This is a genomic window from Paramylibacter ulvae (assembly GCF_014652655.1).
GTDB lineage: Bacteria > Pseudomonadota > Alphaproteobacteria > Rhodobacterales > Rhodobacteraceae > Amylibacter > Amylibacter ulvae.
In genome coordinates this window covers 286,845-344,515 of the sequence record NZ_BMZF01000001.1, presented here as the reverse complement: position 1 = coordinate 344,515, position 57,671 = coordinate 286,845, and the positions used below count along the sequence as shown (strand labels likewise).

The window sequence follows — 57,671 nt, the reverse complement described above, 5'->3', positions numbered from 1 at the left end:
GATCAACTATGGACAACACCTGAACAAAAGGCCGCGATCAAGGGGCGCGAATGCGGCAATGGATTGGTGATTCAACACGCCAACGGTTATCAATCGCAATATTGCCATATGCGATTGAACAGTGTGACCGTGGAAAACAAAGATATGGTCAAGGCGGGCGATGTCTTGGGCATGGTGGGCGCATCGGGCAATACGCAATTTCCACATCTGCACATAACCATGCGCAAAGCACGCCGCGTGATTGATCCATTTTCCATCGTCGACGATGATAGCTGTGCATTTGACCGCAACAATACTATTTGGGATGGTGCGTTTCTGGATGCCTATGATCCACAAATCACCCAGATATTTTCCATGGGCTTTGCGCCCAGCGCCATCAAGATTGATGATATCCAACAGGCGCGATTTGCAGAATTTTCACCACAATCAGAAACGCCCGCATTGGTCGCATTCGCAAGCGCAATCAACATGCGGGCAGGGGATGTGTTTCACATCGCATTTCGTGGCCCGAATGGCGTGATTGCCAATACCAAAACAGATCCACTTGATCGTGCCAAATCGCGATACTTACGCTTTGCTGGGAAAAAGAAACCCGATGGCGGCTGGCCATCGGGGGATTATATTGCCGAATTTTCAATCCTGCGCGATGGTGACGTTATTGAAACCGAAACCATCACCGCGAAAATTCCGTAACCTATTCGCGATAAATCCAGCCACCACCAAAAATGCGTGTTCCATCGGCATCGTAAAATACACATGCTTGGCCAGGTGCGACACCTTCTTCGGCGGCAATCAATTCAACGGTTGCGGTGGTCGGCCCCGTTGGGCGAATGATTGCATCACGCGGCGCACGCGTTGATCGCACACGTACCGCGACCGTGCGTTCGGTGACGGCATCAAAGGGTTCATCACCCAACCAATTAACCTCGCGGATTGGGAATGTCGTGGTCGCGAGTGCCGATTTTGGCCCGACAATCACATGGCGTTTATCGGCGTCGAGTTTTACCACATATAATGGTTCACGCCCACCAATCCCCAAACCACGGCGCTGACCCACGGTGTAGTTGATAATGCCCTTGTGTTCGCCCAAAACAGATCCATCCAGATGCACGATTTCACCAGGGCTGGCGGCCTCTGGGCGCAGCTTTTCGATAACGGCGGCATATGATCCGTTTGGTACGAAACAAATATCTTGGCTGTCAGGTTTATCCGCCACGGGCAGGCCGAATTTTTTCGCTAATTCACGCGTTTCGGCCTTGGATTTTAAATGCCCCAGCGGAAAGCGTAGATAATCCAATTGATCCTGCGTTGTGGAAAATAGGAAATAGCTTTGATCGCGATCGCCATCGGCGGCCTTGTGCAATTCCGCTTTTTGATCACCCATAAAGCGTTGGATATAATGTCCCGTTGCCATGCAATCGGCATCCAAATCCTTGGCCGTTTCCAACAGGTCGCGAAATTTTACGCGCTCGTTACAGCGGATACAGGGCACAGGCGTTGCACCAGCCAAATAGCTGTCTGCAAATTCATCAATTACCGCGTCTTTGAATTTATTTTCGTAATCCAAAACGTAATGCGGGAAATCCATTTCCTCGGCCACGCGGCGCGCATCGTGAATATCGCGCCCCGCACAACAGGCACCTTTTTTGGCCAATGCTGCACCGTGATCGTATAATTGTAAGGTGACACCAACCACGTCATAGCCTTCTGATTTTAGCTGCGCTGCCACAACCGAACTATCCACGCCACCCGACATAGCGACGAGCACACGTGTATCTGCTGGGTCTTTGGCAAAGCCCATGGAATTTAGTTTTTGTGGTGTATCTAGCGCCATCACGGCCTCCTAATACGCAGCAATATAATAAAACCTTAGACACTAACAAGGTTCAGTTTCACGCCTGCTTAACCTTGCACTGCAAAAAAGACCATGCGGTAACAAGGAAGTGTCTATGTATGTGAAAAAAGAAACTGGCCCGATAGAGGTGTCATTGCCCGATGGCAGTAAACTTAATCGTTCCGATCTTCCAGCAAAAGATATAAAACGCTGGGTCGCGCGATTGAAATTGGTGATCGTTCAAGCAGTTGTTCATGGCCTGATTACGGAAGATGAAGCCTGCGATATATACGGATTATCAGACGAAGAGCTGGAATCATGGATATTATTGTCAGAAAAGGATGGTTCGGTCGCGTTACGGGCGACTGCATTGAAGGAATATCGCCAATAACGGGTTGTATGTTCACAATATTGTTAATAATCTTTAAGTTGAGTAACCAATGATTAACCATTTTTTCGGATGTTGTGTGAAATTGGGTAACTAGGACTTGGAGAAATACGAATGCGCATACTTTTGGTAGAAGACGATCCCGCTACATCGAAAAGCATCGAATTGATGTTAACCCACGCGAATTTTAACATTTATGCGACCGATATGGGGGAAGAGGGCATCGATCTGGCCAAGCTGTATGATTACGATATCATTTTACTTGATATTAATCTGCCCGATATGAACGGTCACGAAGTTTTGCGCCAATTGCGGGTTGCCAAGGTGAATACGCCCATTTTGATCCTGTCTGGCAACGATGCTGCCGACGACAAGGTAAAAGGTTTTGGTTCAGGGGCCGATGATTATCTCACCAAACCAATCCACCGCGAAGAATTGGTTGCACGTATCCACGCAATTGTGCGCCGATCAAAAGGTCACGCGCAATCCAAAATTGAAACCGGTGATCTGACGGTAAATTTGGATGCGAAAACTGTTGATGTGCATGGTGAACCGGTACATTTGACGGGCAAAGAATATCAAATGTTGGAATTGCTGTCGCTGCGCAAGGGAACAACATTAACCAAAGAGATGTTTTTGAACCACCTGTATGGCGGCATGGACGAACCCGAATTGAAAATTATCGATGTTTTCATTTGTAAGCTGCGTAAAAAATTATCAGAGGCCACAAATGGTGCAAATTACATCGAAACGGTCTGGGGGCGAGGGTATGTATTGCGCGATCCGCGTGAAACCCAAGTGGATGCACCGATGATTGCCAGCGCATAATTCCGCGCTAATTTCACTGGACGCATGGTCTGAATCAACGTAATTTCTGCGCATAATTTCCTGCGTAGAAAGCGATGTAATGACAACCGAAATTCCCGTTGAAAATCTTACGCGTGACCAGGCAATTGCTGAGCTGGAACAGCTTTCCGAAAAATTAAAACGTGCCAACCAAGATTACCACCGTGATGATGCGCCAACGATCAGCGATGGGGAATATGATCACCTTAAACAGCGCAATTTGGCGATTGAAATCCAATTTCCCGATCTGAAACGGGAGGATAGCCCAACGGAAAAGGTTGGCGCGCCAATCTCTGAAAAATTCACAAAAATCGAACATTCAATACGCATGTTGTCATTGGGAAATGCGTTTTCTGATGATGATGTCGCTGAGTTCGATGAACGTATCCGTAAATATTTGGGAATGACTGGGGGGGAGTCTCTGTATTACACGGCAGAGCCAAAAATTGATGGTCTGTCTTTATCGTTGCGTTATGAACGCGGGAATCTGGTTCATGCAGCAACGCGTGGCGACGGTGCAATCGGCGAAAATGTGACCGCGAATGCACAGGTTATCAATGACATTCCAAAACAAATACAAAATGCACCTGAAATTGTCGAAATTCGCGGCGAGGTATATATGAGCCATAGCGATTTTATGGCCTTGAATAAGGTACAGGAAAAAGCCAACGCAAAAACCTTTGCGAATCCGCGCAATGCTGCGGCGGGTTCGTTGCGCCAATTGAATTCAAACATTACCGCCGCCCGCCCGTTGCGGTTTTTCGCATATGCTTGGGGCGAACTGTCCGCGCCGCTTGGCACAACGCAATCACAATCGGTGGCGCGCATGCGTGAATTTGGATTTCAAACAAATGACTTGATGAAATGCTGTGACAGCCCCGCTGAAATGATCGCACATTACAATCGTATCGAAGAACTACGCCCTGATCTTGGTTACGATATTGATGGGGTGGTTTACAAAGTTGACGACCTAGCGTTGCAATCACGCCTTGGGTTTCGTTCAACCAATCCACGTTGGGCTATTGCACATAAATTCCCTGCTGAAATTGCCCATACTCATCTGGAGGCTATCGAAATTCAGGTTGGGCGCACTGGCGCATTGTCACCTGTCGCGCGATTAACCCCTGTCACCGTTGGCGGTGTCGTTGTTTCAAACGCAACCTTGCACAATCCTGACTACATCGCGGGCAAAGATTCCAAAGGAAACGCAATTCGCGATGGTCGTGATATTCGCGTTGGCGATTGGGTCGAAGTTTATCGCGCGGGAGACGTGATCCCAAAAATTCGCGACGTGGATTTATCAAAACGCCCCACAGATAGTGTTCCATATGTTTTCCCGACACATTGCCCAGAATGTCAAAGCCCCGCCATTCGCGAGGAGGGCGACAGCACGATCCGTTGCACCGGTGGATTGATTTGCCCCGCGCAAGCGGTTGAGGGTTTGAAACATTTCGTTTCACGCGGTGCATTTGATATCGAAGGTCTAGGAAACAAACAAATCGAAGCATTTTACAACGATGAAACGCTTCCGATCCGAACATTTGCGGATATTTTTACGCTAGAAGCGCGCGATAATGCCCAATTCGGTAAGCTTAAAAACCGCGAGGGCTGGGGGGCAAAATCCAGCGAAAATCTGTTTGCTGCGATCAATGAAAAACGCGTTGTAGCGCTGAATAAATTGATCTTTGCACTTGGAATTCGCCATGTTGGTGACAGCAGCGCGAGCCTGCTTGCTAAGCAATATGGGTCTTGGGGGGCGTTAACACAGGCGATTGACACGATCCAAGATTATCAAGGCGATGCATGGGATAATCTGTTATCGATTGATGGGGTGGGCGATGTTATGGCACGCGCAATCGTTGATCAATTTCATTCCCCAGACCAGCGCAAAATCATCAATGATTTGGTTGCTGAACTGGATATCCAAGATGCCGTCGTACAAGACAATTCCAACAGCCCTGTCGCTGGTAAAACGGTTGTTTTTACCGGCAGTTTGGAATTAATGACCCGTGCCGAGGCAAAGGCACGCGCAGAAAGTTTGGGTGCAAAGGTTTCCGGTTCCGTGTCGAAAAACACCGATATCGTCATCGCAGGCCCGGGTGCAGGATCCAAGGCAAAAAAAGCGCAAGAATTGGGGGTGCAGATTATGGATGAGGAAAGCTGGCTTGCCCTAATAAACGCAACCTGATCATATTACACGATGAACACGCGCCCCGAAATTCTGTTTCCATTTTTCACTGCAATGACAGGTTTGAACGGTGTGGGGCCAAAAACCGCGCAAAATTTGGAAAAGATGGGGATTGAGCGCCCCAAGGATCTGATTTTCACGTTACCCCAGTCGATAGTGAACCGTGAGCCGCGTGAAACAATCCAAGGTGGCGTATTCCCATCCATCGTAACGGTGGAGGTATTGATCGGGGAGCACAAACCAAACTCGGTAAAGGGGCGGCCATATCGTGTGACGGTACAGGATGCTAAAACCAGTTTTCAATTGGTGTTTTTCCACGCTCGCGCCGATTGGTTGCGTGAACAATTGCCAACAGGACAGCGGCGGATTGTTTCGGGCAAGGTTGAAATGTTCGATTCAATCGCGAATATGGTTCATCCCGATTATATCGTGCCCGTTGCTGGGGTGAATGAGATCCCACAACACGAACCGATTTACCCATTAACGGCGGGTGTTACACAAAAAACCATGCAAAAATCGGTTGCGAGCGCGCTTGAACGTGTAACGCATTTGCCCGAATGGATTTTGCCATCATTGGCGCAAAAACATAATTGGCCAAGCTGGGCAGATGCGGTTCGTATTGCCCATGCGCCTAAAACGGGTGCGGATTTTTCACCCATGGGACCTGCGCGTGCGCGGCTAGCCTATGATGAATTATACGCACATCAGGTAACCCTGGCTCTGGCACGTCAAAAACTGCGCCGCGCAAAGGGAAAGGTCACAAAATCCACTGGAGTGTTGCAGGATAAAATATTGAAATCACTTGCATTTACGCCAACAAACGCGCAGCGGCGCGCGGTGTCTGAGATATTGGGCGATATGGGCGAACCCTATCGAATGAACCGATTGTTGCAAGGCGATGTTGGTTCGGGAAAAACGCTGGTTGCGTTTTTGGCGATGGCGGGGGTTGTGGAATCTGGTGCACAGGCGGTGATGATGGCACCAACAGAAATACTCGCGCGGCAACATTTAGAGAGCTTGCAACCATTGGCCGAACAATCGGGCATTGTTATGGAAATTTTAACTGGGCGGGACAAGGGCAAGGAGCGCAGCGCAAAACTCGCAGCGCTTGCAGCAGGTAAAATTCAAATTTTACTGGGGACACATGCGGTGTTTCAAAAAGATGTGGAGTTTGGTGCGCTGCGTCTTGCTATCATAGATGAACAGCATCGATTTGGCGTGCGTCAGCGTATGGATTTGGGTGCAAAAGGTGCGGCCGTTGATATTCTGGTCATGACAGCAACGCCCATACCGCGATCGTTGGCATTGGCAAATTTTGGCGACATGGACGTGTCCATCTTGGATGAAAAACCAGCTGGGCGTAAACCTGTTGAAACGGTTTTGGTCAATAATTCACGCCTTGATCAAATAGTTGATCGATTGAAACAAGCGACCGCTGATGGCAAACAAGCATATTGGGTGTGCCCCTTGGTTGGCGAGAGTGAAGTAACGGATTGGACCGCCGCCGAGGAACGATATAGATCGCTGCGTGTGGCGCTTGGCGATGAAAATGTGGGGTTGGTTCATGGGCAGATGCCCGCGGCACAAAAAGATGCAGCAATGGCAGATTTCGTTGCAGGGAAAACCAAGGTGCTGGTCGCCACCACGGTGATCGAAGTTGGCGTGAATATCCCCAATGCGTCAATCATGGTGATCGAACAAGCTGAAAAATTTGGGCTGGCACAATTGCACCAATTGCGGGGCAGGGTTGGGCGTGGATCAGAAAAATCAAGCTGCTTGTTACTTTATGCTGGACCACTTGGGGCCAATGCGAAAAAGCGGCTTGAAACCATGCGACAAACCGAAGACGGGTTTGAAATTGCGGAAATGGATTTAAAATTACGCGGCGCTGGGGATGTATTGGGGGTACAGCAATCAGGGCTTCCGAAGTTTAAGATCGCGGACATCGAGTTACAATCGGATCTGATGAAAATCGCGTTTGACGATGCTAGATTGTTAATGACGACAGACCCAACATTGGAAACCGAGCGTGGACAGGCGGTAAGGGTGCTTCTGTATTTGATGGAACGTGAAAAGGCTATTCGTTTAATATCAATAGGTTAGCATTGAGGTGATTTATAAAATGTCACTTTGTTCTCTTTTGTTCTCTTTTTATTCTTTACAAGAGGTAAATATTCTGGAACAAAGAGTAAACAAAACTTAGAAACGGCAGGAATATCACATGTTAAAGTCTATCTATGCAGTTATGACACGCAATCCCGACAGCGCTACCGAAGATTACATCGGTTTCGCGGCACTTTTTGTTATCGTTGTTGTTGGATTGAACCTGCCAGCAGTTTTGTAAATCAGTTTCCGCCTGCGGTCTGTCCCAACCTCTTTTACCTCGGAGGTGAGATCATCTGATCTTGGCATTGGCCGACATTACTTGCCGCGCTTGGTTTACCCAAGCGCGGTTTTTTTATGCGTTTTGGGATTGGGTCGTTGCATCGTCGAACGCAACAAGCGTTGTATCAAACGCAAGCATGATCGATGCGTGGCGATTGCGGTAATCTTTGGCGGATTCCAATACAATCAATTCATCAAATGGGGCATCTGGGACAGGGCCGTCTTTGGTGAGCATTGCAAACAGTTGGTCGCGCCCTGTTTCAATTTCACCGCGTGTGCGACCAATGATATTGCTGCCGACAACCGATGCCGATGCTTGCCCTAATGCGCATGCTTTGACGTCTTGGGAAAATTCGGTCACAACGCCGTCTTTGACATTAAGCGCCACTTGGATGTTTGATCCACAAAGCGGAGATCGTTTTTTCGCGCTCCCCATCGGGGTTTCCAACGGCGTGGTGTGCGGAATCGAAGCCGCGAGCGCAAGAATGCGTTTTGAATAAAGCTTGATAAGATCAGTTGTATCAGACATGTGAATTTGCTTTGCAGTTGGGGTCACTAAACCCTAACTAGAGGGTGAAAACGAAATTGAAAAGCACGAGGGCGGTTATGGCGGCGGAATTTGACATTGAAACACTTAAATTTGATGACGCAGGGCTGATACCTGCCATCGCACAGCAACACGACACGGGTGAAGTGTTGATGATGGCATGGATGAACCGTGATGCATTAAAGGCGACTTTGGAAACAAAACAAGTAACCTATTGGTCGCGGTCACGCCAAGAGTTATGGCGCAAGGGGGCAACGTCTGGTCATACGCAAGTTTTGAAATCATTGCGTATCGATTGTGATCGCGATTGTATTTTGATGTTGATTGATCAAGTGGGAGCAGCGTGCCACACCATGCGCCGTCATTGTTTTTATACCGATGTCACCAACGGGCAAGAGGTTGAACTGATTTCACCGATGGAATCGTAAGGCGGATTTGTTGGTGAACGGTGTGATTGGATATTTGAACAAAATGGAGATTACGCGTTCGTTTCAAACATCTCCCGTATCATTGTCTGGGTGACGCCGTTTTTGCGATAGGTTTGAATGGCCATCGCATCATATCGTTTCGCCAACCGCTTGCCATTTTCGTCGCGGATCAAGCGATGGTGGCGATAGGTTGGCGTATTCAAACCCAGTAATTCTTGCAGCAAGATATGGATTTTTGTCGCTTCGAACAGATCGTTGCCGCGGGTTACATGTGTGATGTTTTGCGCATGGTCATCAAGCACGACGGCCAGATGATAGCTTGTTGCAATGTCTTTACGCGCCAACACGATGTCACCGATTTTAGTTAAGAGCTCATTGGCGTCAAACTGGATAGCTTTGATTTCGTTGTTTGTGCTGTGCTCAAGTTCATTGAACGTGAATTGGGTTTTGTTCAGTGTTTCAATGGCGCGCGCCATGTTCAGTCGAAGTGCAACATTTTTAGAGGTTTCGTGGCGGTGTTTGTTGCGACAGGTACCAGGATAAACAATACCATCGGGGCCAATCAACGGTTCGCCATCCTCTTGCGGGGCGGAGGCGATGGCGATGTCTTTGCGTGTGCAATCACAGGCATACAGCAAACCACGATCCCAAAGCGTTTGAATTGCGTTTTGATAGGCATTGGTGCGTTCTGATTGGCGCATTACGGGCGTTTCCCACGTGATGCCAAGCCATGCGAGATCGTCATATATTGCTGACTCGAATTCGGGTTTACAGCGTGGCTGGTCGATATCCTCAATGCGCAAGACGAATTCGCCGCCAGCGCGCCACGCCGCATCATATGCGGTGAGTGCGGAAAATGCGTGGCCAAGATGCAAGAGCCCCGTTGGTGATGGGGCAAATCGTTCGCGAATAATCATGGCGCGAGCCTAGAGCGCGGTGATTATGACTGCAACCATGCTGTCCAATCGGTCTTGGCGCGATCTGTATATTCCTTGTATCTGGTTGCGCGATTGCGCCGCCCGCCTTTGACATTGTCAACGGGTGGAAACAAACCAAAATTTACGTTCATTGGTTGGAATGTTTTGGCATCCGCACCGCCCGTGATGTGCGTAATCAACGCGCCCATCGCAGTGGTGTTTTGCGGAGATTGCATCGGTTTACCCATCGCCTCTGCCACAGCCAAACGCCCAGCGAGCAATCCCATCGCCGCACTTTCAACGTAACCTTCAACACCTGTAATTTGCCCCGCAAAACGAATATTCGGACGTGATTTCAGGCGCATCTGATCATCGAGCAATGTGGGCGAATTAATGAATGTGTTGCGATGAATGCCGCCAAGGCGTGCGAATTTGGCGTTTTCCAGCCCAGGTATCATCGATAAAACGCGCGCCTGTTCGGCGTATTTCATTTTGGTTTGAAAGCCGACGATATTAAACAGCGTGCCAAGCGCATTATCGCGGCGCAATTGCACAACGGCATACGCCTTGACATCGGGTTGGTGTGGGTTGGTCAGGCCAACAGGTTTCATCGGGCCAAAGCGAAGCGTTTCGCGCCCACGTTCCGCCATCACTTCGATCGGGAGGCAGCCGTCAAAATACGGCGTGTCTTTTTCCCAATCTTTAAATTCGGTCTTTTCTGATGCAAGCAGGGCATCAATAAACGCCTCATAGGTTTCTTTGTCCATCGGGCAATTCAGATACGCGGTGCGCTCTTCTTCGGTATCGCCCTTGTCATAGCGCGATTGCATCCATGCCTTGGACATATCAATGCTGTCAGCGTAAACAATCGGCGCGATTGCATCGAAAAATGCCAGTGAAGCCTGATCCGTTTGATCCAAAATTGACGCGGCAAGCGATTGAGAAGTCAACGGGCCAGTTGCGATGATGGTTTGCCCCCATTCATCGCTTGGAATCTGGGTGATTTCATCGCGTTCGATCGTCACGAGCGGATGGTTGGTTAAACGTTTTGTCACGGCGGCAGAAAACGCATCACGATCAACTGCCAGCGCGGAACCCGCGGGCAAGGCATGTGCATCGCCCATTTCCATGATCAAGCTGTTGGCCGCACGCATTTCCCAATGAAGCAACCCAACCGCGTTGGATTCATCATCATCCGAGCGAAACGAATTGGAACACACCATTTCCGCAAGGTCTGTGGTTTGATGGGCAAAGGTTTCCACTTTGCCCCGCATTTCGTGAATGATTACAGGAATGCCAGCGTTAACGATTTGCCACGCGGCCTCTGATCCGGCCATCCCGCCGCCGATGATATGAATAGGTTTTGTCATAGGCGCGGTTTATGCCAGTGCCACGCAAAAGAAAAGGGGCCGCGACGCGACCCCTTTGAATATTTATAAACTTTGTTCAGCGATCAAATCGCGCCAAGAATATCGGTAAATGCCGCGATAGGTGCGAATTTTTCATTGCTTGGGCCAAAGTTGTATTTTACGCCAACGAATGTTGATGTGGAGCTGTCGCCCTCTGCTGAAAGACGTGTTACGCCTGCTTCCAATGTCAAACCTGTGTTTGCAATGTCATAACCCAGATCGATACCGTAAACTTCTACGTCGCCGTCCAAAGATGCAAATTTTGCAGTCGCGTTCAGACCAAAGTTGAATGTGTAGCCAGCTTCCAGCCCCAAAACTACCAAGTCTTCGTCGAACGCACTTGCCGCACCAAGTTGGAATTTGGCGTTGTATTTGTTGTTATCAAAGCCAGTGATGATGCCGTATTCGGTAACGTCGTCGCCCACGAATTCATCAAGATCAGTGTTTGCGAAATACAAACCAGTTTGGAATTCTTCGCTGATTGCAAAACCCAATGCCAACTGTGTGCGGCCAATTGTTTCAGATACACCACCAGCAGACAAACGAGTCGCTTTGTGTGACAGTTCGCCCAAATATGATTCATGACGCAAGCCAGCGGCAAGATCCAAAACGGTTACATTGATGCCAGCATCGTCAAGCGCGCCACCCATACCGTCTTTTTTGATACCGATAGATGCGAAAGAAAGCTCAGCAGCCTGAGTGAATGATGTTGTTGCCAAAGCGATTGAAGCAACTGAGAGGAAAGTTGTTTTGTTCATTTTTTCTAGTCCAATTGATTATGATTGGCTCAGTGCCATCACGTAAACTGAGTCGCAATGAAAAATAAACATGCGCGATGTGCACACAGTTTCGGGTGCATATTTACAACAATTTATAGGCGAAATGCGAGCAGTGAACTCGCATTTCGCAAGATGTTTTAAGATTTATCGACAGAAAAACCGCCAGCACCTTTTGCGTATAAGATCAAAAATCCACCAGCTAATGCGATGTTTTTCAACATGCCGTTCATATCGGCAACGCCGTGATACAATGCGCCCGTGACGACACAAAATGCGGCGAGTGCAATGGCGATCAGGCGCGTTTGAAATCCGACAAAGATGGCGATCCCACCCAGCAATTCAAACAGCATCACCGGCCATGCCAAAAATCCCATACCAGGCATTTGTGTTTCAATGTAGCCACCAAAACCAGCGGCACCCAAGGTTGTGATTTTTCCAAAACCTGCAAAGGCGAATAAAAGCCCGAGTAGGATGCGGCCAGCGGGATGTGCGTATTTATCAAATGGAGTGGTCATGTGTATTTCCTTTGGTTTGTTTTGCGCTTGCTATCGCAATTACCGAAACAAACCAAAGGATTATGAATACACAAACTGTTCACAAATAGGCAACAATCGCCGGGGTTATTCCCCCGCCGTTTGATCTGGTTCTGTTGGTGTTTCGGCAACATCGCCATCAATCACGTCTTCTTCGCCAGTTTCTGCGATATAGGCAACGGAAACAACTTTTTCCCCGGCTTTGGTGTTAAACACTGTGACACCAGATGATGAACGTCCTTGGCGAGAAATGCCTGAAACAGGACAGCGGATTGATTGACCCGTGGATGTGGCAAGCATGATCTGATCCTCGTCTTCCACGGTGAATGCCGCTACGATTTTATCATCACGACGCGACAGGTTGGCCGCCGCAACACCCATGCCGCCACGACCAGACACGCGATATTCATGTGCAGATGATCGTTTGCCAAATCCACCAGCGGTGATGGTCAAAATCCAATCTTCCATCGCGGCCAATTCGTCGTAGCGTTCTGTTGAAAGTTCACCAGCATCGCCCGAAACCTCACCGCCATCTTCGCCCGTCAACGCACGGCGTTGTTTGAAATAGGCGTTGCGTTCATCCGCGGTTGCATCAACGTGGCGTATTACGGCCATGGATACGACATTGTCGCCATCAGCCAATCGAATACCACGAACACCAGATGAATCGCGTCCCTTAAACACGCGTACATCGGTGATGGGGAAACGAATTGCCTTGCCCAATGCGGTGGTCAGTAGGAAATCATCAGATTCCGTCGCGATGCGCACATTCACGATTGAAACGCCCTCGGACAGTTTCATCGCGATTTTGCCGTTTGCTTTCACATTGGTGAAATCAGACAGCGCATTGCGGCGCACACCACCATCGGATGTGGCAAACACGATGTGCATGTTACCCCATTCATCCTCTGGCACATCAATGGGCATCAATGCGGCAATGGAAACACCTTGTTGGATTGGCAACAGGTTCACGATCGCCTTGCCCTTGGCATTACGCCCCGCAAGCGGCAAGCGCCATGTTTTCAACGTGTAAACCATGCCGTCGGTGGTAAAGAACAACAGGGCAGTGTGGGTATTGGCCACAAACATGTTAGACACAAAATCATCATCCTTGGTCGACATGCCTTGAATGCCCTTGCCACCGCGTGCTTGCGCACGGAAATCGGTCAAGTTTGTGCGTTTGATATAGCCACCATTGGTGATGGTCACGACCATGTCCTCTTTCTCGATCAGATCCTCGTCGTCCATGTCACCAGACCAGTCAACGATTTCTGTGCGCCGTGGAACCGCAAATTTTTCCTTAACTTCGCGAAGCTCGTCAGAAATGATCGCCATGATCCGTTCGCGCGAACGCAAGATATCTAGATAATCTGTGATCTTGCCCGACAGTTCTTGCAATTCATCCGTGACTTCTTGCACACCAATCGCCGTTAGACGTTGCAAACGCAGTTCAAGGATTGCACGCGCTTGAACTTCCGACAGGTTATATGTGCCATCATCATTCATGGTATGGCTTGGGTCATCAATCAGCTTGATATATTGCGCGATGTCTTGGGCAGGCCAGCGGCGTGTCATCAATTTTTCGCGCGCTTCGGCTGGATCGTTCGAGCTTCGAATTGTTTGAACGATTTCATCGACATTGGTAACGGCCACAGCCAAACCGCAAAGGATGTGGCTGCGCTCGCGTGCTTTGCGCAATTCAAATGCGGTGCGGCGCGCCACGACTTCTTCGCGGAAACTGATGAAATAATCCAGGAATTTAAACAGCGTCAACTGTTCAGGGCGCCCACCATTAAGCGCCAGCATGTTACAGCCAAACGACGTTTGCAGCGGGGTAAAGCGGAACAGTTGGTTCAACACCACCTCTGCCGTTGCATCGCGTTTCAGCTCAACAACTACACGCACGCCAACACGATCGGATTCGTCTTGGACATGGGCGATACCTTCGATTTTTTTATCACGGGATAATTCCGCGATTTTTTCGATCATTGTCGCCTTGTTCACCTGATATGGGATTTCATCAACGATAATCGCGTAACGATCCTTGCGGATTTCTTCCACACGGGTTTTGGCGCGGATGATCACGCTGCCGCGTCCCTCGGTATAGGCTTTGGCCGCACCAGAACGCCCCAAAATGATACCACCCGTTGGAAAATCAGGAGCAGGGACGAATTGCATCAAGCGTGAACTGTCCATGTCTGGATCTTCGATCAACGCAAGTGTCGCATCAATTACCTCGCCAAGGTTATGTGGCGGAATGTTCGTTGCCATGCCCACCGCGATACCACCAGCGCCGTTGACCAGCATATTTGGGTAACGCGCAGGCAGAACCGTGGGTTCACGTTCCTTACCGTCATAGTTATCTTGGAAATTAACCGTGTCTTTGTCGATATCTTCCAACAGAAATTCGGTTGGTTTATCAAGACGCGCCTCTGTGTAACGCATCGCCGCCGCGTTATCGCCATCCATCGAGCCAAAGTTACCCTGACCATCGATAAGGGGCAGGGACATAGAGAAATCCTGAGCCATACGCACAAGCGCGTCGTAAATCGCGCTGTCACCGTGTGGATGAAAGCTACCCATCACGTCACCGACGGATTTCGCCGCCTTACGATAGGATTTATTGTGGGTATAACCGTTTTTATGCATCGCATACAAAATACGGCGGTGAACAGGTTTTAAACCATCGCGCAAATCGGGAATTGCGCGGCTGACAATCACGCTCATCGCGTAATCCAGGTAGGAAGTTTTCATTTCCTCTTCGATGGAAATATTTGGCCCATCAAAGACTGGTTTTTCAGGGGTGTCGTCCTGTGGAATATCTGTTTCGTCGCTCACGGATTATCGCCTGTTTTGCTTTTCTATATGTTGTGTGAATTTGTATCAGACATTCCCATTAACCGCAATGATTTGTGGTTTTAATTCTGTTACGTTTCGCGAAATTCACATCACGCGAATGAAGTATCTGGTCAAGGCATTAGTCGATTGATATTAAACACAAAAACGCCACGATATATCCGTGGCGTTTAGATTTGTTTTTTGGATATATTTTAGGATGCGCGTGTGGAAACGAAATCCATCCAAAGTGAGGCAAAATTTTCCTCGTTAACGCCCAACCCACTACAAAGCTGACCCAGGAAATGTTTTTCCTTTTCATCCAATTCACCATCCGCCGCAACGACGTTTAAAACGGCGGTAACGGTCAGGTTGCGATCGGCTGCGCGCAAACCATTTGCAATGGATTTAAAATCGGCCTCTGTCATTTTGTTGGGGGTGTTGGCGATCACTGCACGCACGTTTTCCATGGAGATGGGATCATCTGCCATTTTATTGGCGATTTCGTGGATTTGTTTCACCTCTGCTTCGTCAATGCGCCCATCCGCTTTGGCCGCAGCGGCCATCGCAAATACGATTTTTTCTGCAACAGGGGTCACATCACCAAGCGCACCACGACGTGCACGCGCCAACTTCATACTTTGAATTTTTTTCCAAATGGCGAACAGAACGAAACCGCCAATTACCCATAATACCCAAAAACCGCTGAAGTAGTCTTTGATCGACATTTTGGGTTTGTACGCAAGCGTACCATCAATAACACCGTCTTCTTGAAACTTTGCAAATTGTTCCGCGTCAAAGCTGTTGTAGCTATCTGTATCACAACGGTTTTTCGCAAATACATGTTGGTCTTTGCTGCGCCAAAAATTGGCAAAACCCAAGATGGATTTTTGTTGCACAACAGCACAAAGAGATAATTCATCTGTAGTGCCTAGTTTTGCAGAATCGATGTCCTGAACATGTTCCATCGAATAATCGGTGTGTATGGATGCGCCGCGTCGTGCCTCTGCAAATGTTGTGGATAATGAAAATAGTGCCGCACTCGTAATCAATGCGGTGAATAATTTGTTTAAAATCATAAATTCCCCCTGAATTAATTTTTGAAACCCTCACATGCACTGGATTAACAATCAATAAAAAAGGCTCCTGAAAAGGAGCCTTTGATTAATTCGTGTTTTATCGGGTCTAGAACGGAATTTCATCATCCATATCGTTGTTTGATGATGCAGGGGCGCTGTAACCGCCGCCTGAACCGCCAGACATTGGGTCTTGCTGGCCATAGCCGCCACCGCCACCTTGGCCGCCGCCACCATCGCCCGAACGTCCGTCCAGCATGGTTAAAGTGCCGTTGAATCCTTGCAAAACCACCTCTGTTGAATAGCGGTCATTGCCTGATTGGTCTTGCCATTTACGGGTCTGCAATTGGCCTTCTACGAATACTTTGCTGCCTTTGCGCAGGTATTGTTCGCACACGCGCACCAAACCTTCGCTGAATACCGACACGGTGTGCCATTCGGTTTTTTCACGACGCTCGCCTGTGCTTTTGTCACGCCAATTTTCCGATGTCGCGATACGCAAATTGCATACTTTGTTCCCATTTTGGAATGTGCGCACCTCTGGGTCGGCGCCCAAATTGCCGATAAGCATTACTTTGTTCAATGATCCAGCCATAATTTCATCCCTCGTGCGAATCCAAATACGTTATTAACCATAGCGTTTAGCCAACAATGAACCAATGATCAAAACGTAAAAATTCCACTAATGCAGACAGGCATTTCATCAAATACTAGTATTGGGTGCGTTTTAGCCGTATATGTTTTGCAATTGCGAGGCTGAAAAAAGATTCTTTTATGATTTTGCGAAACTTAGTTGCGACTGTTGTATCCGTGTCTATCTTGCCCATATCTGGGTCGGCTACTGGTCTGTCGGAAAAGCATAAGTTATTGATTGATAAGCGTTTATCGAAACAGTACAACAATTCAGCCCGTCTTTTGCCCAATTCCACCAAGATCAATTATGAAACGATCCCAAGCTATCGCGGCAAATATCGCGGCATGTATAAACCGATGGCAGAGGCGGCGGCGCGCAAGCATGGTATTCCCGTTGATCTGTTTAATCGGCTTGTTCAACAAGAAAGCAATTGGAACCCCCGTGCCAAATCACATGCTGGCGCGGTTGGTTTGGCGCAATTGATGCCGTTTACGGCCAAAACATTGGGTGTAAACCCGCGCGATCCCAAAGAAAACCTAGACGGCGGGGCGCGTTATTTAAAACAGCAGTATCGCAAATTTGGATCGTGGCGTTTGGCATTGGCTGCGTATAACGCGGGGCCAGGTGCCGTGGAAAAATATTCAGGCATCCCGCCATATCGTGAAACACGTAATTACGTTAAAAAAATTATGGGTCACTAAGTTTACATTTAATCGTTTAATTACAACTGACTGTCGGCAGTAGTTCATCTTTTACTCGTGCCGAGTTTGTATGAAATTGCTAAGTATTAACAATTTTTAATGTTCTACTTGTGTTCCGCGTGTTTCATTGCCATCTTATACGTGTTGATTTACAGGTCGCACAGGTATCAAAGGCAGGCAAATGGCAGAGCTAAAAAACATCGAAATTCGCGGTGCGCGGGAACATAACCTCAAAAACTTTGATGTGGATATTCCACGCGACAAATTGGTGGTGATTACGGGGCTGTCTGGGTCTGGGAAATCGTCACTTGCATTCGATACAATCTATGCCGAGGGTCAGCGTCGATATGTTGAATCCCTGTCCGCATATGCGCGCCAATTCCTTGATATGATGCAAAAACCCGATGTTGATCATATCGCGGGGCTGTCACCGGCGATTTCGATTGAGCAAAAAACAACGTCGAAAAATCCTCGTTCCACCGTTGGCACCGTGACCGAGATTTACGATTATCTGCGCCTTTTATTTGCCCGCGTTGGCACGCCGTATTCGCCAACAACTGGTTTACCGATCGAGGCACAGCAAGTGTCCGAAATGGTGGATCGCGTGATGGGCATGGAAGAGGGCATGCGTGCCTATTTGCTCGCGCCGATTGTGCGTGATCGCAAGGGCGAATATCGCAAGGAATTTCAAGAGCTTAAGAAGCAAGGCTTTCAGCGGGTTAAGGTGGACGGTGAATTTTACGAGCTGGACGATGCGCCAACGCTCGATAAAAAATTCCGCCATAATATTGATGTTGTGGTTGATCGGATCGTTATCAAGGGGGGCTTGGAAACGCGTTTGGCCGACAGTTTGCGCACCGCTCTTGATCTGGCCGAAGGGATCGCGATTTTAGAGACAGCGCCAAGTGACGGCGAACCCGAACGCATCACGTTTTCCGAAAATTTTTCCTGTCCGGTCAGCGGTTTCACAATCGCGGAAATCGAACCACGGTTGTTTTCATTTAACGCACCCTTTGGTGCGTGTCCTGAATGTGACGGGCTTGGTGTTGAGTTGTTCTTTGACGAGCGTTTGGTTGTGCCAGATCCATCCATATCGTTATACGATGGGGCATTGGCGCCGTGGGCCAAGGGAAAATCCCCATATTTTCGTCAAACGATAGAGGCAATCGCCGATCATTATGGATTTTACAAAGACGCGGCATGGCGTGATCTGCCACCACATGTGCAAAAAATCATGCTCTATGGTTCGGGCAAGGATGAAATCAAATTCCGTTATGACGAGGGCGGCCGTGTATACGAGGTAACCCGCGCGTTTGAAGGCGTAATCCCCAACATGGAACGTCGTTACCGCGAAACCGATAGCAATTGGATTCGCGAAGAATTTGAACGATACCAAAACAACCGCCACTGTGGCGCCTGTGATGGCTATCGGTTGCGAGAAGAAGCCCGCGCAGTAAAAATCGCCGATATTCACGTAGGGCAGGTTGTTCAGTTTTCGATCAAAGAAGCATTGAAATGGGTCGAAGATGCACCAGCAACCCTGACCAATCAGAAAAATGAAATTGCCAAGGCAATTTTAAAAGAAATCCGCGAACGGCTTGGGTTTTTGGTGAATGTGGGTTTGGATTATCTGACATTGTCACGTAATTCTGGCACGCTTTCAGGTGGCGAAAGCCAGCGTATTCGGCTGGCGAGCCAGATTGGGTCTGGGCTTACAGGTGTATTATATGTGTTGGATGAGCCATCCATCGGCCTGCACCAACGCGATAATGATCGCCTGTTGGAAACGCTCAAAAATTTGCGCGATCAGGGCAATACCGTGATTGTGGTGGAACATGACGAAGAGGCGATCCGCACCGCCGATTATGTTTTGGATATTGGCCCAGGTGCGGGCGTGCATGGCGGTGAGATCATCGCCAAGGGTACGCCAGCCCAGATTATCAAAAGCAAAAAATCAATAACGGGGCAGTATTTAACAGGCGCGCGTGAAATCGCGATCCCTGTTGATCGGCGCAAGGGGAATGGCAAAGAAATCACTGTCACCAACGCCACGGGCAATAATCTAAAAGGGATTGATGCCAGCTTTCCCCTTGGAACGTTCACCTGTGTTACGGGGGTGTCTGGCGGTGGGAAATCGACACTGACCATTGAAACGTTGTTCAAAACCGCATCCATGCGATTAAACGGCGCTAAACAAACGCCGGCACATTGCGATGAAATTCGCGGGCTTACCTATCTGGACAAGGTGATTGATATTGATCAACGCGCGATTGGGCGCACACCACGATCAAACCCTGCCACATATACGGGTGCGTTCACGCCCATTCGTGAATGGTTTGCTGGATTGCCAGAGGCAAAAACCCGTGGCTACAAACCTGGTCGGTTTAGCTTTAACGTCAAAGGTGGGCGTTGCGAGGCGTGCCAAGGCGATGGTGTGATCAAGATTGAGATGCACTTTTTGCCAGACGTTTATGTTGAATGCGAAACCTGTCGTGGCAAACGATATAACCGCGAAACGCTAGAGGTGTTGTTCAAGGGCAAAAGCATCGCAGATGTGCTTGATATGACCGTGGAAGACGCCGAACAGTTTTTCCAAGCCGTGCCAAGTATTCGCGATAAAATGACGGCGCTGATGCGTGTTGGACTTGGCTATATCAAGGTCGGACAACAAGCGACGACATTGTCGGGCGGCGAAGCACAACGCGTGAAATTGTCCAAAGAATTGTCGAAACGATCCACGGGGCGCACGTTATATATTCTTGATGAACCAACAACGGGGCTACATTTCGAAGATGTGCGCAAACTGTTAGAGGTGCTGCATGAATTGGTCGATCAGGGCAACACGGTAATTGTGATCGAACATAATCTGGATGTGATTAAAACCGCCGATCATATCATCGACATTGGCCCCGAGGGCGGCGATGGTGGTGGCACAATCGTTGCCACCGGCACACCCGAAGATGTGGCGTCGGTCAAGGGCAGTTATACAGGTTATTATCTGGATCAAATGTTGAACACGGCAATCAAACGCAAAGCATAAGAGTTTTGCGCGTTTTTAATGACCTAGCGTGTTTTTTCTGCTATAAGTTGATTAATATCAACAGGAGAAACATGCATGCTGATCAGCCAAATTTTAACGTCCAAAGCCAAAGACGGTGTTCTAACAATTGACAAAGGTCAATCAGTGCGCGATGCGATATCCGATTTGTCCGCGCACCGTATCGGTGCACTGGTTGTCAGTAGCGATGGGCACACCGCCGATGGGATCATTTCTGAGCGCGACATTATCCGCGAGGTCGGAAAACGCGGTATTGATTGTTTTTCTCTGAATGTTGCGGATATTATGACTGCTGACATCAAACATTGTTCCCTAAAAGATACCGCAGAGCATGCGTTAAAAATGATGACCGAAGGACGGTTTCGCCATCTGCCCGTGATCGAAGACGACAAGTTGATTGGTTTGATTTCCATAGGTGACGTGGTCAAAGCGCGCCTGAACGAAGTTGAATCCGAAAATTCCGCTATGATCAATATGATCACAGGGCACTAAATCAACTTGACGTTCGCGTCAGCATAGGGTCAACCTGCGCCCAACAAAAATATGGGGGGAATTGCCATGCGTATTGGTCTGTATCCAGGGACATTTGATCCAATTACGGTTGGTCACATTGATATTATTAAACGCGCATGTACGCTGGTTGATCGTTTGGTAATCGGTGTTGCGATCAATCGCGACAAGGGGCCGTTGTTTTCCTTGGAAGAGCGCGTTGAAATGATCGAACGCAACATGAGCAAGATCGACAAGGGATCCACCGAAATTCTGGTTGTGCCTTTCGAAAATCTGTTGATCGATATGGCCCAAGAGGTGGGCGCGAATGTGATTATTCGCGGTCTGCGTGCGGTTTCAGATTTTGAATATGAATTCCAATTGGTTGGAATGAACCGTGCAATGAATGATGAAATCGAAACCGTATTTTTGATGGCAGAGGCGAAACACCAAGCCGTCGCATCACGCCTTGTCAAAGAAATTGCACGTCTTGGTGGCGATGTTTCGCCGTTTGTCACCAAAGGCGTTCAAAATGCTTTGATCGAAAAATTCGCAAAAAAATAGGGCTTTGGCTTTTCTCTTTGATCTGCCTGTCGTAGGGTGCGCCGAAATTTAGAAAACGGAGGCCATCTTGGCAGACTTTAAAGATCCAGAAAACACAATCGTAATGACCCTTGCTGGCGGCGAAGTTCATATTGAACTGTTGCCAGATGTTGCACCATTGCACAGCGCGCGCATGAAAGAATTGGCACGCGCAGGCAAATACGACAATGTTGCATTCCACCGTGTGATAGACGGCTTCATGGCGCAAACGGGCGACGTCGCAAACGGCAACATGGAAGACAATTTCGACATCGGGCGTGCGGGTACGGGTGGTTCTGAATTGCCAGATTTACCAGCGGAATTTTCAAAATTGCCTCATGATCGTGGGACATTGGGCGCGGCGCGTTCAGCGAACCCGAATTCTGCAAATTCACAGTTTTTCATCAACTTTGGCGACAATCATTTCTTAAATGGTCAATACACCGTTTATGGCCGTGTAACATCTGGCATGGAACATGTTGATGCAATCACACGTGGCGAGCCACCAGCGAGCCCTGATCGCATGGTAACGGTACGCGTTGCGGCGGATATGTAATGCGCAATCTGTTTTTCGCAGTTGTATCATCCGTGTTGATGGGTGTTGGGGCATTTGCCGCAACACCTGAAAACACATTAGTGATCGAACTTGATGGTGCCAGTACAGGTATTATCGAAATCGAACTGTTGCCTGAAATCGCCCCTGAACATGTTGAGCGTATCAAAAAACTGGCGCGCGAAGGATCATATGACGGCGTGGTGTTTCACCGCGTGATTGATGGTTTCATGGCGCAAACGGGCGATGTAACGCACGGAAACCTAGAAGGTTTCATTCCACGTTATGCGGGTTCAGGTGGATCGAACTATGAGGATTTGCCAGCCGAATTTTCCAAAGAACCGTTTTTGCGCGGTGTGGTTGGCATGGCGCGATCATCTGAACCTGACTCTGCTAATTCACAGTTTTTCATTATGTTCGCCGATGGTGAATTTTTGAATGAACAATACACTGTTTTTGGTCGCGTTATCGAAGGCCAAGATGTGGTTGATGGGATCAAAAAAGGGCACGCACAAACGGGTGCGTTGGATGATCCCGATTACATGAAACGTGTTTATGTAAAATCGGATAATTGATTTGAGGGCCCTGACGGGCCTTCACCTTTTGGTGAGACGCACTATTCAGATGCCGTGATTTCGCCTAGCCTTCGTTAACGGAGGCATCATGAAAAAAACCCTATTTGCATTGGTTTGTCTGGCGTTCGCATCTGCGGCGATGGCGGATGTGCGGTTTTGGAAAATGGCGTGGAAAAACACGGATTTTGGCAAAACCATCGTTGATTTTGACACCATCTTGGACGGTGGCCCTGGCAAGGACGGTATTCCAGCGATTACCGACCCGGTGATGGTGGCAAACAGCGATGAACGCGAATTGAGAAACCCAGAACCAGTAATGGTTGTTCATGTCGCAGGGCAGGTGGTTCGTGCCTATCCCGTTCGATATTTGATGTGGCATGAAATCGTGAATGATCGGGTTGGTGATGTGCCAATTGCGGTAACGTTTTGCCCGCTTTGTAATTCGGGTGTGGTGTTTGATCGCCGATTGGATCAGGTCGAATATGAATTGGGCGTATCTGGGTTGTTACGCAATTCTGATATGATCATGTATGATCGCCAAACCGAGAGCTGGTGGCAGCAATTTACGGGTGATGCGATCGTCGGAGAAATGGTTGGCAAGAAGCTGACAAAACTGCCGAGCTATACAGTAAGCTGGGGCGCATATCTGAACGAACATCCAGACGGTTTGGTGATGTCGTCGCCAAAACACAACCGTTCATATGGTTCAAACCCATATGCGGGATATGACACGGGCACGCCGTTTTTGTATCGTGGCGAAAACCCACCGCATGGGATTAACCCGTTGGAGCGCGTTGTTGTGGTGGAGCAGGCAGCATGGCCGCTTCAGCGGGTGCGCAAAGAAGGGCGCATTGTTGAGCGGGGCATTGTAATTGAATGGGATGCTGGCATGGCATCAGCGCTCGACACCAGAGAAATTGCAAAGGGGCGCGATGTTGGATCGGTGCGGGTCACAGATCAATCATCGGGGGGCAATGTCGTGCATGATGTTGGTTTTGCCTTTGCATTTCATGCGTTTCATCCAGATGGAAAATGGATGTTAGGAAACTGAGCAAAATGAGATCGCGATTGCGATCATTATGATAAGCTTGGCCCAAGGGCCAAGCGTGTTTTTGGATATTTAGACAAAATGGAATTTTAGCCTTGGAGTTTGACCAAGGCGTGCTTTTTCTTGCTGGATGAAATTTTTGGTGTTTTGGCGATGTCATCAACGGTGAGCATCAGGCCAATGTCATTCACGGCTTCATCATTCAGACGCGCACCGCCGCCTTGGATAATGCGTTTTGCTTCTTTGCCAGAAGGGGCAAGACCCGCGCGAACCAAAGTTTGTGCAAAGCTAATACCGTCACCGATTTCGTCGCTGTTGAGTTCCAATGTCGGCAGATCATCACCAACACCACCTTTTTCAAAAACTTCGCGTGCGGTGTTTTCTGCGTTTTTCGCGGCGTCTTCGCCGTGACAAAGAGCCGTGACCTCGTTTGCGAGAATGATTTTCGCCGCGTTGATTTCTGCACCATCAAGCGTGCCAAGACGCTCGCATTCCTCAACCGATAATTCAGTGAATAGTTTGAGAAATTTCGCCACATCCGCATCAAGCGTGTTGCGCCAGAATTGCCAAAATTCATACGGGCTGAGCAGTTCCGCATTAAGCCATACCGCGCCATTCGCGGATTTACCCATTTTGGTTCCATCCGCCTTGGTCAATAGTGGTGATGTGAGTCCGAACACTTGGTTTTTGTTGATACGACGGGTAAGGTCGATACCGTTAACGATATTACCCCATTGATCCGAACCACCCATTTGCAATGCGCAATCATAGCGGCGGTTCAATTCCAAGAAATCATAGGCCTGTAGGATCATGTAGTTGAATTCAAGAAAGCTGAGCGATTGATCGCGATCAAGACGTGATTTCACGCTTTCAAAGCTAAGCATGCGATTGACCGAAAAGAATTTGCCAATATCGCGCAGAAATTCGAGGTAATTAAGATTATCGAGCCATTCCGCATTGTTCAGCATCACCGCGTCGGTTTCACCATCACCGTATGACAGGTACTTGGCGAACACTTGTTTCATACCATCAATATTGGCATCAATCGCTGCGTTATCCAAAAGCGGGCGTTCATCGGCGCGAAACGACGGATCGCCCACCTTGGTCGTGCCACCACCCATCAGGGTGATTGGCTTGTGGCCGGTTTTTTGCAACCAGCGCAACATCATGATGTTCAACAGATGCCCCACGTGCAAAGATTTCGCCGTGGCATCATACCCGATATAGGTTGCAAGTGGACCTTCAAGTAGGCGTTCATCGAGCCCCTGTAGGTCTGTGCAGTCCTGCAAGAAGCCCCGTTGCTGCATCACTTGCAGAAACTCTGATTTGGGCTTGTATGTCATCGGTATTGATCCTTTTTAATTCTGTCTTCGCTTCGTATAACGGGTTTATTGCGAAAGGAAAGACAGATGGTGAAATTTACCCCGATTTGGGCGCTTGGGTTGATGTCTGGCACGTCTTTGGACGGGGTTGATGGCGCAATGGTTTTGACGGATGGGCAAGATATCTTGGATTTTGGTGCCTCGTTTTTCCGCCCCTATAGTGAACATGAACATGCGATATTGCGCGATGCGTTGGGATTATGGCCAGATGGTGATGCAACACGCCTGCAATTGGCGAAATCAATCGTGGAAGACGCGCATGCAGATGTAATTGCGCATTTCCCAACAGCGGATGTGGTGGGGTTTCATGGGCAAACGCTTGCGCATGACCCTGCGGGTGGGCGTACGTTTCAAATTGGTGATGGCGCGGCGCTGGCATCCGAAACGGGTAAAAAAGTTGTTTGGGATTTTCGCACGGCCGATATGGCAGCGGGTGGCGAGGGTGCGCCATTGGCACCATTTTTCCACTTTGCACTGGCCAAACAATTGGGTGGAACCCAACCAATTGCATTTTTAAACCTTGGCGGTGTGGGAAATGTCACCTGGATTGATCCAAGCAAAGGTTTGCCAACGGATGCGGGGGCGTTGTTGGCATTTGATACGGGTCCTGCAAATGCGCCGATCAACGATTTGATGGTCTTGCGCACCAATTCAACATTCGACGAGGATGGCGCACATGCATTGGCTGGACATGTTGATACAGGTGTCTTGGAGGTTTTTTTCAAGCATGACTATTTTGAACGCGTCCCGCCCAAATCATTAGATCGAAACGATTTCGCGCAGATTGAAAATTTGGTTTCGAATTTATCATTGGAAGATGGCGCGGCGACCTTAACCGCATTGGCGGCATCAAGTGCCTATGCCGCGCAAATGCATTTTCCAAATGACCCTGCGCGATGGTTGATTTGTGGGGGTGGACGGCGCAATCCCGCCTTGATGAACGGATTGCAGCAACGATTGAAACAGGTAGCACCCTGTGAAGACGTCGGTTTTGATGGCGATATGTTAGAAGCACAAGCGTTTGCGTATTTGGCGGTTCGGGTCATGCGTGGATTGGCAACATCAGCGCCAAGCACAACCGGGTGTAGCGAACCCGTGTGTGGTGGGATTATCAGCAACCCATAAAAAAAGGCGGCCAAGGCCGCCGATTTGTTATCTTGTGTTTTCTGTTAAGCGCCGACGCACATATTCATCAACCGACCCGATCATCGTGTCCATGTGATCTTTTTCAAAGAAGTGGCCAGCGCCATCGATCACTTCATGTGTGATGGTGATGCCTTTTTGTTCGTGCAATTTGCCAACCAAACCTTCGACATCGGTGGGTGCAACCACGCGGTCAGCAGAACCGTTGATGATCAGGCCAGAGCTTGGGCAGGGGGCAAGGAAGCTAAAGTCATATGTGTTTGCAGGTGGAGCCGCGGAAATGAACCCAGAAATTTCAGGGCGGCGCATCAACAATTGCATGCCAATCCATGCGCCAAACGAAAACCCAGCTACCCAACAATGCTTTGCATTTGGGTTTTTGGCTTGCAAGAAATCAAGTGCCGCCGCTGCATCTGATAATTCACCAACGCCTTGGTCATATTCACCTTGTGAACGGCCAACACCGCGAAAGTTAAAACGCAAAACAGTAAAGCCCATGTTATAAAATGCGTAATGCAGATTATAAACGACCTTGTTGTTCATTGTGCCACCAAATTGTGGATGCGGGTGCAACACAATCGCGATGGGCGCGTCTTTGGATTTTTGCGGGTGGTATCGACCTTCTAGGCGGCCTTCTGGACCGGGGAAAATGACTTCTGGCATCTGTAGCGCGTGGCCTCACATAATATTTTCGTTTCGAGCGTCGTTAATCTTGACGGAATCACTCAGAAACTTTAGAACTATTCTAAATTGTAAGGTGCAAGCCCCCACTCGAATAACATCTGATAAGGGTTTGTTCCGTTTTCGTCAATATAATCGGCAGTGAAATCATATGAAACTGAGCACAAAAGGCAGATATGCGATGATCGCGCTGATCGATTTGGCGATTGAGGGCGAAAAAGGCTTGGTCTCGCTCGGCGGGATTAGCGAACGCCAAGATATTTCGCTGGCGTATTTGGAACAGCTTTTCGTAAAATTACGCCGCGCAGAGATTGTTTCATCGGTGCGCGGGCCGGGTGGCGGTTACAAATTGGCGCGTACAGCGGATGCCATTCGGATTTCGGAAGTGTTGCAGGCCGTTGATGAAACGATGGATGCATTGGCCAAAGGGGCAGGTGCATCGGGTGCGTCATCGGGAAGCCGTGCGCAATCGTTGAACAATCGTTTGTGGGAAAGTTTATCCGCGCAGGTTTACGTATTTTTGCATTCGACGCGTTTGTCGGATGTGATTGAAAATCAGATGGCACCATGCCCTGCGGTGCCCGGATTGTTTCAAATGGTGGACGAGGCATGAGGATTTTATGCCTTCGGCGAGGATATTTGAAACATTTGGAAAGCGACGTTTGACATGAACCGCGTCTATCTGGATTGGAATGCCACAACACCGCTGCGCCAAGAAGCGCGTGACGCGATGATCGCAGCGATGGATATCGTTGGTAATCCATCGTCTGTGCACAGCGAGGGTCGCGCAGCAACGGCGATTGTTGAAAAAGCACGCGGGCAAATTCGCACAGCGTTTGGCGCGGAAAACGCCGATTTGGTGTTTACGTCGAGCGCAACCGAGGCCGCGGCATTGGCAATGGTAGGGCGTGAATTTCTGGCAAGTGATGTGGAGCATGATTGTGTTTCTGCATGGGCTGATAGCAGTTTAATCGTGGATACAAATGGCATAGTCGCGGTGGAAAACGCCTCAAAATCAGCGGTTCAGATGGCGAATAGTGAAACGGGTGTTTTGCAAGATTTGCCAAGTGGTGTTGGTGTTGTTGATGCCGTCCAAGCATTTGGCAAAGTTGTGAGCGCGTTTGAATGGTCTGGTGCACAAATGGCGATGCTATCTGCGCATAAGCTTGGCGGGCCAAAGGGTGTTGGGGCGTTGGTCTTGCGCCAAGGCATAGAGCTTAAGGCGCAAATCAAGGGTGGCGGCCAAGAAATGGGGCGCCGTTCGGGCACGGAAAACGTGATTGGAATCGCGGGATTTGGTGCCGCGGCAGAAGCGGGCGCACGTGACTTGGCCAATGGTGCTTGGGAACAGGTTGCACAATTGCGTGACAAACTGGAAGCAATGATTGCGGATGCTGCACCAGATGTGGTTCTGGTAGGGCAAACAGTGAAACGCTTGCCCAATACCAGTTGTTTTGCAGTGCCAAATTGGCGCGGTGAAACGCAAGTGATGCAAATGGATTTGGCGGGATTTGCCATTTCAGCAGGTTCTGCCTGTTCGAGCGGTAAGGTAAAGGCAAGCAAGGTCTTGAAGGCCATGGGCTATGATGACATTACAGCGGCAAGTGCTGTTCGGGTGTCACTGGGCCCAACGACAACAGAACAAGAGGTGACTGATTTCGCGCATGCGTGGATCAAAGCCTATCGTAAATTTGTAGCAAAAGCTGCGTGAGGAAGACAGATATGAGCGAAGTAATCGTAAAAGAAGGCGTTGATGAAGAAACCGTAGAAGCGGTGAAATCAATCGCGGGTAAATATAAATACGGTTTCAATACAGATGTTGAAATGGAATATGCACCCCTTGGCCTGTCCGAAGATATCGTGCGTCTGATTTCAGGGAAAAACGAAGAACCAGAATGGATGCTGGAATGGCGCTTGGCGGCCTATCGCCGTTGGTTGCAAATGGAAGAGCCCACTTGGGCGATGGTTGAATACCCTAAAATTGATTTTCAGGATCAGTATTATTACGCGCGTCCAAAATCGATGGAAAATAAACCAAAATCATTGGACGAGGTTGACCCCAAACTATTGGAAACATACGCAAAATTGGGTATTCCGTTGAAAGAGCAAGCATTGCTTGCCGGTGTAGAAGCACCTGAAGAAGAACGCAAAGTTGCGGTTGATGCGGTGTTTGATTCCGTTTCAGTTGGGACCACATTTCAAGAGGAATTGAAAAAAGCAGGCGTGATTTTCATGTCGATTTCAGAGGCGATCAAAGAACATCCCGAATTGGTGAAAAAATACCTTGGTTCCGTGGTTCCACAATCAGATAATTTTTACGCAACGTTGAATTCCGCCGTATTTTCCGACGGGTCATTTGTGTATGTGCCCGAGGGTACAAAATGCCCGATGGAATTATCCACATATTTCCGTATCAATGCGGAAAACACAGGGCAATTTGAACGCACGCTGATTATTGCGGAAAAAGGATCTTATGTTTCCTATCTTGAGGGCTGTACCGCGCCACAACGTGATATCGCCCAATTGCACGCAGCCGTTGTTGAATTGGTGATCTTAGAAGACGCCGAAATTAAATATTCGACCGTTCAAAACTGGTACCCTGGGGATGAAAACGGCAAGGGTGGCATTTATAATTTCGTCACCAAACGTGCCGATTGTCGCGGTGATCGTGCCAAGGTGATGTGGACACAGGTGGAAACAGGTTCTGCGGTGACATGGAAATACCCATCATGCATTTTGCGCGGCGATGATTCACAGGGTGAGTTTTATTCCATCGCGATTGCAAACCACCACCAACAGGCCGACACGGGAACAAAAATGGTGCATTTGGGCAAAAACACCAAATCGCGCATCGTATCCAAGGGGATTTCGGCAGGGGTTGCGCAAAATACATATCGCGGATTGGTTTCAATGCACCCCAAGGCGAAAAATTCGCGCAACTATACCCAATGTGACAGCCTGTTAATCGGTGATAAATGCGGCGCGCATACCGTTCCCTATATCGAGGTGAAAAACAATTCGAGCCGTGTAGAACACGAAGCAACCACATCAAAGGTGGATGATGATCAAATGTTTTACTGTCGCCAACGCGGCATGGACGAAGAAGAGGCGGTTGCGTTGATCGTCAATGGCTTTGCCAAAGAGGTATTGCAAGCCCTGCCGATGGAATTCGCAATGGAGGCACAAGCATTGGTTGCGATTTCGCTGGAAGGGTCGGTTGGTTAACCCGATCAATTGAGGATCATGACATTGCGCAATGCATTAACAGGCTGGTGGTGGAAAAAAACCAACAACTATGGCGATATATTAACGCCATATGTGTTGGAATATGTTTCTGGCCGCGCTGTGAAATGGGCGAAGCGCAATGATGCAGAAATCATTTCGATTGGCTCCGTTGTTGATGCGGTGGTTAAGCGCAAAGAAGATGGCGCCGATCCAGTTTACGTTTGGGGGAGCGGGATCAAAGAACCCGTGAGTGCAGATGTGATTGATTTTGCGGCAATATCATTGCTTCGCGGCCCGTTGACTGCAGTAGCATTAAAGATGGAGTCAGCGCCACAGGGTGATCCAGGATTGATCGCCGATCGTGTTTTTACTGGGATTTCAAAAACCAAAAAATACGCGGTTGGTATTGTTCCTCATGTTTTACATCATAACGCGCCATTGGTTGCGAAACTACAAGACGCATTGCCCAATGCAACTCTGATTAATTTGAGCACGGATAACGTCACCCAAACGACGCAAGAAATTGCACAATGTGATGTGATCCTTTCGTCCAGCCTGCACGGATTGATCGTCGCGGACAGTTTTCAAATTCCAAATATTTGGATTGATTTGGGTGCGATTGGAAATTCTTCTCGCTTTAAATTTTATGATTACGCCCTGTCGGTCGGGCGCGTTTTGACCTCACCAATGAATATTGTGGATATCGTTGCAAACGGCATTCCAGACATAACAGATACGCGGTATTTCGATCATCTCGATGCCATTAAAGATACAATAGAAAACGCCTTTCCTTCGGAATTGGCCGCTTAAGAAAGAAGATAAAAATGTTAGAAATCAAAAATCTACAAGTTGATCTTGAAGAAGAAGAGAAAACAATCCTCAAAGGTGTTGACCTGACAATCGGCGAGGGCGAAGTCCACGCGATTATGGGGCCAAACGGATCTGGTAAATCGACCACGTCATATGTGTTGTCTGGCAAAGATGGTTACGAGGTTACAGGTGGTTCTGCCACGCTGTATGGTGAGGATTTGTTGGAAATGGAACCAGAAGAGCGCGCAGCAGCCGGTCTTTTCCTTGCGTTTCAATATCCTGTTGAAATCCCAGGTGTTGGTAACATGACGTTCCTGCGCACAGCCGTGAACGCACAGCGCAAGGCACGTGGTGAAGAAGAGCTATCCGCGGGTGATTTCCTAAAACTGGTACGTGAAAAAGCAAAAGCATTGAAAATCGATGCGGATATGTTGAAACGCCCCGTTAACGTTGGCTTTTCCGGTGGTGAAAAGAAACGTAACGAGATTTTGCAAATGGCAATGTTGGAACCAAAAATGTGCGTTTTGGATGAAACGGACTCTGGTTTGGACGTGGATGCAATGAAATTGGTGGCCGAGGGTGTAAATGCATTGCGCGATGGCAAACGTTCGTTCCTTGTGATCACGCACTATCAACGTCTGTTGGATCATATCAAACCCGATGTTGTGCATATCATGGCTGATGGCAAAATCGTGAAATCTGGTGGTCCAGAATTGGCATTAGAGGTCGAAAACAACGGTTATGCCGATATTTTGGCAGAGGTGGCCTGATATGGCTGTACCTTCAATTAAATTGGATACAGCGGAAACGCTGATCGCGGCCTATCCCACGCCGACAGGTGCGAAATGGGCGGATGCAACACGCAAAAATGCACTTGCGCGATTGCGCGAAATGGGTGCCCCAAACAAGCGCGATGAATACTGGAAATATACCGATCCGTCCGCGCTAACAGCGGTTCCAGCGGCCACAGCTGCGTTGTTTGAAAATGACGAACGGCCGATGTTTGACGCCATTGATCGTTTGCGGGTGGTGTTCGTCGATGGGGTTTATGATCCTGCGCAATCGGATGATCTGTCGGGCGAAAACGTTGTGATTGAAACCCTGTCGGATGCATTTTCAAAAGATATCCATTGGGCCAAGGATTTGTTTGGTGCGTTGGAAACGGATGGGCAAAACCCCGTGCAACGCCCATTGGCAACATTGAATACTGCAGTTGCTGACCAAGGGCTGGTGATCCACGCAACGGGCAAGGTTAATCGCCCAATCGCGATACGTTATGTGCATTCATCACAAAGTTCGGATGCGATGGTGCATCACGTAATCAAAGTGGAAGAGGGCGCTGATATCACATTCTTGGAAAGCGGTCCTGGTGCGGCGCGTTTCAATTCCGTGGTCGAGGTTGATATCGCCGATAATGGTGGTTTTCATCATGTGCGCACACAAGGGCGCGATCATGAACGCAAAACCGTGACCCATATGTTTGCGCGTTTGGGACGTGAAAGCACATTTAAATCGTTTACCATGACGGTAAACGGTGTTTTGACCCGCAACGACACGGTGATCGAGCTGACAGGTGATGATGCGCATGCAACGGTTGGTGGCGCGTCTGCCGGTGATGGTAAAGGTTTTCATCATGATGATACCGTGTTCATCACCCATGACGCCGTGAATTGCGAGAGCCGCCAAGTGTTTAAAAAGGTTCTGCGCAATGGTGCAACTGGTGTTTTCCAAGGCAAAATCTTGGTCAAAGCGGATGCGCAAAAAACTGACGGCTATCAAATTTCCCAAGGATTGATGTTGGATGACGACAGCAATTTTCTGGCAAAGCCAGAACTGGAAATTTACGCTGATGACGTTGCCTGTTCACATGGTTCAACTGTGGGTGCGATTGATGATGACACGTTATTTTATCTAACGTCACGCGGCATTCCACGTAGCCAAGCTCAGGATATGCTGGTTCTTGCATTCCTTGGCGAAGCGATTGAGGAAATCGAAGACGAAGCGCTGGCCGCTGATATCTTGGACCGCATGGATGCGTGGATGAAGCGGAGACAGGGATAATGTCGTTGGTTGGTGATATTTTTCAGTCGGTGTTCACACCGCGAAAAATCATGCGAAAACAAATGGATGTAGGGATACGCGAAGAACAAACACTGTTCTATGCGTTGTTTTTCGGTGCCATGCATTTGGTTTCGCAGATGCCAAACATCGCTGTGAAAGCAACGAAAACGGAACAAAGCATCGCCAATCTTACGGCGATGCAATTTGCATCATCGGTGTTTATCACACCGTTGGTGATTTACGGTATCGCGCTGGTTTTCCATTTTATCATGCGTGCATTTAACGGCGCTGGTTTGGGCGTTCAAACACGCCGCGCGGTGTTTTGGGCTGCGATTGTCAGCGTACCATTCATGTTGATCAGTGGTATCGTGAATAGCGTTGCGCCATTTTACTATGTGCTGGTAGCAGGGGTGATTACCACGCTTGTGTTCGCATGGGTGTTGGCGGCCAATTTGACCGAAGTCCATTTCCCAAATAGCGGCAAAAAGCAGACTAAAAATATCTAAAGGCAAGCTCATGTATGACGTGAATGAAATTCGCAAAGACTTCCCCATTTTATCACGTCAGGTGAATGGTAAGCCATTGGTTTATTTGGATAACGGTGCGTCTGCACAAAAACCACAAGTGGTGATTGATGCGATCAACACAGCCTATTCCAACGAATATGCGAATGTGCATCGAGGGCTGCATTTTTTGTCAAACCTTGCCACCGATAAATACGAAGCGGTGCGGGGGACTGTGCGACGTTTTCTGAATGCCGCGCATGAAGACGAAATTTTGTTCACTAGCGGCACGACAGAGGCATTTAATTTAATTTCATACAGTTGGGGCATTCCCAATTTGAAATCGGGTGATGAAATTATTCTGTCAATCATGGAACATCACGCCAATATCGTCCCATGGCATTTTTTGCGCGAACGCTTGGGCGTCGTGTTGAAATGGGTGGAAACAGATGTAAACGGTGATCTAGATCCGCAAGCGGTGATTGATGCCATCACGCCCAATACAAAAATGATTGCGATCACTCAGATGTCCAATGTTATGGGCACGGTCGTGGATGTGAAAACCATTTGCACCGCGGCGCGTGCCAAAGGGATTGTTACGGTGATTGATGGCTCGCAATCCGCTGTCCACATGCCCGTTGACGTCCAAGACATCGGGTGCGATTTCTTTGCGATCACAGGGCATAAATTATACGGCCCATCGGGTTCTGGCGCGTTATATGCAACCCGTGAACGCATGGCACAGATGCGCCCATTTATGGGGGGGGGCGACATGATCCGCGAGGTCGGGCGTGATGTTATCACCTATAACGATCCGCCTCATAAATTCGAGGCAGGAACACCGGGCATTGTGCAAACCATCGGGATGGGTGTTGCGATTGATTACATGACGTCTCTTGGCATGGATCAGATCGCGGCGCATGAAAATACATTGCGCGATTATGCCCAAGCCAAGCTGAGCGGGTTAAATTGGCTGAACATTCAAGGAAATTCGACAACCAAAGGCGCGATATTTTCGTTCACAATTGATGGCGCTGGTCATCCGCACGATATTTCCACCGTGGTCGATCAACGGGGAATCGCTGTTCGGGCAGGGCACCATTGCGCACAGCCATTAATGGAACATTTGGGAGTGAGTGCAACGTGCAGGGCATCCTTTGGGTTGTACAACACAACCCAAGAGGTAGACGCACTGGTAAGCGCGCTTGAATTGTGCCATGAACTTTTTTCATAAAATCAATGAGTTGACTTAAAATACTAGGTTAATTAACAATTAGGCATAAGAATTGGGCAATTTTACCTAATTTTGCCATAATTGAAGATATATTCTGTAGTGTAGCGTTACGCTTTGTGTGTGGCGTATCCGTTTTAAATATAACTGCTAACTTGTCGTAAAAGTGCGTGTAATCTGTTGAGTAAAGAGTAATGACAATTGCATACACAAACTTTGTGTTTGAGGAATAAAATGGCTTTTTCTAATTTTAAGCACCAGATCACGCGTTTTAAAGATGATGAATCTGGTTCATTTATCTTATTTGTTTTGTTTTTGTTTGTATCCTTGTTCGTGTTTGGCGGCATGGCGGTTGATATCGCACGATACGAAAACACGCGTGTGCGTTTGCAAACGACACTGGACTCGGCGATTTTCGCAGTTGCCGTAAGCAACTCTGACGAAACCGACGAAACAATTTTCAACGACTTTTTTGTAAAATCGGGTCTGAGCAAAGATCAGATGAACGCCGATTGGGATATTGATCCAGGCGCGACACCAGGTGAATATATCGCATGGGCAAGTGCGGACAGTAACAATCTGTTCTTATCATTGTATGGCATCAGCAAATTTGATGTTGATGCAGCGGCCTCGATCGAACAAGAAATTGGTGACATCGAAATTTCATTGGTGGTGGACGTATCCGCATCAATGGAAGGGACGCGTATCGAGCGTTTGCGCACAGCCGTAATTGATTTTGCAACCGATGTGTTTGCAAATCCAAATGCCGACGTATCCGTTTCAATCATTCCGTTTGACTATCAAACATCGGCTGGCCCAGCGATTTTAGATGCATGGGCAGCAGTCCCCGGTCAGGCATTGACCGGCGAAAATATTTTGTCCGATTGCATTGATTTTAACCGCGGCACCTTTGTCGAAGGCTTTGGGCCCAACCCAGATCAAATCGTTGGTGGCGACTATACCGTTACCGCGCTGACAGAGGAGCTGGCAACGGCGCTTCCTGGTGATACCGTTACATTGCAACGCGCAGGTGAATTTCGTGACCGTTCGTCGGCATGGTTGTTTGATGACACGCGTGGTTCAACTGGATTTAATTGGTTTAATGACAATATTTTGGGCCTAGCAAATAACAACTATATCTTGAATTTGGTTGGTCTAGGTCATGACAACCCAACCTGTCGTCACACGATAGACCCTGTCACTGGCAACAGCTCGGAAAACAGCATTTTACCATTCGCGGATAATGTTGCAGATGTGACTAACTATATTAATGCTCTTAAGGCAGAGGGATCCACCGCTGGCGATTTGGGCATTAAATGGGGTTTGGCAATGTTAGATCCGACATTCCGTCCAACTGTTAACCAAATGGTTGCCAATGGCGATGTTGACGGCATATTCACTGGCCGTCCGCATGATTACGACGAATCTGGCACCATGAAAGTGATTGTCCACTTGAGTGATGGGGCAAATACTTTGCACCAAGCACTCAAGGACGACTATCGTTCAGGGCCATCTGGTGTGTTTTTCCACGAACCTACAAACACCTACTCTGTTAAACGCAAAACAGGACCTTTCTCTGGATCATATTTCTGCGCAAGCGGTCGAGAGGCATTGCTTGGGGTTGTTTCGTTGTGTGATATAGGCGGTATTGGTGGGAACCCAAAAAACAGCATTCTTGCACATAGCCTCGTACCATGGGGCAGCCTGCCGGTTGTTTCACCCGCACGTGAACTAGACATGACAGAATTAACGCGTCGTTTTTCAATCCCAGATATTATTGACCTGTTCTATGGCATGGATGGTATCGAGGCAGAAGACATGGTCGAAGGCGACGGCGAATACACTGGTGGCGTGTGGCAAAGCCCAGAAGCAGACGCGCGTATGCAGTCGGTTTGCGCCCTTGCGCGTGGAATTAAAGACCCTGATCGCAACAACTTTTTGATGTTTACCATCGGGTTCGAGGTTCCAGCAGGCGGTCTTGCAGAACGTGCTCTTCGCGGTTGTGTCAATAATGACGATGCATTCTATGAACCCGCGTCAAGTGCAAACCTGAGCGAAACATTCCGTGGTATTGCAGCAGCAATTTCCAAACTGCGTTTGACAAGCTAATGTCGAAACTTCGCAATAACCTCAAACGATTTTGGCAAAAGGAAGAGGGCACCTCTACGCTCGAATTTATCTTTATCTTTCCTTTGTTCTTTTTCATGTTCGCACTTGCCATCGAAGGTGGCTGGTTCACCGCGCAAAAAGTGTTTTTGGAACGCGCGGTTGATATCAGTGTGCGTAACTTGAGGCTTGGAAAAATTCGCGGAACCGCTGAAAAAGATGCATATGACGTGCTCAAAGACGAAATCTGTGAACATGCAGGCATCGTTAATGATTGCGCCAATTCAATGAAATTGGAGATGTATCAACTTTCACCTGATGAATCATTCACGTTGGGCACGCGCGATTGTGTTGAACGCAAACCAGAAGACCCAGACGCCGTGCCGACACGCACATTCACCATGGGTAATTTTGGCGATGTGATGTTTGTGCGCGCATGTATCGTGGTTGATCCATTGTTTAGTGTAACGCCAATCACGCCAGCATTTGAATTGGATAATTCAGGCGGATTTTTCTTATCCACTTATACGGCCTATGCTGTAGAACCCGAAGACAATGACTTTTCTACGGGTGCTACGGTTGCGTCCGGTTCTTAGGGGATTTTGCGATGTCTTTTCAAAAACTGAAACGATTTAAGAAATCGGAAAACGGGTCAATGACCGTCGAGGCGGTATTGATGTTCCCAATCATGTATTGGTTGATCATTTTTGGCCCCGTTCTGTTTGATATCGTGCGTGAAAAAACATCTGTGGTGCGCAATTCGTTTACCATTGCGGATATCATTTCACGCGAAGACAACGTGACCGAGGAAACGCTGGATTTTTACATCGATGTTTTTTCGGAGTTAATGCCAAAATCAACGCGTACAGGTTTGCGTGTCAGCAGCATCAAGCGTGACCCAGCCGACCCTGACACGTATACTGTTCCGTGGAGCTATCCTCCAACATTTGATAAACCAGCGGTTTCGGATCGTTTGGATGAAATGGGTGAAATTATTCCGTTTATCGAGCCTGGTGAATCTATTTTGTATGTCGAAGGTTTTCAAACTTACTCTTCTGTAATCAACTATTCATTCGCAGGATGGAGCGTGGGTTGGCGTGACAAAGAGCTTGCTCATAGCCTGTTTATACGTCCTCGTTATGCTGATGAAGTGGCCGGGCCAACCGAGACCCCAGCCGAAGAAAGCGAAGAATCCACCGAAGATCCGTGATCATCATTTGGATGGAGTTCGAAACGTTTATCTGGAAAATATTTTTTCAAACGAATGTCAGCGGCGCGCGCGTGGCCTTCCATGCCTTCCATGCGGGAAATGCGTGCGGTCGCTTGTGCAACCCCTTGTGATCCAGCGCGAGTTGCGCGTTGATACGTGACCAGTTTCATATATTTATGAACGGACAATCCACCCGTATATCGCGCTGATCTGCTGGTGGGTAATACGTGGTTGGTTCCCGTGGCCTTGTCGCCAAAGGCAACGGTGGTTTCTTCGCCCAAAAACAACGATCCGTAACAGGTTAATCGTGATAACCACCAATGCAAATTATCGGCCTGAACGGTTAAATGTTCGGGTGCATATTCGTCGGATGTTTGCGCCATTTCCTCGACGGTATCGCACAAAATAACTTCGCCATAGTCACGCCAAGCGGATTCTGCATTTTTGCGATTCACATCGGGTAGGTTTGAAATTTGATCAGGCATAAGTTGAATAACGCGCAGCGCCAAATCGCGGTCATTTGTCACCAACCAAACAGGAGAATTATACCCATGTTCGGCTTGGCTGACTAAATCCGCGGCAATGATTACGGGGTCGGCTGTGTTATCGGCCAAAATTAAACTGTCGGTCGGGCCCGCGATCATGTCGATTCCGACGCGCCCAAACAGTTGGCGTTTTGCCTCGGCCACAAATTGATTGCCAGGGCCGACGATAATATCGACAGCGGGCAGGTTGAACAGACCAAATGCCATGCTGGCAACACCTTGAACGCCGCCAAGCGCTAGAATGTTATGCGCGCCTGCCTTGGTTGCCGCATAAACAATTGCGGGATGAATGCCGTGTTTTGGATGGGCGGGGGAACAGGCGGTAATGTGTTTTACCCCTGCGACCTTGGCCGTTGTTACCGTCATTAGCGCAGATGCGATATGGCTGTAACGACCACCTGGAATATAACACCCTGCGGCATTCACAGGGATCATGCGTTGCCCTGCGAACAGGCCTGGTTGAACCTCTATTTCAAATTCGGACATCGCATTTTTCTGGGCAATCGCAAAGCGTTCAATATTTTGATGTGCGAAATCAATGTCACGTTTCACTTTTTCAGGAACACGTGAAATTGCGTCCAAAATAGCATGTTCGTCCATCAGGGCAGGGCCAGCGTATGAATCAAACTTCTGTGCGTAATTCAGCGCAATCTGATCACCACCCGTTTCGATTTCATCTAAAATTTGTTCGACAGTGTGGTTCACTGATTTTGAATCACTTTGCGCAGTTTTTGTCGCTTTTTTTAAATAACGAATTGGCATGAAAAATTCCTTGTTTTGTAAGTGATCACCTAATCTGGCAGTCTGGCAAAGAAAAATTTGTTTAATTCAGGAAATGTAAAACAGATGTTTATGTAAATCACGCAACGCGATGCGCCAATTTAATTTCGGGCTTGAAAAACACCCAACAGTGGCACATCGTGAACTTTGGAAATACCAAAGGGGGCGCAAATGGCTAACCAATTCAAAACATTGATCAAAAATGCGGATGTTGTGGTCACAATGAATGACACACGCCAAGAAATTGCATCCTGTGATATCTTGATTGAAAACGGTGTGATTGTGGGGGTGGGTGAAAATCTGCCAGATGCGGATAATGTGATCAATGCGGGGGGTTGTGTTGTGACGCCTGGCTTGGTGAACACACACCACCACCTGTTTCAATCATTGGTGCGCGGTGTACCTGCGGGGCAAGACGCATTGTTATTTGGCTGGCTGAAAACCCTATACCCGATTTTTGGGCGGATGATGGGCGAAGACATGTGTGTTTCTGCTCAATTAGGTTTGGGCGAGCTTGCATTATCGGGTTGTTCGATGAGCAGCGATCATCAATATATTTTCCCAAATGACGTCAAGCTGGAACACGCAATCGAGGGAGCGCGATCAATTGGTGTGCGGTTCCATCCAACGCGCGGCGCGATGAGTGTGGGCGAAAGTAACGGCGGCTTGCCACCTGATAGCTTGGTTGAACAAGAACCCAAAATTTTAGAAGATTTCTTGCGTGTTGTGGACGCATTTCACGATCCATCCGATGGTGCAATGCTGCGCGTTGGGCTTGCACCATGTTCTCCGTTCACCGTCAGTGAAGGCTTGATGAAAGATGCTGCCGATATGGCGATGGACAAGAGCGTGATGTTACACACACATTTGGCCGAAAATGACGAAGATATTGCCTATTCATTACATCATTTTGGCTGTCGTCCCGGGCAATATGCCGAAAACCTTGGCTGGACGGGCGATCATGTGTGGCATGCGCATTGTGTAAAACTGGATGCAGGGGAAATCGATTTATTCGCCCGATCGAAAACCGGCGTTGCACATTGTCCGTGTTCGAATTGTCGTCTTGGGTCGGGCATTGCCCCTGTGCGCGAAATGCGTGATGCGGGGGTTAAGGTTGCCCTTGGCGTTGATGGTTCCGCCAGCAGCGATGCAGGGCATTTGTTAACCGAAGCACGCCAAACCATGTTATTGCAACGCGTTAAAAATGGTGCAGATTCCATGCGCGCACGCGAAGCATTGGAAATTGCCACACGCGGTGGCGCACAGGTTTTAGGGCGACATGATCTAGGTTCGATCGATGTTGGCAAACGCGCCGATATCGCCATTTGGGATGTCAGCGGATTACAAGCAGCAGGTGCATGGGATCCCGTGGCGGCACTTGTTTTAAACGGGCCATTTAATGTGCGCGATTTGCTTGTCGAGGGAAAACCAGTTGTTGCAGAAGGCCAATTGGTGAACCAAGAAGAGGGCATGATCGTTGAACGCGTTCAAAAACGTGTGGCGCGATTGATGGCCTAAATCTGTTCGAGCAATCGGGGTAGGATATCCGTATCATCGCGGTGTTGCTGATGTTCAAAAACCCGCCAGTTTTGCGGGGTATATTTGTACGCCGCATCAAATTGTTTGAAAACTTGCGCCGTGCACAAACCATGTGGCAAAACATCGACATCACCACCATGTTGATAAAGATACAGCGTGAGCGCACCAGGACCAGCGATCCAAAATATGTTTTCAATATTTTTGTCGTGCAAATTGCGTTGCGCGTGATCCAAAAAACCAAGGATGAACGGATGCTCTGCGGGTGCGGCCATGATCCCGTTGATTGTTGTGCAATTTGCAAGGTGGCTATTTGCGGATAGTGTTACGCGGGTATCGTTGGCACAAAAGCGATGTGAATATGCCTGTGGTTCTGAATCTGCATCAACATAAACGCCACCAATCTTCGCCAAATAGTAAAGGCGTATGAAATCTGATTTCAGAGCAGGGTGCCAAAGTTTGTGAAACGCGCTGGCCGCATCATTTCCAAAATGTTCCCGAATAAATTCCGATGCCGATGCATCATCAAATGCAATATAATTCGATTTGCCTATCCCACGCCATTTATCCATGCCTTCGGATATACGATCCGGTGGCGATTGATCCCAATATTGTGCAATTGATGGTGTTGATGCGCAGGTATTTTTTAACAAATCGCTTTGGCGATGATTATACAGATTAGCCCATCCCATTGCTTCGAACCGCGTTAACGGGTGCATGTGTTGATCATTTATGATTGTGGTCAAAGCTGAGGTAGCGTTGTTTTGAAAACGATCCAATATTTCATCAAACAATAGCGGTTGGTTTTCAGGTAAAAATTTTTTCAATCCGCGTAGCTGTTCAAAATTTGAGTTATCAGGCGCGGATACAACGTCATCAAGCAGCGTAAAAACAAACCCCGCCGCATAATTCGCATCTGTCTTTTCCAAAACCTTTGCGATGCGCCGATACGCGCCCATTTTACGCAGAATTTTCAGGCGTGTTTTGGAAAATGCCTTTCCCACGTTTAGTAATACGAAACGCTGTTAAACCATTCGCGGATTTTGGCGCGTTCGGATTCTTCCATATATGTCAAATTGGACGGAGGCATGGCGTGGCTGACCGCTGATTGGATATAGATATCTTTTGCACGCGCTGCGATTTGAGCAGGGGTTTCCAATTCTACACCCTTGGGGGCCCATAAAATACCCTCGTAAACGGGTTCTGCGGCGTGACACATGGAACAGCGCCCCATGACAATATCATGCACACCATCAAACCCTACGGCGGCCATGTATTTTTCCTGTGAATTGGTTAAATTGGTCTCTTCGATTTTGGGTTGCCCTACAACGGATAACCACATGATGATTAAAAATAGCGCGGTTGTTGCCATCCATGTCCAATGCGGATTGCCTTTGCGTGCGTGGATGCTGTTGAAATAGTGACGGATGGTAACACCCATCAAAAACACCAAGCTTGCGATGATCCAGTTGTATTCAGTGGCAAACGCCAATGGATAGTGGTTCGACAACATCAAGAAAATCACGGGTAGGGTAAGATAGTTATTATGCGTTGAACGCTGTTTCGCAATTTTCCCGTATTTGGGATCGGGTGTGCGCCCTGCGATCAAATCGGCCACAACGATGCGCTGATTTGGCATGATCACTAAAAACACATTCGCGGTCATGATTGTCGCGGTGATTGCTCCCAGATGTAACAGCGATGCACGCCCTGTGAATACTTGGGTATAACCCCAAGAAAGCGCGACCAATATGACATAAAGTAATATCATCAAGCGTCTGTTATCGCCGCCAAATTTTGAATTACACAGAGCTGAGTAAACCAGCCAAACACCCGCCAAAGACCCCAGCGAAATCAAAATCGCCACGGGCACGGAAATATCTGCGACATTTGGATCAATCAGATACAAATTTGCACCCGAATAATAGACCAAAATCAACAAGGCAAAACCAGACAACCATGTTGCATAGCTCTCCCATTTAAACCATGTCAGATGTTCGGGCATGGTTTCAGGGGCAACCAAATATTTTTGAATATGGTAAAACCCACCGCCATGCACTTGCCATTCTTCGCCATGTGCGCCTTTGGGCAGGTTGGGCGTTTGTCGCAGCCCTAAATCAAGTGCGATAAAATAAAAAGATGAACCAATCCATGCGATTGCCGTGATAACGTGCAACCAGCGCACCGCAAACTCGGCCCATTCCATGAAAATTGCATAATCATACATGGTTTAGCTCCCGCGATAAGTTGAATAGCCAAACGGCGAGAGCAACAACGGCACATGATAATGCGCATCCACGTCGTTTATGCCAAACTGAATCGGGATCGTATCCAAAAACAACGGTTCAATAAGCGCATCGTTTTGTGCACGCAAATATGGCCCCGCCAGAAAATCCAAACGATAGATCCCCGTTTCAAAGTCATCGACTGGTAAAATCGGGTTGTCGGTGCGCCCATCGGCGTTGGTTTTCATCGTCGTGATTTGCACCACGTTATCGCCATCAATGCGAAAGAGCTGAATTTCCAGACCCGCGGCGGGTTGACCCGTAGCCGTGTCCAAAACATGTGTGGTGAGGTATCCTGTTGGCATTGTCTTACTCTTGTTATTACAAACTAACATTGCCAGCAGATCGTGCAAAAAGAAAGCCCCTTCGGGCTTGATTATTGCGCGCCATAGTGATGAAACTTGGCGGGTGTCTCTAAAAATGGTGCGGCATGCCGAATATAAGGATGGAAAAAATGAAACGATATCAACGCGATATGCGCGGGTTCGGACCCAATGTACCAATCGTGGAATGGCCAAATGGTGCGCAGATCGCTGTGCAATTTGTACTGAACTACGAAGAAGGTGGGGAAAACTGTGTTTTGCATGGGGACGAGGATTCCGAAGCATTCTTATCCGAAATCGTGGGGGCATCCGCTTGGAAAGGTCAGCGCCATTGGAACATGGAAAGCATTTACGAATATGGTGCGCGCGCGGGTTTTTGGCGGCTTCATCGTTTGTTTACGAGTGCGGCTATTCCAATCACGGTTTACGGCGTTGCCACATCACTGGCACGATCACCCGAACAGGTGGCGGCCATGCAAGACGCCGATTGGGAAATTGCCAGCCACGGTTTGAAATGGGTGGAATACAAGGATTATTCCCCCAAGGACGAGCGTGACCACATGGAAAAAGCCATTGCATTGCACACCGAAGTCACAGGCGATGCGCCAAGCGGTTGGTACACAGGGCGCAGTTCCGTTAACACGGTTGATCTGGCCTGCGAGAATGGATCATTTGATTACGTTTCAGACAGTTATGCCGATGATTTACCCTATTGGTATAACAAAGGTGATCGTGAACAACTGATCATTCCATATACGTTGGATGCCAACGATATGCGTTTTGCGACACCCCAAGGATTTAACACGGGCGATCAGTTTTATACTTATCTCAAAGACAGTTTCGATGCGCTCTACGAAGAGGGCGCGGCGGGTTCACCCAAGATGATGTCGATTGGTTTGCATTGTCGTCTTGTCGGGCGGCCAGGGCGTGTTCAGGCGCTGAAACGATTTGTTGAATATGCGAAATCACATGACAAAGTCTGGTTTGCGCGGCGTATTGATATCGCGAAACACTGGCACGAACACCATCCTGCACCCATGCGGGGCGCAGAGCCGATTCATATGACCAAAGACAGCTTTGTTGCAACCTTTGGGGGTGTTTTTGAACATTCTCCGTGGATCGCCGAACGCGCATTTGACGATGAACTTGGCCCTGCGCATAACAGCGCGATTGGGTTGCACAGCGCATTGGCACGTAAATTTCGCACCGCAAGTGTGGAGGAACGCCTTGATGTGTTAAAAGCGCACCCAGATTTGGCTGGCAAGCTTGCCGCGGCTAAACGCTTAACGGCGGAATCTACAGCCGAACAAGCGGGTGCAGGGCTGGATGCGTTGACCGCGGATGAACACGCAGAATTCACGCATCTGAATTCCAGTTATACAGCCCAATTTGGTTTCCCGTTTATCATTGCGGTCAAAGGATTGACCAAAGATGACATCCTGACCGCGTTTAAGGTACGCATCAACAACACGCGCGATGTGGAATTTGCCACCGCCTGTAAACAGGTTGAAAAAATTGCGCTATTGCGTTTGTCGGAGCTACTTCCATGAATAACACCTATTACGTTCCGCGCGGTGGGCTGGCATCGCAATCAACCCCATTACAAGGTCGCGCCGTTTTTACCGATGCCTATGCGTTCATTCCGGCCGAAACATTCAGCGATATCGTAACCAGTTACATGCCGCATTGGGTCAATACCCGCGCATGGATCATCGCACGCCCACTCAGCGGGTTTGCCGAAACATTCACGCAATATATTGTCGAGGTTTCCCCAAATGGTGGCAGCCAAACGCCCGATACCGATCCAAGTGCGCAATCTGTTCTGTTCATTGTTGATGGCGAAGTGACCCTTACAATGGATGGCAAAAAACATGAAATGGGTGCGGGGGGATATGCATATCTGCCTGTTGGGTGCAAATGGACGCTGGATAACGCCAGTGCGAATAGCGCGACATTTCACTGGCTGCGTAAACGCTATGAACATGTTGATGGGATCGACGCGCCGGATGCTTTTGTAACCAATGAAAACAATGTACCCGCGCGCGAAATGCCAGATTGCAACGGTGTGTGGGCGACCACGCGGTTTATCGAACCCGATGACCTGCGCCATGATATGCACGTTAATATTGTGACATTTCAAAAGAATGGGTTGATCCCGTTCGAAGAAACCCATGTGATGGAACATGGGCTGTATGTTTTACAAGGTACTGCGCGGTATTTGTTAAACCAAGATTGGGTCGATGTAGGGCCGGGGGATTTCATGTGGCTTCGTGCGTTTTGCCCACAAGCCTGTGTCGCGACGAGCGATGAACCATTTCGATATTTATTGTACAAGGATGTGAACCGCCATCCAAAATTCGCACCCTTTGGAACTCCATGATGCAAATTAAAACCCAACCACTTACCGCCAGTGCATTTGCGCCATTTGGCGATGTGATCGAATTGAATAGCGTTGACCCCATGATAATTAATCAGGGCAATTGTGAACGGTTTCATGATCTGGCAAAATTGGATTTTGCGGGTGGTGACACAGGGATCAGCCTGTTTTCGGCAAAGGCGCGAACATTACCCTATGAACTAGATTTGATGGAGCGCCATCCATTGGGCAGCCAAGCATTTATTCCCATGTCACAACATCCGTTTTTGGTAATTGTTGCACATGATGATGGTGGAAAACCTGTCGATATTCAGGCGTTTATTACATCCATCGGACAGGGCATTAATTTTTACCGAAATACTTGGCACGGGGTTTTAACGCCGCTGCATGAACCTGGATTGTTCTGTGTGATTGATCGCATTGGCGATGAAAGAAACTTACAGGAATATCCGTTACCAACGCCAATAATTGTCGCTTAAATTAAAGGCAGACCATCTTTTCTGCTACTTTATTTAGTCGATTTTGCTTGATTTTTGCAAAAAATACACAAAACCTTGATTCACAGTATGCGGTTAACGCATTCAACGCGCCCACAGATGGCGTAATTTTGAAACGGGGAACAAAAATGACAGATACTTCGATAGGGACGCCAGAACAGCTGCGCGATCCCAATTATACGCCCGCATTGGGCAAGGCGATACCACTTGGCATTCAACATGTTTTGGCGATGTTTGTATCCAACGTGACACCAGCAATCATTATTGCGGGTGTTGCTGGGTTTGGATTTGGATCACCAGATGTTGGAACGCTGATATATCTTATTCAAATGTCGATGTTATTCGCAGGCGTTGCAACATTGATCCAAACCATTGGCATTGGTCCCGTTGGGGCACGATTGCCAATTGTTCAAGGAACCAGTTTTGCGTTCCTGCCCGTAATGATCCCCGCCATGGTTGGCGCGGGTACGGCTGGTTTAGCGGGGTTAATGTCTGGTGTGATGATTGGCGGGCTATTCCATTTTTGCATCGGCTTTTTCATCGGGCGCATTCGGTTTGCATTGCCGCCATTGGTGACAGGATTGATCGTTTTAATGATCGGTCTGGCATTGATCAAGGTTGGCATTGAATATGCAGCGGGTGGAGCTGGTGATTTTAATCGTGGCAAACCCACATGGGGTGGCGTTTCCAATTGGTTCCAAGCGGGCGTGGTTATCATCGTGACCTTGGCGTTGAAATTCTTTGCACGTGGTTTGTTATCTGTGGCCGCGGTTTTGGTTGGCCTGATCGCAGGTTACATCGTAGCCTTCGTCATGGGCGATGTCAGCCTTGCTGGTGTTGGTCGTGCAGGGTGGTTCCAGTTGCCAAGCCCGTTTGCATATGGGTTTGAGCTTAACTGGGCGATTATTATCGGCATGTGTTTGATGGCATTTATTTCCGCGATTGAAACCGTGGGCGATGTGTCCGGGATTACCAAAGGTGGCGCAGGGCGTGAAGCAACCGATGAAGAGGTCACAGGCGCCACATTCGCAGATGGTCTGGGCACCGCAATTGGCGGCATTTTTGGTGGCTTGCCAAATACATCGTTTAGCCAAAACGTCGGCTTGATCGCAATGACAGGTGTGATGAGCCGCCATGTTGTCACCATCGGTGCGATATTCTTGATCATCTGTGGTTTGATCCCAAAAATCGGCGCGGTCATCAATTCCGTACCGATCCAAGTTTTGGGTGGCGGTGTGATTGTAATGTTTGGCATGGTCGCCGCTGCGGGTGCATCAATGTTGTCTGATGTGAATTGGAACCGTCGCAATATGGTGATCTTTGCGGTTGCACTGTCTGTTGGGCTTGGCCTGCAACAGGTGCCTGATGCAATGGCATTCTTGGGTAATACCGCGAAAATTTTGATGACATCTGGTCTGTTGCCAGCGGCATTTATCGCGATTGTTCTGAATTTGATTTTGCCAGAAGATATTGGTTAATCAAACGAAATAAACTTATTGGCCGCGTCTATATTTGGCGCGGCCTTTTTGTTTTTGTTGATCTTGAAACTCAAACCTGATTATCTGTAATCAACGGCAAGCAATTCCTTTACGCCACATCGGGGGATTGCAAATCGGCCAAACGGCAGAGACGGTGGCGGATATTTACCATGGAAATTGCGTTTCTTCTCAACGGGGAAACCCAGAATATCACCGTTGATAACCCAACGGTCACGCTGCTGGATTGGCTGCGCGAAACCAAGGGTTTGCACGGCACGAAAGAGGGCTGTAACGAAGGTGATTGCGGCGCGTGTACTGTTATGGTGACAGATGCTGATGGCAGTAAATCATTGAACGCATGTATTCTGTTTTTACCACAACTTCACGGCAAAGCATTGCGCACCGTCGAAGGTGTGGGAACGCAATCCGATATGCACCCCGTACAAACGGCAATGGTTGAACATCACGGTTCACAATGCGGGTTTTGCACACCGGGGTTTGTGATGTCGATGGTATCGGCGCATACCAATGGCGCCACGGACCATGATAATCAACTGGCGGGAAACCTGTGCCGTTGCACGGGCTACGCCCCAATTATTCGCGCAGCAGAGGCGGTTGAAAACGCGCCGCGCCCCGATTGGATTGCTGCGGATCAAGACGGCGTTTCGAAATTTGCAAAACCTACTGGCCCGACAACCAGCGATGAACTCGCCGCGTGGTATCTAAAAAACCCAGACGCCACCTTAGTGGGTGGTGCTACGGATGTTGGCCTGTGGGTGACAAAATCATTGCACGAGTTGGAACAGGTTTGTTTCCTGTCACAGATCCCCGATTTGGCGAAAATTGAATATCGTGATGATGGTTTGCACATTGGTGCGGCGGTGACGATCAGCGATCTGCGTGATGCTGTCGCGGATATTTATCCCGATTTCGCAGAAATGTTGCGCCGTTATGCTTCGGTGCAAATTCGCAATGCGGCGACTATCGGCGGAAATATTGCAAATGGTTCACCCATTGGCGATGGACCGCCCGCATTGATCGCGCTTGGTGCCACGTTAACGTTACGCCGTGGTGATGAACGGCGCGAAATTTTGATGCAAGATTTCTTTATTGAATACGGCAAACAGGCTCGCAAATCTGGTGAATTTGTTGAAAGCATATTCATTCCAAAACAAGACGATCGACTAAAATGTTACAAACTGTCGAAACGGTTTGATCAAGATATCTCTGCGGTCTGTGGCTGTTTCAACATTTTTGTCAAAGACGGGATCGTGGAATGTTGTGCCATCGCATTTGGTGGCATGGCAGGAACCCCAAAACGCGCCGACACAGTAGAGGCGGCGTTAATCGGTAAACCTTGGACACGTGGAAATGTTGACGGTGCAATGGGTTTATTCAGCGCTGATTACACCCCGATGGACGATATGCGTGCATCCGCTGGGTATCGCATGAAAGCGGCGCAAAATATGTTGTTGCGTTATTTCATCGAGGACACGACCGATCAACCACGTGTTTTGGAGGTTTCATCATGAACCATATGAAACCAACGCCACATGATGCCGCGCCATTACATGTTACGGGGGCAGCGCGATATATTGATGATATACCGATGCCCAAAAATGCGCTGTCACTGGCGTTTGGATTGTCAGATGTTGCGCATGGGAAAATCACCGCGATGGATTTGGATGTCGTTCGCAATGCAAACGGTGTTGTTTCGGTGATCACGGCGGATGATTTGCCCGCGGGCAATGATGTATCGCCGTCAGTGCATGATGAACCCTTGCTGGCAACCAGAACGGTGCATTACATCGGTCAGCCGATATTTTTGGTGATCGCGGATACGCATTTGAATGCACGCAAGGCTGCGCGTTTGGGCAAGGTTGATATTAAACCGCTTACGCCAATCCTCTCTATTGATGATGCCATCGCGGCGGATAGCAAATTTGAAGACCCCATTCAGTTTTTAAAGGGCGAGCCAGAATCCGCACTGAAATCTGCACCCCATCAAATTTCGGGTAGCATTGAAATCGGTGGCCAGGAACATTTTTATTTGGAAGGGCAAGCGGCATCTGCGCTCCCCCAAGAAAACGGCGATATGCTGGTGCATAGCTCAACACAGCACCCAACAGAGGTTCAACATAAAGTCGCGGAAAGCCTTGGATTGCCATTCAATGCCGTGCGGGTTGAAACACGGCGCATGGGGGGTGGTTTTGGTGGCAAAGAAAGCCAAGCAAACGCACTGGCCTGTGCCTGTGCCGTTGCAGCACGGATCACAAACCGCCCATGCAAAATGCGATATGATCGAGACGATGATATGATCATTACGGGCAAACGCCACGATTTTCGCATCGATTATCAGGTGGGATTTGATGACAATGGAAAATTACAATCAGTGATGATGCAGCATTTCGTGCGTTGTGGCTGGGCACAGGATTTATCGTTGCCTGTCGCCGATCGTGCGATGCTGCATTCGGATAATGCCTATCATCTGCCACATGCCAAAATTGTATCACACCGATTGAAAACAAACACGCAAAGCGCCACCGCGTATCGTGGGTTTGGCGGGCCGCAAGGTGTGGTTGTGATCGAACGCGTGATTGATCAGATTGCGCATCATTTGAGACGCGATCCATTGGAAATCCGCCGTGCGAATTTCTATCAAAACGGGCAAACTACACCATATCAGATGACGATAGAGGATAGCGTTATTGCGCCGTTGGTCGATCAATTAGAACAGCGTTCGAATTACACTAAACGGCGCGCAGAAATTGACGCAGAAAACCGTGCCAACCCTGATGCGGTGTTGAAGCGCGGTATCGCGCTGACCCCAGTGAAATTTGGGATCAGCTTTACCCTGACCCATCTGAACCAAGCGGGGGCGTTGGTGCATATCTATGCGGATGGTTCGGTGCATTTGAACCACGGTGGTACGGAAATGGGGCAGGGTTTGTTTACCAAGGTTGCCCAAGTCGCCGCGCGTGAATTTGGTCTACCGCTTGATATGATCAAAATCACCGCATCCGATACGGCCAAGGTTCCAAACACATCCGCCACGGCGGCGTCATCGGGTTCAGATTTGAACGGCATGGCGGTGCGCGATGCCTGTCAAACACTCAAGGCTCGGATTGTCGCGTTTTTTGCCATTCATTTTGAAACGGATGCTGCGGTTGAATTTGTTGATGGGATGGTGCGTGCGGGATCGCATGAAATGACATTTGCGGATGCGGCAAGTCTTGCCTATCAAAATCGCATTTCATTGTCTGCCACGGGGTTTTACGCAACGCCCAAAATCAAATGGGATCGCATGGCGGGGCGGGGTCGTCCGTTTTTCTATTTCGCATATGGCGCGGCGGTGACAGAGGTTGTTGTAGATACTCTCACCGGTGAAAACCGAATTTTACGCACGGATATTTTGCACGATGTTGGTGCATCGTTGAACCCCGCGATTGATATTGGACAGATCGAAGGCGGCTATGTCCAAGGTGCGGGGTGGCTTACCACCGAAGAATTGGTTTGGGATGAAAAGGGCAATTTGCGCACGCACGCGCCAAGTACTTATAAAATTCCCGCCTGTTCGGATCGGCCTCGCATTTTCAATGTTGAACTGTTTGAAAACGAAAATACACAAGATACCATTTATCGATCCAAGGCGGTGGGTGAACCGCCATTCATGTTGGGCATTTCTGCGTTTCACGCCCTGTCACATGCTGTTGGATATTCGGGTGACACTGAAATTTACCCCAACATAAATGCACCCGCAACGGCAGAGGAATTGTTACGATCCGTTTATCGCAATGCAGATGGCACAGATGCATTTTGATCGTGAACAAATCGCGAAATTTACCCAAAGCGGTGATATCGTCCGCGTGGTTATCGCCACAGATCACGGATCGGTTCCACGCGCCACGGGTACGTCCATGATCGTAACGCCAGATCGCCAGATTGGCACTATTGGCGGGGGGGCGTTGGAAATGCGCGGCACAGAAATTGCACGTGAATTGCTTGCCGATGGTGGGGACAAAAGGGCCGTAAAAATCCCATTAGGCCCCGCGCTTGCCCAATGTTGTGGTGGGGCCGTGACATTGGTGTTTGAACGATTTGGTCGTGAAAACCTGCCCGAGAATGACATTGTTTTCGCCCGTCCCATTGCCACAAATGACATGTCGCTGGATGTGAAACGTACACTTGCCAATATTCGCAATCAATCAGTGCAACCAAATACGATATATCGCGATGGTTGGCTGATCGAACCGATGAAACAAGTAAGACAACCGTTGTGGTTATATGGTGCTGGTCATGTCGGGCGGGCGCTGGTCAATGTTTTGCATGAATTGGCGTTTGATATCACTTGGGTGGACACCGAAAAAGATCGGTTTCCCGATCAAATTGCGCAGGGTGTAACGCCACTAATTGCCAACAATCCTGCAATGGTCGTGAAACACGCACCCAAAGATGCTGTGCATTTGATTATGACCTATAGCCATGCATTTGATTTGGAGCTGTGCCATCAAATTTTGAACCTTCCCCATCAATCGGTGGGCGTGATCGGATCAAAAACCAAACGCGCACGATTTACAAAACGCTTGGCGCAACTGGGGCATTCGACAAATGACATTGATAAATTGATCTGCCCCATTGGGGATCCAAATCTGGGCAAAGAGCCGGCAGCAATCGCAATAGGGATTGCGCAAATGTTGATCACATCACAAAACAAAGCCGCCAAAACGGCGGTGGCAATATGAAAAACGGGGCAGATTTCTCTGCCCCGTTTCAAACGAGGGGTGGCTAAATTAAAAGCCCATTACAACCGCAAGACCAAGAGTGCTGTCGGTTGATTTCAAAAGATCACCCGCGTCAGAGTTGTGCTCTGTGCGATAGCTTACGCGTGTGGTCAATTTGTTTGACACTTTGAAGTTTACGCCCAAATCGTTGGTTGCAACGGTGTTTGTGCTTGAACCCAATACGTCTGTGTCATTGGTCAACGATACAGTGTCTGTGATCGCATAGTAATAACGTGATGACGCGATAAAGCCTGCTTCTGATGTTGAAACATCCGCTTGGTCTTTGATGTAACGCATGCCTGGGCCTGCTTGTACACGCCATGTGTGGTTTGGATTGTTAACAACACGATAACCAAGACCAACACCAGCGAAGGCATCAATACGGTTTTCAGACGCTTCGTTCAATTCACCACGCGCTGTACCAAATGCGTACAGTTTTGGTGTGAAATAACGGCTGCCTTCGTATGTACCATACAAATCAGTTGTTGCGTTTGTATCGTCGCTATCCAAATATTCAGCGGCAAAACCAAAGCTGTGGCTCCAATCACCAACGCCCAAAGTTGCGCGACCTGCCATCGACAAATCAGAAGAGCTGCTGTTACCTATGTCTTGTGACGCGGATAGTGCAACAGAACCTTTCCAACCTTGAGCCACGCCCAATGTTGAATAACGTTCGTCGTCATCAGAACGTTCGATGTTGTCATTCACAGCATCTGTGATGTCATCGATACGATCGTCCAAACCTTCGACGCCTGTAAGTGCGTCTTGCGCGAAAGTAGGTACCGACAGAACAAGTGCCACTGCGGAGGCTGTAGCGAATTTTACTGCATTTTTCATGTGGGTATCCTTTCCCAAATAAAGAACAAGGGCCGAATGACCCAGGAGCATTTCTGCTGAAACCGTATTTAGGAACTGTATTGAAATAAGTAAAATTCAAAATAATCATGCTTTAAACGAGTTTTACATATATTAAGTAATCACAAGTATATAAGCCGTAATTATTGGCTTAGATCTGCTAGATCTTGTAAAATATCGTCTTGGGTATGATCAATACCATGGGCCATATCACGTAAACTTGACTTTGCAATTGCCACAACATCAGCATCAGCATCATTTCGCCAAACGCTCCAGATCGGATAAGGGAAGGTTGGTGCATGTGGAACCAGATGCAAACGCCCTGCGTCCAATTGGCGTTTTACTGATCGTGCGGGCAAATAGGCCGCTGCGCGGCGGTGAATGATGTAATCCAATGCCATCGCACCAAGCGCAAATGTTAAACCGTTGTGATGCAAATCGGGTAGGGCGGCGTTATGCGCGTGAATAAATTCTGGTCCCCAATCCACAAACACATATTGCCCATCAAGGGGAAGCGTTGGATTTTCCCAAGATGCCACCAGTATCAGATCATCATCCAACACAGGTTCCACGGTTAACCCAGGGCGCGTTTGGGGTGTGTAAACCAATGCGGCCTGAATAACGCCCTCAATAATAAACCGTGTCAGACGGTCTGGCATGCCCACCTCGCCACGGATATTCAAATCGGGCATACGTTTTTGCATGTCATCAACCCAACGAAACCCAAGACGTGGCCACAATGAATATTGTGCGCCAATGGTCAGGCTTTTGGTGAAACCTTCGGGGATGGCAATTTGTTGACGTGCTTCTTCCCAGATTTTAATCAGGCTTAGCGCATAGTTTTCGAATTCTTTCCCAGCGGAGGTAAGCTCCGCCCCCGCCTTTGATCGCGTAAACAGGGGCTGTCCCAATGAATCCTCTAGGCGCTGAATGCGCAGGCTCACGGCGGATTGCGTGACATACAGATGATCCGATGCAGAAACAAACGAACCTGTGGCGGCGACCTCTAGAAAGGTTTTGATCAGGGTAATATCCATATACAATGCATAAGGAATACTTGTTTCAACTTCAATTTAAACTGTGATCGGTCAATAAATGCCATTTGCACGTTGCAGGCTTCGAACATAGGCGATGATTTGTTTCACCTCGCCCTGTGTGATGCCCTCTACCGGTGGCATATCGCCAAATTGCCAATGATGAGCACGGACACCTTGGGTTGCGGCGCGCAAAAACGATTCATCGCCATGGTGGTTTGGTTCGTAAATAATATGCACGAGCGGCGGGGCGTTTTCAGTACCACTTGCGTTTGTGCCATGACATTGCGCACATTTGGCGTCAAAGAACGTTTTACCCATCACAGCAGCACCCGTCAGAGTTGGAATTTCCATTGCCGCTGATTGTTGTTGATCTGGCGTTGTTGTGCTTGGTTCATTGGTGAACATCAAAACAGCAATCAACATTGCAAAAACAAGCCCCGTAAGTGTCAAAATCGAACGCATTTTTCATTTCCCCTGAGAAAGTTCATTTAAGATCGGGCAATCGGGTCGGTTATCACCCGCACAATGTTTCATCAGATGGGAAAGCGTATCGCGCATCGCCGAAAGTTCGATAATTTTTTGATCAATCGTTGCAACATGCGCTTTGGCGATGGCCTTAACATCCGCGCTGGAACGTGCGGTATCGTCATAAAGTGCGAGCAGGTTGCGGCAGTCCTCGATTGAAAAACCTAATCCACGTGCCTTAGCCAAAAAGTTAAGTTGATGAAGCGCTGTTTCGCCAAACACACGATATCCGTTCGCTGCGCGGTTTGGCGTGACCAATCCGATGTCTTCGTAATAACGGATGGTCTTTTCCGGTAATCCTGTGTGATCCGCCGCTTGTCCAATGTTCATATCATGCTCCGTTTGTTGTGCCGATGAAACGAAGGCGCAATGCATTGGTCAGCACAAAAATGCTGGATAACGCCATCGCGCCCGCTGCCAGCACGGGTGATAATAAAATACCAAAGGCTGGGTAAAGCACCCCCGCCGCCACAGGGATCAACAGGATGTTATACCCAAACGCCCAAAACAGATTTTGGTGAATGTTGCGCATGGTGTGTTTGCTGATCTCAATCGCGTTTACAACCCCCATCGGATCACCATTCATCAGCACCACGTCGCCGGTTTCAATGGCCACATCCGTGCCTGTGCCAATCGCAATGCCAATATCAGCGGATGCAAGGGCGGGCGCATCGTTGATGCCATCGCCAACAAATGCAATCGTTTGGGCGTCACCGCGCAGTGATTGCAATGCGTCAACTTTGCCGTCTGGCAATACCTCTGCAACGATATGATCGATCCCAAGCATCGATGCAATTGCATTTGCGGTTTCATGGTGATCGCCCGTAATCATCGCGGTTTTGATCCCCATATCATGCAACATCTGAATTGCGTTTTGCGCAGTGGGCTTGATCGGATCTGATACAGCAATGATGGCGGCGAGCGTTTCATCAACCGCAACATAGATCGGCGTTTTACCATCAGCGGCCAATGAATTTGAATGTTCGCGCAAATTGCTTGTTTCAATTCCATTGCTTTCCATTAACCGCGCTGCGCCGATCAATATGCACCGATTGGAAACGTCACCCGTAACGCCCATCCCGGTCAGCGATTGAAAGTTTTTGGATTGATCAAATTTTATGTCATGATCTTGTGCATGTGTAACAATCGCGCGCGCGATCGGATGCTCCGATACACATTCAACACCTGCCACCCATGACAACACATCGGATTGCGAAAATCCATTGACCACATGAATGTCGGTAAGCATCGGGTTCCCAAGGGTCAGCGTACCCGTTTTGTCAAACGCGATCATATCGACCTGTTGTAATGTTTGTAATGCGCCGCCTTGGCGAAACAATACGCCCATTTGCGCCGCACGACCCGTGCCAACCATAATTGAAGTGGGCGTGGCCAAACCCATGGCACAGGGGCAGGCAATGATTAACACCGCAACACCTGCGACCAGCGCATTGGTGATACTGGGCGTTGGGCCAAAGATGAGCCATATACCAGCAGTGAGCAATGAAATCATCAAAACGGCAGGAACGAACCACGTTATTACTCGATCTACGATGTCTTGGATGGGCAGCTTGGCACCCTGCGCCTGTTCCACCATTTTGATAATCTGCGCCAACATGGTTTTGTCGCCTACAGCGGTGGCGCGATAGGAAAACGTGCCATTTTCATTGATTGTGCCACCGATAACGGGTTGATCTGATGATTTTTTGACGGGCGCAGGTTCGCCCGTGATCATGGACTCATTTACATATGACTGCCCATTGATAACCACGCCATCGGTTGCAATCTTTTCACCTGGGCGGGCGTGGATAATATCATTTAACTGAATATCTGTGATTGGGATATCGATCATCGCTCCGTCGCGCTCCACGCGTGCCATCTTGGGTGACAATGCGATCAATGCGCGAATAGCAGATCCCGTTTGCCCCTTGGCGCGGGATTCTAACCAACGGCCAAATAGGATCAGCACAACAATCACGGCGGCGGATTCAAAATAGACGTTATTGGCGTTGTTTGGGAGGGTTTGCGGTGCAAATGTTGCAACCGTTGAAAACAAATATGCAGCACCAGTTCCCATTGCGACAAGTGCATTCATTTCAGGTGCACCGCGAAACAGGGCGGGGATACCTTTGGTGAAAAAACGCAATCCTGGACCAAACAAAATGATAGAGGTTAGCGCAAATTGAACCATGCGCAGGGTTTGTGTGCCGATCCATGCATTTAGATAATGATGCACGCTGGGAAAAATATGCCCGCCCATTTCCATTACAAACACGGGCAGAGCCAATACCGCCGCGAACATAGTCATGCGTGCCAGCTCTTGCATTTCTGATGTCTTATCAATCAACTTGTTGTTGGTTTTCGCGGTGGCTGGATATCCCATTGTAGTGACGATTTTTGCAATCGCTGTAGCGTCTGTTGATTGTTCGTCAAACGTAACGTTTGCCGTTTCGGTCACCAAATTCACAACGGCACGCGAAACGCCGTCTGTTCCC

General features: G+C 48.6%; 54 protein-coding genes (2 of these 54 cut by a window edge). 34 read left to right on the top strand and 20 right to left on the bottom strand.

Features of this window, described 5'->3' with window-relative positions; all coding sequences use genetic code 11:
• A protein-coding gene (locus IE094_RS01710; protein WP_189638838.1) for a M23 family metallopeptidase crosses the window boundary here: on the top strand, positions 1 to 693 show its 3' portion. The gene continues 297 nt to the left of window position 1, outside the view; the window shows 693 of its 990 coding nt (coding positions 298-990); the start codon falls outside the window, past its left edge; the stop codon is at positions 691 to 693.
• A 1-nt stretch (position 694) separates the two neighbouring features.
• Here the strand turns inward: IE094_RS01710 and mnmA are convergent, their stop codons facing one another.
• Positions 695 to 1,834 carry a tRNA 2-thiouridine(34) synthase MnmA gene (mnmA, locus tag IE094_RS01705; protein WP_189638837.1) on the bottom strand — a complete coding sequence of 380 codons (1,140 nt, stop codon included), beginning with the start codon at positions 1,832 to 1,834 and terminating at the stop codon, positions 695 to 697.
• 115 nt (positions 1,835 to 1,949) lie between these two features.
• Here mnmA and IE094_RS01700 point away from each other — a divergent pair, with 115 nt between their 5' ends.
• The 5 genes from IE094_RS01700 (at position 1,950) to IE094_RS15580 (ending at position 7,600) form a co-directional block, all read left to right on the top strand.
• Positions 1,950 to 2,225, top strand: coding sequence for a DUF1153 domain-containing protein (locus IE094_RS01700; protein ID WP_189638836.1), 276 nt, complete (start codon positions 1,950 to 1,952; stop codon positions 2,223 to 2,225).
• Between the two features lie 111 nt (positions 2,226 to 2,336).
• Positions 2,337 to 3,050 (top strand): response regulator transcription factor CtrA, encoded by a 714-nt coding sequence (gene ctrA / locus IE094_RS01695; protein WP_189638835.1) that lies wholly within the window; start codon positions 2,337 to 2,339, stop codon positions 3,048 to 3,050.
• 79 nt (positions 3,051 to 3,129) lie between these two features.
• A complete protein-coding gene (gene ligA, locus IE094_RS01690) occupies positions 3,130 to 5,256 on the top strand; it encodes an NAD-dependent DNA ligase LigA (RefSeq protein ID WP_189638834.1) in 2,127 nt (708 codons plus the stop codon).
• A 12-nt stretch (positions 5,257 to 5,268) separates the two neighbouring features.
• Positions 5,269 to 7,359 carry an ATP-dependent DNA helicase RecG gene (recG, locus tag IE094_RS01685; protein WP_189638833.1) on the top strand — a complete coding sequence of 697 codons (2,091 nt, stop codon included), beginning with the start codon at positions 5,269 to 5,271 and terminating at the stop codon, positions 7,357 to 7,359.
• A gap of 118 nt (positions 7,360 to 7,477) precedes the next feature.
• The gene (locus IE094_RS15580) at positions 7,478 to 7,600 is read left to right on the top strand and encodes a hypothetical protein (RefSeq protein WP_268247196.1); all 123 of its coding nucleotides are present in this window, start codon (positions 7,478 to 7,480) and stop codon (positions 7,598 to 7,600) included.
• A gap of 114 nt (positions 7,601 to 7,714) precedes the next feature.
• Here the strand turns inward: IE094_RS15580 and IE094_RS01680 are convergent, their stop codons facing one another.
• Complete coding sequence (locus IE094_RS01680; RefSeq protein WP_189638832.1) at positions 7,715 to 8,170, bottom strand: iron-sulfur cluster assembly scaffold protein; 456 nt, start codon at positions 8,168 to 8,170, stop codon at positions 7,715 to 7,717.
• A gap of 77 nt (positions 8,171 to 8,247) precedes the next feature.
• Between IE094_RS01680 and hisI the strand changes: the two genes are divergently transcribed.
• The gene (gene hisI / locus IE094_RS01675) at positions 8,248 to 8,616 is read left to right on the top strand and encodes a phosphoribosyl-AMP cyclohydrolase (protein ID WP_189639412.1); all 369 of its coding nucleotides are present in this window, start codon (positions 8,248 to 8,250) and stop codon (positions 8,614 to 8,616) included.
• A 50-nt stretch (positions 8,617 to 8,666) separates the two neighbouring features.
• On the opposite strand, the gene gluQRS is transcribed toward hisI, so the two are convergent.
• The 7 genes from gluQRS to ssb form a co-directional block, all read right to left on the bottom strand.
• The gene (gene gluQRS, locus IE094_RS01670; protein WP_189638831.1) at positions 8,667 to 9,533 is read right to left on the bottom strand and encodes a tRNA glutamyl-Q(34) synthetase GluQRS; all 867 of its coding nucleotides are present in this window, start codon (positions 9,531 to 9,533) and stop codon (positions 8,667 to 8,669) included.
• A 23-nt stretch (positions 9,534 to 9,556) separates the two neighbouring features.
• Positions 9,557 to 10,903, bottom strand: a complete 1,347-nt coding sequence (gene trmFO, locus IE094_RS01665; RefSeq protein WP_189638830.1) for a methylenetetrahydrofolate--tRNA-(uracil(54)-C(5))-methyltransferase (FADH(2)-oxidizing) TrmFO — start codon at positions 10,901 to 10,903, stop codon at positions 9,557 to 9,559.
• A gap of 83 nt (positions 10,904 to 10,986) precedes the next feature.
• Positions 10,987 to 11,700, bottom strand: a complete 714-nt coding sequence (locus IE094_RS01660) for a hypothetical protein (RefSeq protein ID WP_189638829.1) — start codon at positions 11,698 to 11,700, stop codon at positions 10,987 to 10,989.
• A 158-nt stretch (positions 11,701 to 11,858) separates the two neighbouring features.
• Positions 11,859 to 12,236, bottom strand: a complete 378-nt coding sequence (locus IE094_RS01655) for a DoxX family protein (protein ID WP_189638828.1) — start codon at positions 12,234 to 12,236, stop codon at positions 11,859 to 11,861.
• A 105-nt stretch (positions 12,237 to 12,341) separates the two neighbouring features.
• Positions 12,342 to 15,092 (bottom strand): DNA gyrase subunit A, encoded by a 2,751-nt coding sequence (gene gyrA, locus IE094_RS01650; RefSeq protein ID WP_189638827.1) that lies wholly within the window; start codon positions 15,090 to 15,092, stop codon positions 12,342 to 12,344.
• Positions 15,093 to 15,304: 212 nt separating this feature from the next.
• Positions 15,305 to 16,168, bottom strand: a complete 864-nt coding sequence (locus IE094_RS01645) for a tellurite resistance TerB family protein (protein ID WP_189638826.1) — start codon at positions 16,166 to 16,168, stop codon at positions 15,305 to 15,307.
• Positions 16,169 to 16,274: 106 nt separating this feature from the next.
• Positions 16,275 to 16,760, bottom strand: coding sequence for a single-stranded DNA-binding protein (ssb, locus tag IE094_RS01640; RefSeq protein ID WP_308429184.1), 486 nt, complete (start codon positions 16,758 to 16,760; stop codon positions 16,275 to 16,277).
• 179 nt (positions 16,761 to 16,939) lie between these two features.
• On the opposite strand from ssb, the gene IE094_RS01635 reads away from it, so the two are divergent.
• The 7 genes from IE094_RS01635 to IE094_RS01605 all read left to right on the top strand — a co-directional run bounded on the left by IE094_RS01635 (position 16,940) and on the right by IE094_RS01605 (position 23,808).
• Positions 16,940 to 17,500 carry a lytic transglycosylase domain-containing protein gene (locus IE094_RS01635; RefSeq protein ID WP_189638825.1) on the top strand — a complete coding sequence of 187 codons (561 nt, stop codon included), beginning with the start codon at positions 16,940 to 16,942 and terminating at the stop codon, positions 17,498 to 17,500.
• 181 nt (positions 17,501 to 17,681) lie between these two features.
• Positions 17,682 to 20,540 carry an excinuclease ABC subunit UvrA gene (uvrA, locus tag IE094_RS01630; protein WP_189638824.1) on the top strand — a complete coding sequence of 953 codons (2,859 nt, stop codon included), beginning with the start codon at positions 17,682 to 17,684 and terminating at the stop codon, positions 20,538 to 20,540.
• Positions 20,541 to 20,615: 75 nt separating this feature from the next.
• Positions 20,616 to 21,050: a CBS domain-containing protein gene (locus IE094_RS01625; RefSeq protein ID WP_189638823.1), complete on the top strand. Its 435-nt coding sequence runs from the start codon at positions 20,616 to 20,618 to the stop codon at positions 21,048 to 21,050.
• A gap of 66 nt (positions 21,051 to 21,116) precedes the next feature.
• Positions 21,117 to 21,611 (top strand): pantetheine-phosphate adenylyltransferase, encoded by a 495-nt coding sequence (coaD, locus tag IE094_RS01620; protein ID WP_189638822.1) that lies wholly within the window; start codon positions 21,117 to 21,119, stop codon positions 21,609 to 21,611.
• A 67-nt stretch (positions 21,612 to 21,678) separates the two neighbouring features.
• Complete coding sequence (locus IE094_RS01615; RefSeq protein WP_189638821.1) at positions 21,679 to 22,185, top strand: peptidylprolyl isomerase; 507 nt, start codon at positions 21,679 to 21,681, stop codon at positions 22,183 to 22,185.
• A 38-nt stretch (positions 22,186 to 22,223) separates the two neighbouring features.
• Positions 22,224 to 22,757: a peptidylprolyl isomerase gene (locus IE094_RS01610; RefSeq protein WP_229802050.1), complete on the top strand. Its 534-nt coding sequence runs from the start codon at positions 22,224 to 22,226 to the stop codon at positions 22,755 to 22,757.
• An 88-nt stretch (positions 22,758 to 22,845) separates the two neighbouring features.
• Positions 22,846 to 23,808: a DUF3179 domain-containing protein gene (locus IE094_RS01605; RefSeq protein ID WP_189638819.1), complete on the top strand. Its 963-nt coding sequence runs from the start codon at positions 22,846 to 22,848 to the stop codon at positions 23,806 to 23,808.
• A gap of 86 nt (positions 23,809 to 23,894) precedes the next feature.
• Here the strand turns inward: IE094_RS01605 and tyrS are convergent, their stop codons facing one another.
• Positions 23,895 to 25,148: a tyrosine--tRNA ligase gene (gene tyrS / locus IE094_RS01600; protein ID WP_189638818.1), complete on the bottom strand. Its 1,254-nt coding sequence runs from the start codon at positions 25,146 to 25,148 to the stop codon at positions 23,895 to 23,897.
• Between the two features lie 66 nt (positions 25,149 to 25,214).
• Here tyrS and IE094_RS01595 point away from each other — a divergent pair, with 66 nt between their 5' ends.
• Positions 25,215 to 26,312 carry an anhydro-N-acetylmuramic acid kinase gene (locus IE094_RS01595; protein WP_189638817.1) on the top strand — a complete coding sequence of 366 codons (1,098 nt, stop codon included), beginning with the start codon at positions 25,215 to 25,217 and terminating at the stop codon, positions 26,310 to 26,312.
• 27 nt (positions 26,313 to 26,339) lie between these two features.
• Here the strand turns inward: IE094_RS01595 and IE094_RS01590 are convergent, their stop codons facing one another.
• Positions 26,340 to 26,993 (bottom strand): alpha/beta hydrolase, encoded by a 654-nt coding sequence (locus tag IE094_RS01590; protein ID WP_189638816.1) that lies wholly within the window; start codon positions 26,991 to 26,993, stop codon positions 26,340 to 26,342.
• A 169-nt stretch (positions 26,994 to 27,162) separates the two neighbouring features.
• Here IE094_RS01590 and iscR point away from each other — a divergent pair, with 169 nt between their 5' ends.
• The 11 genes from iscR (at position 27,163) to IE094_RS01535 (ending at position 38,157) form a co-directional block, all read left to right on the top strand.
• Positions 27,163 to 27,624, top strand: a complete 462-nt coding sequence (iscR, locus tag IE094_RS01585) for a Fe-S cluster assembly transcriptional regulator IscR (RefSeq protein ID WP_189638815.1) — start codon at positions 27,163 to 27,165, stop codon at positions 27,622 to 27,624.
• A 54-nt stretch (positions 27,625 to 27,678) separates the two neighbouring features.
• Entirely contained in the window at positions 27,679 to 28,722 is a 1,044-nt protein-coding gene (locus IE094_RS01580; protein ID WP_189638814.1) for a cysteine desulfurase family protein, read from the top strand.
• A gap of 11 nt (positions 28,723 to 28,733) precedes the next feature.
• Positions 28,734 to 30,236 (top strand): Fe-S cluster assembly protein SufB, encoded by a 1,503-nt coding sequence (gene sufB, locus IE094_RS01575; protein ID WP_189638813.1) that lies wholly within the window; start codon positions 28,734 to 28,736, stop codon positions 30,234 to 30,236.
• 18 nt (positions 30,237 to 30,254) lie between these two features.
• A complete protein-coding gene (locus IE094_RS01570) occupies positions 30,255 to 31,046 on the top strand; it encodes a polysaccharide pyruvyl transferase family protein (protein WP_189638812.1) in 792 nt (263 codons plus the stop codon).
• 14 nt (positions 31,047 to 31,060) lie between these two features.
• Positions 31,061 to 31,816, top strand: a complete 756-nt coding sequence (gene sufC / locus IE094_RS01565; protein ID WP_189638811.1) for a Fe-S cluster assembly ATPase SufC — start codon at positions 31,061 to 31,063, stop codon at positions 31,814 to 31,816.
• A 1-nt stretch (position 31,817) separates the two neighbouring features.
• Positions 31,818 to 33,107 carry a Fe-S cluster assembly protein SufD gene (gene sufD / locus IE094_RS01560; protein WP_189638810.1) on the top strand — a complete coding sequence of 430 codons (1,290 nt, stop codon included), beginning with the start codon at positions 31,818 to 31,820 and terminating at the stop codon, positions 33,105 to 33,107.
• A 50-nt stretch (positions 33,108 to 33,157) separates the two neighbouring features.
• Positions 33,158 to 33,613, top strand: coding sequence for a YIP1 family protein (locus IE094_RS01555; protein WP_229801957.1), 456 nt, complete (start codon positions 33,158 to 33,160; stop codon positions 33,611 to 33,613).
• Positions 33,614 to 33,623: 10 nt separating this feature from the next.
• On the top strand, positions 33,624 to 34,844 hold the full coding sequence (locus IE094_RS01550) for a cysteine desulfurase (RefSeq protein WP_189638808.1): 1,221 nt from the start codon (positions 33,624 to 33,626) through the stop codon (positions 34,842 to 34,844).
• A 231-nt stretch (positions 34,845 to 35,075) separates the two neighbouring features.
• Positions 35,076 to 36,950: a Tad domain-containing protein gene (locus tag IE094_RS01545; RefSeq protein ID WP_189638807.1), complete on the top strand. Its 1,875-nt coding sequence runs from the start codon at positions 35,076 to 35,078 to the stop codon at positions 36,948 to 36,950.
• The gene (locus IE094_RS01540; RefSeq protein ID WP_189638806.1) at positions 36,950 to 37,543 is read left to right on the top strand and encodes a TadE/TadG family type IV pilus assembly protein; all 594 of its coding nucleotides are present in this window, start codon (positions 36,950 to 36,952) and stop codon (positions 37,541 to 37,543) included. Before IE094_RS01545 ends, IE094_RS01540 begins: the two co-directional genes overlap by 1 nt.
• A gap of 11 nt (positions 37,544 to 37,554) precedes the next feature.
• A complete protein-coding gene (locus tag IE094_RS01535) occupies positions 37,555 to 38,157 on the top strand; it encodes a TadE/TadG family type IV pilus assembly protein (RefSeq protein WP_189638805.1) in 603 nt (200 codons plus the stop codon).
• On the opposite strand, the gene hisD is transcribed toward IE094_RS01535, so the two are convergent.
• Positions 38,085 to 39,464, bottom strand: a complete 1,380-nt coding sequence (gene hisD, locus IE094_RS01530) for a histidinol dehydrogenase (protein ID WP_189638804.1) — start codon at positions 39,462 to 39,464, stop codon at positions 38,085 to 38,087. The genes IE094_RS01535 and hisD overlap by 73 nt on opposite strands.
• A gap of 189 nt (positions 39,465 to 39,653) precedes the next feature.
• On the opposite strand from hisD, the gene IE094_RS01525 reads away from it, so the two are divergent.
• Positions 39,654 to 41,000 carry an 8-oxoguanine deaminase gene (locus IE094_RS01525; protein WP_189638803.1) on the top strand — a complete coding sequence of 449 codons (1,347 nt, stop codon included), beginning with the start codon at positions 39,654 to 39,656 and terminating at the stop codon, positions 40,998 to 41,000.
• Here IE094_RS01525 and IE094_RS01520 read toward each other — a convergent pair.
• The 3 genes from IE094_RS01520 to uraH are packed head-to-tail and all read right to left on the bottom strand — an operon-like array spanning position 40,997 to position 43,608.
• Positions 40,997 to 42,022 (bottom strand): glycosyltransferase, encoded by a 1,026-nt coding sequence (locus tag IE094_RS01520; protein ID WP_189638802.1) that lies wholly within the window; start codon positions 42,020 to 42,022, stop codon positions 40,997 to 40,999. The two genes, IE094_RS01525 and IE094_RS01520, sit on opposite strands and share 4 nt — an antisense overlap.
• A gap of 2 nt (positions 42,023 to 42,024) precedes the next feature.
• Positions 42,025 to 43,245, bottom strand: a complete 1,221-nt coding sequence (locus IE094_RS01515; RefSeq protein ID WP_189638801.1) for a urate hydroxylase PuuD — start codon at positions 43,243 to 43,245, stop codon at positions 42,025 to 42,027.
• A gap of 3 nt (positions 43,246 to 43,248) precedes the next feature.
• Positions 43,249 to 43,608 carry a hydroxyisourate hydrolase gene (gene uraH / locus IE094_RS01510; RefSeq protein WP_189638800.1) on the bottom strand — a complete coding sequence of 120 codons (360 nt, stop codon included), beginning with the start codon at positions 43,606 to 43,608 and terminating at the stop codon, positions 43,249 to 43,251.
• A gap of 149 nt (positions 43,609 to 43,757) precedes the next feature.
• Between uraH and puuE the strand changes: the two genes are divergently transcribed.
• From puuE to xdhC, 7 genes are all read left to right on the top strand, one after another.
• Positions 43,758 to 45,176 (top strand): allantoinase PuuE, encoded by a 1,419-nt coding sequence (puuE, locus tag IE094_RS01505; RefSeq protein ID WP_189638799.1) that lies wholly within the window; start codon positions 43,758 to 43,760, stop codon positions 45,174 to 45,176.
• A complete protein-coding gene (locus tag IE094_RS01500) occupies positions 45,173 to 46,006 on the top strand; it encodes a bifunctional allantoicase/(S)-ureidoglycine aminohydrolase (RefSeq protein WP_189638798.1) in 834 nt (277 codons plus the stop codon). Before puuE ends, IE094_RS01500 begins: the two co-directional genes overlap by 4 nt.
• On the top strand, positions 46,003 to 46,482 hold the full coding sequence (locus IE094_RS01495; RefSeq protein WP_189638797.1) for an ureidoglycolate lyase: 480 nt from the start codon (positions 46,003 to 46,005) through the stop codon (positions 46,480 to 46,482). Before IE094_RS01500 ends, IE094_RS01495 begins: the two co-directional genes overlap by 4 nt.
• Positions 46,483 to 46,628: 146 nt before the next feature.
• The gene (locus IE094_RS01490; protein ID WP_189638796.1) at positions 46,629 to 47,978 is read left to right on the top strand and encodes a uracil-xanthine permease family protein; all 1,350 of its coding nucleotides are present in this window, start codon (positions 46,629 to 46,631) and stop codon (positions 47,976 to 47,978) included.
• A gap of 170 nt (positions 47,979 to 48,148) precedes the next feature.
• Entirely contained in the window at positions 48,149 to 49,510 is a 1,362-nt protein-coding gene (gene xdhA, locus IE094_RS01485; RefSeq protein ID WP_189638795.1) for a xanthine dehydrogenase small subunit, read from the top strand.
• Entirely contained in the window at positions 49,507 to 51,798 is a 2,292-nt protein-coding gene (xdhB, locus tag IE094_RS01480; RefSeq protein WP_189638794.1) for a xanthine dehydrogenase molybdopterin binding subunit, read from the top strand. The genes xdhA and xdhB overlap by 4 nt, the downstream gene beginning before the upstream one ends.
• Positions 51,779 to 52,720 (top strand): xanthine dehydrogenase accessory protein XdhC, encoded by a 942-nt coding sequence (gene xdhC / locus IE094_RS01475; protein ID WP_229801956.1) that lies wholly within the window; start codon positions 51,779 to 51,781, stop codon positions 52,718 to 52,720. Before xdhB ends, xdhC begins: the two co-directional genes overlap by 20 nt.
• Positions 52,721 to 52,768: 48 nt before the next feature.
• Here xdhC and IE094_RS01470 read toward each other — a convergent pair whose 3' ends face one another.
• From IE094_RS01470 to IE094_RS01450, 5 genes are all read right to left on the bottom strand, one after another.
• Complete coding sequence (locus IE094_RS01470; protein ID WP_189638793.1) at positions 52,769 to 53,596, bottom strand: DUF481 domain-containing protein; 828 nt, start codon at positions 53,594 to 53,596, stop codon at positions 52,769 to 52,771.
• Positions 53,597 to 53,757: 161 nt separating this feature from the next.
• Positions 53,758 to 54,651, bottom strand: coding sequence for a LysR family transcriptional regulator (locus IE094_RS01465; RefSeq protein WP_189638792.1), 894 nt, complete (start codon positions 54,649 to 54,651; stop codon positions 53,758 to 53,760).
• A gap of 51 nt (positions 54,652 to 54,702) precedes the next feature.
• Positions 54,703 to 55,113, bottom strand: a complete 411-nt coding sequence (locus IE094_RS01460) for a c-type cytochrome (RefSeq protein ID WP_189638791.1) — start codon at positions 55,111 to 55,113, stop codon at positions 54,703 to 54,705.
• A gap of 3 nt (positions 55,114 to 55,116) precedes the next feature.
• Positions 55,117 to 55,506 carry a Cu(I)-responsive transcriptional regulator gene (gene cueR / locus IE094_RS01455; RefSeq protein ID WP_189638790.1) on the bottom strand — a complete coding sequence of 130 codons (390 nt, stop codon included), beginning with the start codon at positions 55,504 to 55,506 and terminating at the stop codon, positions 55,117 to 55,119.
• Position 55,507: 1 nt separating this feature from the next.
• A protein-coding gene (locus tag IE094_RS01450) for a heavy metal translocating P-type ATPase (protein ID WP_189638789.1) crosses the window boundary here: on the bottom strand, positions 55,508 to 57,671 show its 3' portion. It continues 77 nt past the right edge of the window; 2,164 of the gene's 2,241 nt are visible here — the last part of the coding sequence; the start codon falls outside the window, past its right edge; its stop codon occupies positions 55,508 to 55,510.

Coding starts and splice junctions, on each gene's coding strand:
- mnmA (WP_189638837.1), bottom strand. CDS start 1,834: ATGGCGCTAGATACACCACAAAAACTAAATTCCATGGGCTTTGCCAAA.
- IE094_RS01700 (WP_189638836.1), top strand. CDS start 1,950: ATGTATGTGAAAAAAGAAACTGGCCCGATAGAGGTGTCATTGCCCGAT.
- ctrA (WP_189638835.1), top strand. CDS start 2,337: ATGCGCATACTTTTGGTAGAAGACGATCCCGCTACATCGAAAAGCATC.
- ligA (WP_189638834.1), top strand. CDS start 3,130: ATGACAACCGAAATTCCCGTTGAAAATCTTACGCGTGACCAGGCAATT.
- recG (WP_189638833.1), top strand. CDS start 5,269: ATGAACACGCGCCCCGAAATTCTGTTTCCATTTTTCACTGCAATGACA.
- IE094_RS15580 (WP_268247196.1), top strand. CDS start 7,478: ATGTTAAAGTCTATCTATGCAGTTATGACACGCAATCCCGACAGCGCT.
- IE094_RS01680 (WP_189638832.1), bottom strand. CDS start 8,170: ATGTCTGATACAACTGATCTTATCAAGCTTTATTCAAAACGCATTCTT.
- hisI (WP_189639412.1), top strand. CDS start 8,248: ATGGCGGCGGAATTTGACATTGAAACACTTAAATTTGATGACGCAGGG.
- gluQRS (WP_189638831.1), bottom strand. CDS start 9,533: ATGATTATTCGCGAACGATTTGCCCCATCACCAACGGGGCTCTTGCAT.
- trmFO (WP_189638830.1), bottom strand. CDS start 10,903: ATGACAAAACCTATTCATATCATCGGCGGCGGGATGGCCGGATCAGAG.
- IE094_RS01660 (WP_189638829.1), bottom strand. CDS start 11,700: ATGAACAAAACAACTTTCCTCTCAGTTGCTTCAATCGCTTTGGCAACA.
- IE094_RS01655 (WP_189638828.1), bottom strand. CDS start 12,236: ATGACCACTCCATTTGATAAATACGCACATCCCGCTGGCCGCATCCTA.
- IE094_RS01645 (WP_189638826.1), bottom strand. CDS start 16,168: ATGATTTTAAACAAATTATTCACCGCATTGATTACGAGTGCGGCACTA.
- ssb (WP_308429184.1), bottom strand. CDS start 16,760: ATGGCTGGATCATTGAACAAAGTAATGCTTATCGGCAATTTGGGCGCC.
- IE094_RS01635 (WP_189638825.1), top strand. CDS start 16,940: ATGATTTTGCGAAACTTAGTTGCGACTGTTGTATCCGTGTCTATCTTG.
- uvrA (WP_189638824.1), top strand. CDS start 17,682: ATGGCAGAGCTAAAAAACATCGAAATTCGCGGTGCGCGGGAACATAAC.
- IE094_RS01625 (WP_189638823.1), top strand. CDS start 20,616: ATGCTGATCAGCCAAATTTTAACGTCCAAAGCCAAAGACGGTGTTCTA.
- coaD (WP_189638822.1), top strand. CDS start 21,117: ATGCGTATTGGTCTGTATCCAGGGACATTTGATCCAATTACGGTTGGT.
- IE094_RS01610 (WP_229802050.1), top strand. CDS start 22,224: ATGGGTGTTGGGGCATTTGCCGCAACACCTGAAAACACATTAGTGATC.
- IE094_RS01605 (WP_189638819.1), top strand. CDS start 22,846: ATGAAAAAAACCCTATTTGCATTGGTTTGTCTGGCGTTCGCATCTGCG.
- tyrS (WP_189638818.1), bottom strand. CDS start 25,148: ATGACATACAAGCCCAAATCAGAGTTTCTGCAAGTGATGCAGCAACGG.
- IE094_RS01595 (WP_189638817.1), top strand. CDS start 25,215: ATGGTGAAATTTACCCCGATTTGGGCGCTTGGGTTGATGTCTGGCACG.
- IE094_RS01590 (WP_189638816.1), bottom strand. CDS start 26,993: ATGCCAGAAGTCATTTTCCCCGGTCCAGAAGGCCGCCTAGAAGGTCGA.
- iscR (WP_189638815.1), top strand. CDS start 27,163: ATGAAACTGAGCACAAAAGGCAGATATGCGATGATCGCGCTGATCGAT.
- IE094_RS01580 (WP_189638814.1), top strand. CDS start 27,679: ATGAACCGCGTCTATCTGGATTGGAATGCCACAACACCGCTGCGCCAA.
- sufB (WP_189638813.1), top strand. CDS start 28,734: ATGAGCGAAGTAATCGTAAAAGAAGGCGTTGATGAAGAAACCGTAGAA.
- IE094_RS01570 (WP_189638812.1), top strand. CDS start 30,255: ATGACATTGCGCAATGCATTAACAGGCTGGTGGTGGAAAAAAACCAAC.
- sufC (WP_189638811.1), top strand. CDS start 31,061: ATGTTAGAAATCAAAAATCTACAAGTTGATCTTGAAGAAGAAGAGAAA.
- sufD (WP_189638810.1), top strand. CDS start 31,818: ATGGCTGTACCTTCAATTAAATTGGATACAGCGGAAACGCTGATCGCG.
- IE094_RS01555 (WP_229801957.1), top strand. CDS start 33,158: ATGCGAAAACAAATGGATGTAGGGATACGCGAAGAACAAACACTGTTC.
- IE094_RS01550 (WP_189638808.1), top strand. CDS start 33,624: ATGTATGACGTGAATGAAATTCGCAAAGACTTCCCCATTTTATCACGT.
- IE094_RS01545 (WP_189638807.1), top strand. CDS start 35,076: ATGGCTTTTTCTAATTTTAAGCACCAGATCACGCGTTTTAAAGATGAT.
- IE094_RS01540 (WP_189638806.1), top strand. CDS start 36,950: ATGTCGAAACTTCGCAATAACCTCAAACGATTTTGGCAAAAGGAAGAG.
- IE094_RS01535 (WP_189638805.1), top strand. CDS start 37,555: ATGTCTTTTCAAAAACTGAAACGATTTAAGAAATCGGAAAACGGGTCA.
- hisD (WP_189638804.1), bottom strand. CDS start 39,464: ATGCCAATTCGTTATTTAAAAAAAGCGACAAAAACTGCGCAAAGTGAT.
- IE094_RS01525 (WP_189638803.1), top strand. CDS start 39,654: ATGGCTAACCAATTCAAAACATTGATCAAAAATGCGGATGTTGTGGTC.
- IE094_RS01515 (WP_189638801.1), bottom strand. CDS start 43,245: ATGTATGATTATGCAATTTTCATGGAATGGGCCGAGTTTGCGGTGCGC.
- uraH (WP_189638800.1), bottom strand. CDS start 43,608: ATGCCAACAGGATACCTCACCACACATGTTTTGGACACGGCTACGGGT.
- puuE (WP_189638799.1), top strand. CDS start 43,758: ATGAAACGATATCAACGCGATATGCGCGGGTTCGGACCCAATGTACCA.
- IE094_RS01500 (WP_189638798.1), top strand. CDS start 45,173: ATGAATAACACCTATTACGTTCCGCGCGGTGGGCTGGCATCGCAATCA.
- IE094_RS01495 (WP_189638797.1), top strand. CDS start 46,003: ATGATGCAAATTAAAACCCAACCACTTACCGCCAGTGCATTTGCGCCA.
- IE094_RS01490 (WP_189638796.1), top strand. CDS start 46,629: ATGACAGATACTTCGATAGGGACGCCAGAACAGCTGCGCGATCCCAAT.
- xdhA (WP_189638795.1), top strand. CDS start 48,149: ATGGAAATTGCGTTTCTTCTCAACGGGGAAACCCAGAATATCACCGTT.
- xdhB (WP_189638794.1), top strand. CDS start 49,507: ATGAACCATATGAAACCAACGCCACATGATGCCGCGCCATTACATGTT.
- xdhC (WP_229801956.1), top strand. CDS start 51,779: ATGGCACAGATGCATTTTGATCGTGAACAAATCGCGAAATTTACCCAA.
- IE094_RS01470 (WP_189638793.1), bottom strand. CDS start 53,596: ATGAAAAATGCAGTAAAATTCGCTACAGCCTCCGCAGTGGCACTTGTT.
- IE094_RS01465 (WP_189638792.1), bottom strand. CDS start 54,651: ATGGATATTACCCTGATCAAAACCTTTCTAGAGGTCGCCGCCACAGGT.
- IE094_RS01460 (WP_189638791.1), bottom strand. CDS start 55,113: ATGCGTTCGATTTTGACACTTACGGGGCTTGTTTTTGCAATGTTGATT.
- cueR (WP_189638790.1), bottom strand. CDS start 55,506: ATGAACATTGGACAAGCGGCGGATCACACAGGATTACCGGAAAAGACC.